Origin of the sequence: Staphylococcus sp. Y174-1, from assembly GCF_049897865.1 — a bacterium.
Taxonomy (GTDB): domain Bacteria; phylum Bacillota; class Bacilli; order Staphylococcales; family Staphylococcaceae; genus Staphylococcus; species Staphylococcus saprophyticus.
The window spans coordinates 346,028-403,698 of record NZ_JAFCXB010000001.1 but is presented as its reverse complement, the minus strand read 5'-3'; the positions used below and the strand labels follow the sequence as shown (position 1 = coordinate 403,698).

The following is a 57,671-nucleotide window of genomic DNA, read 5'->3' as shown; positions in this document are numbered from 1 at the left end:
CTGCAGGGAAAGGATACAATCTCTCTACTGCTACAAGTAAAATTGACTCATTTGGATTTTTTGTCAGATACTCTTTTAAATCAATAAACATTTTTCCTGATGCTAAAATAACTTTTTTAACAGATGCTTTATCATGTGCTTCTGGTAAAATAGGTTCGAATTTACCTGAAGTGAATTTGCTGATAGGATCTGCAACTGTTTTATTACGTAATAAACTCTTAGGCGACATCACAACTAAAGGTCTCATAGATTGTGTACCTAAGTTAGCAGCTTGTGCACGTAATAAATGGAAATAGTTACTAGAGCTAGATAAATTAACAATTGTTGAATTATTTTCACCGGCAAGTTGTAAAAATCTCTCTAAACGTGCTGATGAGTGTTCAGGACCTTGTCCTTCAAATGAATGTGGTAAGAATAGTGTTAGCCCAGAACGTTCGCCCCATTTGGCACGAGAACTAAATAAGAAATTATCAAAAATCATTTGAGCCATATTTGAAAAGTCACCATATTGGGCTTCCCAAATTGTCATACATGATTTATTTTGAACATTATAACCATATTCAAAGCCCACTACTGCGGCTTCAGACAATGGTGAATTACGCACTTCAAACGTTGCTTTTTGGTCAGGCACATTGTGTAATGGAACATATTGTGCGCCTGTGTCTGGGTCATGTAATACAGCATGACGATGACTAAATGTACCACGTTCACTGTCTTGGCCAGTTAAGCGTATAGGTGTACCATTTTGAGTTATTGTAGCAAATGCTAATTGTTCTGCTTGAGCCCAATCAACTAATCCGTCTTCACTTTCAAATGGTTCTCTACGTTTTTCTAATACTTTGTTAAGTTTTTTCAGTACATTGAAATCTGATGGGTACGATAGCATTGCATCGTTGATTTCTTTAAGTTGTTCATAGCTTACTTCTTCATCTTTAGTTTGGATTGGTTCTGCCAGACTATCTGGTTTTTGCATATCTGGATTATCCATTTTATCGTTTTTATCGATTTTGTCATGAGCTGCACGTAATGTATTTTGAACATCATCAAAAATTTGATTCATTTGATCTTCAGAGATAATGTTTTCATTTACGAGTTGTTTACCGTATAGGATATCAACAGACTCATGCTTACGTATTTCATGATATTGTAGTGGGTTTGTGATGGATGGTTCGTCCATTTCATTATGACCGTAACGACGATAGCCGACTAAGTCAATCACGACGTCTTTGTTAAATTCTTTTCTAAATGCCATTGCAATTTCTATTGCTTCGATTGTAGCTTCAACGTTATCTGCATTGACATGCATGATTGGCACATCATAACCTTTAGCAACATCTGAAGAATATGTTGTTGAACGGCCATCTTCAGGTTCAGTCGTAAAACCAATGCGGTTATTAGTAATGATGTGAAGTGAACCACCTGTTGAATAACCTTCTAGATTACCTAAATTCATTGCTTCAAAGTTAATACCTTGACCTGGGTAGGCAGCATCACCATGTATTAAAATCGGCATTGATTTTTTAAATTCAGTAGTAACTGCACCTGGTTTATCTGTTGTATCTTGATTTGCACGAGTCTTACCTAATACTACTGGTGCGACGATTTCCAAATGACTTGGGTTATTTGCTAATGAAATGCGTTGTTCACTACCGTAAGATTGCGTAGTTTTAACACCACCAAGATGATATTTAACGTCTCCAGTCCATCCTGAAGTTAATTGTAGGCTACCGTCTTCAGGTAAGAATTTCATAGGATCTGTGTGCATAAATTCAGAAATCATCATTTCATAAGGCTTTTCTAATACGTGGGTTAATACATTTAATCTACCACGGTGTGCCATACCTATTTGAATATTTTGTATGCCTTCATCGCTCGCAATTCTTAATGTCTGTTGAAGCATTGGTACTAAAGTATCTACACCTTCAATAGAAAAACGTTTTGCGCCTACGAAGTTTTTATGAAGATACTTTTCAAAACCTTCAACATGAGCTAAATTTTTAAATAATTCAATTTTTTGATTGTCATTCAATGTTGCTTTGTATGGAGTTTCAATTCTGCGTTTTAACCATACACGTTCACGATTATTGTTAATGTGCGTATATTCAAAAGCGATAGGACCTTTGTAGCGTTTTTCCATACGCACAATCGCTTCATAAGCATTATCGTATATGTCTTTAAAATGTTCAGACACAATACCTGCTGAAATAGATTCTAATGTTTCTTGATCTAAGTTGAAGTCTTCGATGTTTAATTTCGGTACGTTTTCTCTTTGAGGTCGGTTTACAGGATAAATATCTGCCAATAAATGCCCATATTGACGAATGTTATCGATTAGGCGCATAACACGTTTGATTGTGCTATCTCCTTTAGTCACATTTGATTGACCTTCTGTGTTTGTTGCGATGTTTGCTTCACCGTTTTTAATTGTACTAAATAGGACTTGTAAATCTTCTGGAACTGCACTAGGATCGTCTAGATATATGTCATATAAGTCTAAAACATATCCAAGATTTGCTCCGAAATTTACAGGTGCCTCGGAAACCTGACTTTCGTTGCTCATATTACACCCTCCACAAAATAGTTGAAACGCTTACAAATCAATAATAGCACTTATTATATACAAATTAAAGTACCAATAGCGCACTTATTACTAAAAAAGCAGAACCTTTTTTACTTTGGTTCTGCTCATAAGTTTTATATATAATAGGGTGACATATATGTTGTTAGAAAAAACATTTTGCACCAATTAGTTTTGAATGTTAAAAAGTAATCTTAAACGTTGTATATTTACCAACTTCACTATCGACATGTATAGTACCATTATTTAGTTCTATGATTTTTTTAGCGATAGATAATCCCAATCCATTACCACCTAATTTGCGAGAACGTGATTTATCAACTCTATAAAATCTATCAAAAATAAATTCTATATCTTCTTTAGGTATACCCACACCGTGATCAGTAATTTCAATAGAAATTTGTTTGTTTCTCAACTTTGTTTGTATCTGAATGTATTTATTTATCTGATCATATTTCATAGCATTATCAATAAAGATGATCAGCATTTGTTCAAATTGATAACGATCAATTCTTATGTTTAATGGTTTAGGAAACGCATCGAATTCAAATGTATAATCACTGTGCAATTGTGATAAAGATTTAATTCGAGATGCAATCTCTTGATTTATCTCAACATTTTCAATTTCACCGTCTCTACTGTTATTATTGTCTTTTGTAAGTAATAATAGTTCTTCTACAAGTTTTGTAATTCTTGTCATTTCTTCTAATGAAATATCTAAAGACTCTTCTAATATAGCAGCATCTTTTTTACCCCAGCGATTGATGAGATTAAGATGGCCTTGAATGATCTGTAAGGGAGTACGTAATTCATGTGACGCATCTTCGACAAATTGTCGCTGTTGATTAAAAGATTCTTCCAATTGGAGCATCATCTCATTAAATGTCACAATTAAGTTGTCTGTTTCTTCGTAATTTGTACTTAATTCTACTTTTTCTTGGAAACCATCTCTCCGAATTTGTTGCATCTTATTCGACATCAATATTAACGGTTTTGTAATTTGCGAAGAAAAGAAATAACTAATAATTGCAGTTATAAACGTTGCTATCACACCAAATATTAGAGCGATAAAATATAAAGAGTTTACAAGTGCTTTATAGTCTTCTAAAGAATGCACTATCACACTGTAACCATTAAATTTTGGTGACTCAATATGATCTGTGATGATGAGATAATCTTTTTTGTGATCACTTTTAACTGCTATACGATTTACATTTGTCGGTGCGATATTCGGAGAAAACGTAATGGAGTTATCATTTGATGTTTCCATTAATTTGTGACCATCTTCATTAAATAACATGACTTTTTGAAAATTACCTAAGGATGCATTTAAATCAAGTGGTGTGACGTGTTCAATTTGTTTAGATTCAAATAATTTAACTATATCTTCTGAACTACGTTCAGCCTCATCTACTTCATTATGTCTTAATGAATTACTGAGGAAGAAAATGATTATGATGCTAAAAAGAAAAATGGTTAAAAACGTAATCGTCGTAGTAATCAACATCCATTTAGTTTTAAGTTTACGTTGTTTCATTGTCTTACCACGTACCCTACACCGCGTACTGTTTCGATACACTTATCTTTACCAAAGGGTTTTAATTTGTTTCTTAAATATCGAATGTAAACATCTACTACATTTGTTTCTACTTCTGTATCGTATCCCCATACGTCCGTAATGATTTGTTCCCTTTGCAGAACGTGGTTTCTGTTTTCAGCTAGTAAAAATAACAAATCATATTCTGTTTTTGTTAAATCAAGTGGTTGTCCATCCACAGTGACTTTAAAAGCATCTTTATCTATAATGATGCCTTTGATATCGATTAGATTCTTTTTTGGTTGTCTTCGTAACATAGCTCTGATTCTTGCTAATAATTCTTCTATATCAAACGGTTTAACGATATAATCATCCGCACCGTAATCCAAACCAGCCACCTTATCGTAAGTATCACTTTTAGCAGTGATGATAATGATAGGTGTAGTTTGATTTTGACGAATCTGACGACAAATTTCTAAACCATTTATATTCGGAAGCATTAAGTCTAAAAGAATTAAATCATAAGTATTTGATAATGCTTTTTCTAAACCAGGCTTCCCATCATATTCAATATCTACGTCATAATTTTCATGTTCAAGTTCAAGCTCTATAAAACGCGCAAGGTTTTGCTCGTCTTCTACTATTAAGATTTTTGTCATATGTAGCACCTCAAATTATATATTATAATAAATGCTTGTTTGTAGAAAGTTATTGCATAAAAATTTCAAAATGTTTTTAAAATACTTCATGATTTTAATCACTTTTATTGTAATATATAGGTATTTCATAAAATTTGAAAAAATTATTCGAATTCAATTGACAATCATTCTCAGTGTTGTATAATGTAATTGAAAATGATTATCAATACCAAAAATAAGACATTCCCCCCCACATATTTCGTTCTTATTTGGATTGTTCATTTTCAAAAATATCCCCTTTTATATGCCCGTAAAAGACTAACGTTGCGAGACAACGTGAATATAAAAACCGGTTTTACATTGTGAAATCGGTTTTTATAATAAATTTTGACACATAAAAGCAGTTAGATGAATTTATTCACCTAACTGCTTTTTTACTGTGTTTTTAAATAAATTATAAGTTACATCAGACACTATGGATGCACATAAGTTGAATTGAATGGAATTATACTTGCAATTTATGGCGTAATATTAATGTTGATAATACGACACAGAATGCGCCACCAATAATACCTGCTATAATATCTGTAGGATAGTGTACACCAAGATAAACTCTTGATGACGATATCATAATGATAAATAAAGCTGAGAGACCAATCATAAAGGCTTTAGATTTACCCTTCATAACTCGATTGGCGATATATATCGTACTTCCAAAGAATGCTGTAGAACCCATCGCATGACCACTTGGGAAACTAAATCCTGAGATATCAATAAGTCGAAGTAGCGTTGGACGTTCTCTATCAAAGATATTTTTAAGTAATGGGTTTAATGTACTCGATAAACTCATTGCAATTGCGAAAAATAAAGCCTCAATATTTAAACGTTTTAACATTAAATAAGCAACGAGCAACAGAGATAAACAAACCATTGCCCAAACTTCTCCAACTTTGGTTACACCGAGAAATATCGTTGTGGTGATGAAACTTTCAGAAGAATAAATGAACTCATATACTTCATTATCAATCCACTTTCCCAGTCTTGATTCGTGGAAGAATGCAATGATGCCAAATATTAACGTAAAAATAATGAGTAATGATATTCTTTTCCAACGACTCATTGCATGTACCTCCTATTCGCTTAAAGCATCGTTTATTATCTTTTGGAATAAATCCTGACGCGTAAAGCTTTCTTTATATGTTTGCATTTGTTTAATGATATCATCGCGATTGGTTTCAATTTCTCTCAATTGTGTTTTTAATTCATTTTCAGTTAATGTATCTTCGAGAATTGTTTTACCAAATCCTTTTGATTCAAAATGTTTAGCATTGTCAATTTGGTCGCCACGTGATTGATCTAAACCTAAAGGAATTAATAACATTGGAATGCGTAGCGCTAAAAATTCATAGATAGCGTTAGAACCAGCACGACTAATCACTGTATCTGTAATAGCAAGTAAATCCGTTAAATCATCTTTAACAAATTCAAATTGAATGTAATCTTTAGTGCCAACATATGAATTGTCTAATAGCCCTTTTCCAGTTAAATGAATGACTTGGTAAGACTCTTGAAGTGTCTCGAGATTTTGTCTTATAATGTCATTCAATTTTTTACTGCCTAGACTGCCACCCATGACTAATAATACTTTTTTATCATTATTAAATTCTGTCAGTTGATAACCTCTATGTTTATCTCCAGTTTTTAAGTCTTCTCTCACTGTTGCACCAACAAAATTTGCTTTATCTTTAGGTAAATAATTTAATGTATCTTCAAAGGTAGTATATATTTTTTTAGCGAATTTTAATGAGATTTTATTTGCTAAACCAGGTGTTAAATCAGATTCATGTATAATCGTAGGGATTTTTAAAGATTTTGCAGCAATAACGACTGGTACTGAAACAAATCCCCCTTTAGAAAATAGTAAATCAGGCTTTTCTTTTTTTAGCACACTTCTAGCATCTAATACACCTTTTAACACCTTAAATATATCTTTAATATTATCCCAAGAAATATACCTTCTTAATTTACCACTAGATATAGAGTGGTATTTAATTGAAGGTAATTGAGATTCAATCATTTCACGTTCAATCCCATTTTTTGATCCGATATAAAAGGTATCGTATCCTTCTTCTATTGCAGTTGGAATCAAACTTAGGTTTACGGAAACATGTCCAACTGTACCTCCACCGGTAAATGCGATTTTCGTCATAATATAACCTCTATTCTTCTAAATTTTTATAATAGGCATAAAATGGTTCACCTTTATTAAAAGGATGATAATCAATTTTTGCTTCGCCTACTTTGCTAAAGCCAAATTTAGTAAACAGTCCTTGTGCGCGCTTATTTAAAGCAAATGTATCGGTTAATAACACATGAATATTATGATCCAGTGCTAAATTAACTGCAAAATCAAATAGTTGCGTTGCAGTACCTTTATATTCAGATGATCCTGCCAATCTATGAATAACGTAGGCACCTTTTCTGTCAATTGGCCATTCTAATTCATCATACCATTCTGATTGCTGTTGGTCGACAACTATAAAAGCATAAATAATAGAATTTTCTTCTAGAACAAAAAGTGTGTCTTTTTCAATATCTTCTTCAAAATGTTCTTCTAAAGGATAATGTTCATCCCATTGATTGTTGTTGTCTTGCTTCATAATAGTTTTAGCTTCTTCTACAATGTTTAAAATACTAGATAAATCATTTTTATTTGCTTTTCTAATCATAAACCGATGACTCCTCTTAAATTAATTTAGTTTTTTTAAAAGCTCATTTAATACGGTGTCTTCTTTGTTTGCTTTTTCAACAAGTTGCTGTGTGAATTTTTCATTCGTTGACTTGTTAAATGTGCCATTTACATCTAAATTATTTTTCTTTTGGAAGGATTTGAGTGCATCCTCTAGTTCGCTATCAAATTCAGTAGACTGATTATTAATATGATAGCCTAATGCATTCAATCCCACCTTCATTGTTTTAACATTTTTATCATCGTCACCCAACTGATATGTTTTATTGCTTGGGATAACATTTAATGATTGATATGCAGGTTCTTCTATTTTCTTATCAGGAGTAATGCCTTTTCCATGAATATAATGAGATTTTGGCGTTAACCATTTCATATTAGTGAATTTTAATAATGAACCATCTTCAAATTCTCGTGTAGTCTGCACAATGCCTTTACCAAATGTTTTTGAACCATAAACTTTGGCTTTATTATAATCTTTCATAGCACCTGTGAAAACTTCTGAAGCACTAGCTGAGCCTTTATTTACTAAAATAGAAACATCCATATCTTTGGCTTCTTTTGAGGCATCATTTGAAGCCTTAATTGCTTCTTTATGTTTGCCTTTTTCTAATTGAACAACTGTTTCATTTTTATCAATGAAAATGTTTGCCATTTTAACAGCTTCATCTAATAAGCCTCCAGGATTATTACGTAAATCCAATACAATTTTACGGATGCCATCTTTGTGTGCTTTAATGATGGCAGATTTTAATTCGCCTGATGTACTATTTTGGAATTTATTGATAGTAAAGACACCGACATCGCCATGTTTTTGGTATTCAACACTTTTGACATGAATTTTATCTCGTTTTATTGTGATGTCGTGAGCTTGTCCACCGCGTTCAATGGTTAGTGTTACTTTTGTACCTTGTTTTCCTCTAACTTTTTTAACAATTGCTTCTAAAGGCTGTCCTTTAATCGATTTACCATTCACTTTAGTAACCACATCTTTAGGCTGAATTCCGGCCTTTTCAGCAGGTGATTGTTTCATAGGGCTTGTAATTTGAATTTGATTCCCTTTCTTTTGCATTTCAGCCCCAATACCTACAAAATCACCTGATACATCTTCATTAAATGATTTAGTTTCTTTTTTGGTCATATAGTCTGAATAAGGGTCATCCAATTTTTTTACCATACCATCAATCGCTGCTGTCCCCAGCTCTTCTGAACTAGTATCTTTATAGTATTCATCATCTAGTGTTTGATAAACTTGCTCTACTTTTTTCATCTCAGCACGTTGATTACTATTTAAACCACTTGTCCAATGACTGATCCCAATCGTTGCAAATACTGCAATCACAGCAGTTACAAGTATTGTAACTATTAATATAATAATAAAGTGACTACGTTTGAAATTTATTTGTTTCTTTGTTGATTGCGATGATGCTTTTTCATTTACTTCTTGATTCACTTCAGTTGTGTCTTTACTTTCTGACATTTAATCACTTCCAATACATATGTAAAAAATTAATATTGTAAAAAATCATTACAAATAAAATGAGCTGGGATTGAATCATTTAGATTAATCCCAGCAACAAATGATACCTTATTATTTTAATATATTTTAATCGTGCTACTCAAATGTTAAAGTAATTAAAATTTTAACCATTCGGTATATTCCTCGTATAAATCATCAAAAACGGATAATGAAATAGTATAATGCCCTTGTGTTTCTATATAATCTGACAGTATATGAAAGTCTTTTTCATGTTTTGGAAAAGATAAATCATCAAATATTTCTTCTGCTAATTCACCTTTTTCATCTTTACGCCCACGTGCTGTAAGGGCAAAATGATAAAATGAATGGTCTTTCATTAGTTCATTGTCACATCAACAATTTTAGTTTCACCTTTAGTCACAGTTGTTACATCAGCCACTGAAATAGATGCTGTGTTGTCAGAATTTGTGATAATAATTGGTGAAACAACTGATTTTGCATTTTCTTTTATATAGTCTAAATCAAATTTTAATAATGGGTCTCCAACGTTAACAACGTCGCCACTTTCAACTAGAATGTCAAAGCCTTCACCATCTAATTGCACGGTATCAAGACCAATATGAACAAGTAATTCTAGGCCATTTTCAGCTTTTAATCCAATAGCATGTTTCGTTGGGAAAACATTATCTACCTTACCATCGATTGGTGAAACAACTTCACCTTCTGTTGGATTTATACCAAAGCCTTCACCCATCATTTTTTGAGCAAATACTGGATCTGGTATATCTTCGATTTTTACATATTCCCCAGTAATTGGTGCATAAATCGCGCTTTCTTTATTGACCTCTTTGCCTTTACCAAATAATTTTTTAAACATAATATGTTCGCTCCTTATTTTTCAAAATGTGGTATTAAATCTCCATATCCTAGTTCTTCTAATTTTTCATATGGTATAAATTGTACAGCTGCTGAATTAATGCAATATCTCAGACCGCCGCTTTCTTTTGGTCCGTCATTGAATACGTGACCTAAATGGCTATTTGCATCTTCAGAACGTACTTCAGTGCGCACCATGCCAAATGTTTTGTCGACTAATTCAACGATTTCTTCATCGGCTAATGCCTTAGAAAAACTTGGCCAACCACAATCTGATTCGAATTTTTCTTCAGAAGTGAATAATGGTTTACCTGAAATTTTATCAACGTAAATACCTTTTTCAAAGTGGTTCCAGTATTCGTTTTGAAATGGCGGTTCTGTACCATTTTCTTGTGTAACTAAATACTCCATTTCATTTAAATCATTTTTATTCTTTTTAATCATTTTGTTTCCCCCAATGCTTTTCTATAAAATTTTTCCGACCTGATCCACGTTGATACTGTTCATAATGCAATGGATTCTTTTTATAGTAATCCTGATGATAAGTTTCAGCTGGATAAAAGTTTTTATATGGTTTAATGGGTGTAATGACAGGTTTGTTAAAGATACCTTGTTCATTTAATTGTTGAATTTTAGCTTCGGCTGCTTTTTTCTGATTTTCATCATGATAAAAAATAGCAGGCTCATAATGTTCTCCACGATCAAAAAATTGACCACCGTTATCAGTAGGATCAAACGTTTTGAAATAAACGTCTAATATATTTTCGAAGGAAGTAATTTCTGAGTTATAAGTAATTTGGACTGCCTCGACATGCCCAGTTTGATTTGTACTTACACTTTCATAAGTTGGGTTATCTGTATGTCCACCACTATAACCAGAAATAACATTTTCGATACCAGGATATGAAGTGAATGGTTTAACTAAACACCAAAAACATCCTCCTGCTAATGTCGCATAAGCCATAATATACCTCCTATATCTATTTTGTCATAAAGTTACCATTATTTTAAGCGATTTGCTATGAAACTGTTTATATATTAAATAAGACCAATTTCATTTTGAGTATAGTCATAGCGCGCTTTGAAGTAGTACTTTATGATCGTAATACGACTAAACCGATAGCACCTTGTCCTGTATGTGTTGAAATGATAGGTGTTGTAACGTTCGTGTCGAATTTTGTAAAGTTGAACTCTTCTGAAAAATGTTTTTTTACTTTGTCTACGAATTCAATAATATTTGCATGTGCAATACCGATAGATTTTACATTTTTATCACCGATAAACGCGCTCACTTCTTTTTTGAGGAACTGAACACTTGCATTTTGAGTTCGAGAATTATGAATTAATTCAATCTTTCCGTCTTCGAGTGTTCCGATTGGTTTGATTTTCATCATATTACCAATTAAACCTTTCGTTTTGCTAATACGTCCGCCTTTAATTAATTGGTTTAATTGTCCTATAACAACATAAAGTTTAATGTTTTTTTGTAGTTCAACAATGTTTTCAACGATTTCATTTGTTGATAGTCCAGTATTATTCCAATCAACAATGTGTTGCACTTGGTAACCTAAACCAAAAGAAATAGACTTAGAATCAATGACAGTAACTTTACTATCAGTCATTTCGCTAGCTTGCAGTGCAGTCTGATAAGTTCCACTTAAACCTGATGTCATATGAATGCTTATGATTTCAGAACCATCTTCGCCTAGTTCATCGTATAATTCAATGAACTTACCGATAGCAGGTTGACTTGTTTTAGTATCAGCATTTTCTTCCAGTTTTTGAATATATTCTTCCGACGATATATCTATTTGGTCAATGTAGGATTCACCATCAATTGTTAAATTAAGAGGTATCACATGAATATTATTTTCATTTAAATATTCATGTGATAAATCAGATGTTGAATCAGTAACAATTTTCTTTTTTATCATAAATTTCCTCCTATGAAGTTCCCTTACGGATTAAATGTAAAAAGGTATGAGGAATCGTATTTTTTTCATCCAATACACCTTTATTTGATGATGCGACTTCCCAGTCTTTAAATGTATATGGTGGGAAAAAAGTATCACCGTTATATTTATCTTCAATAACAGTAATATACATATCATCAACCTTATCTATCATTTCTTCAAATAAGGACTGGCCACCAAATATAAAAACATGGCCAGGTAAGTTGTAGATTTCTTCGAAAGAATGGATAACATCCACACCCTCTGGTTTAAATGATTTATTTCTAGTTAACACAACATTTCTTCTATTAGGAAGAGGTTTCCCGATAGATTCAAATGTTGCACGACCCATGACAAGCGTATTTCCAGTAGTTAACGACTTAACGTGCTTTAAATCACTAGGTAAATGCCAAGGCAATTGGTTATTTACGCCAATAACCCGTTGTTGATCATGGGCTACAAGTATTGAAAGTGTCATAATGTTCCTCCTAATATTGAAATGAAAACAGTTTAATATGAAACACAAAGTGCATTATATAATAAATTATTGATGTTTTTAAGTCACTTCCCATTTAAACTGCGATGGGTGCTTTAATCGCTGGATGTGATTCATAATCAACAATTTCTAAATCCTCGTAATCAATATCAAAAATAGAGGCATCTGAATTGATATTAAGTGTTGGTGGATTATAGCTTTCTCGTGCTAATTGTGTCTCAATAGCTTCGATATGATTAGAGTATATATGTGCATCGCCAAAGGTGTGTACAAATTCTCCAACTTCAAGGCCACATTCTTTCGCGATGAGGTGAGTTAATAAACTATAACTTGCGATGTTAAAAGGAACCCCTAAAAAGATGTCTGCACTTCTTTGGTATAATTGACAACTTAATTTGCCATCTTGAACATAAAACTGAAACATTGTATGACAAGGTGGTAACGCCATTGTATCAATTTCTGTTGGATTCCATGCAGATACGATATGACGTCTTGAATTAGGATTCGTTTTAATTTGATTGATCACCGTTTTTAATTGATCATAATGATTACCATATTTATCTTCCCAATCACGCCATTGTTTACCATAAACATTACCTAAATCACCATATTTTTTAGCAAAATCATCATCATTTAAAATACGTTTTTTAAATTGGTTCATTTCGTCTTTATAGATTAGGTTAAAGGACTCGTCTTTTTGTGCCCTATGGCCAAAATCAGTCATGTCGGGTCCGTTATAGTCTTTGGATTGAACAAATTTTTCGAATGCCCACTCATTCCAAATGTTGTTATTATATTGAAGTAAATACTTAATATTTGTATCTCCTTTGATAAACCATAAGAGCTCTGTAGCAATTAATTTAAATGATACTTTTTTAGTTGTTAGTAATGGGAAGCCTTTTGATAAATCAAACCTCAGTTGGTGACCAAATTTTGAGATGGTTCCAGTATTTGTGCGATCATTCTTTTGTTTACCGATTTCTAAAATTTCTTCACATAATTGATGATACGCTTGATCAAAAGCATTTAACATTTAATCCACTCCTTCCAAAATTAATTTTATTTGTATCTTATTGGATAATTGTTATAAGTTAAAGGATTTAACATTAATTATGTAAAAATAATGTACTTTGAGTAAATTATACATCATTTTTTGTAAACGTTATACGCGTTAGTACTTATTTTTATGGAATAAATGCCAACTTACTATATCTTATTGGCTTGTTTAGACACAGTAAGTTGGCATAATGACCATTTAATGAATTTTTACGCTATGTTATTCAATACGATTTAAAAGCGATATTTATATAACCATACGAACCATTTAGCAGTAATCGTCAAATGCGTCTTTAATGTCCATACAAATATCTTGAATATCTCTACCTTCAATGTGTTCACGAGGTATAAAATGTTTCAATTCTTGTCCTTTGAAAAGCGCATAGGATGGACTAGATGGAACCTGTTGGATATAATCACGCATTGTTGCAGTAGCTTCTTTATCTTGACCTGCGAATACTGTTACTTTATTTGTAGGTTTTTTATCATTTTGTTCTACAACTGTAACAGCCGCTGGTCTTGCTAAACCAGCTGCACAACCACATGTTGAATTAATAACAACAAATGTTGTATCGTCACTACCCACATTTGTCATAAAGTTAGATACTTCATCTGCGGTTTCTAAACTTTTGAAATCACGTCCAGTTAATTCACTACGCATTTGAGTTGCAAGTTCATTCATGTATGCTTCATATGCATTCATTTAAAACACTCCTTTATAAATTCATATCATCAAATTATTACGATTTATTTCTATTAGCAATTTGTTTCCACACAGAACCTAATGCTTCATCACCATTTTCAATTCTTGCTATTGCCATTTCTATTTGAAGTTTAACTTCATATGCAGGGTCATTTTCATGTGTGCGAAGTGCATCAAGTTGTTCAGGACCGCCTTCATCAAATATAAACATAGCAGCTCGCCATCTTACTATTTTATGGGGATCATCTAATGCTTTTTCCATTTCAGGCAAAGCTTGTTTGAATCCTAAATCGCTTAAACAATCACCAGCTGTTCTTCTGACTGCTGGACTTTTATCATGTAATCCTTTAAATAAATAAGGTAATACTGCTTTATCTTCTATCATACCAAGCAACACGATCGCTTCACGTCTTAATGGTGTTTTCTCTTCTTCACTAACAGCATCACCTAATAATGGGAAATCTCTTTCTGTTGGTGTTGGGAAAGCTTTTAACATTCTTAAGCGTTCTTTCCAATCATCAGTTGCTTGATAAGTCTCAAGCGTCACATGTTGGTATTTTTTTTCAGGAATAACGACATCTGTATTTAAAGCATTTTCTACAAGATGGTTTAAATCTTTTTCAGGATAAAGTGCTAGGATTTCTTCAGTGACTTCAGACATAATATCATCTAATTCACCATAACGTATACCTAAGTCTTCCCATTTACGTTGGAAAACGATATTGTCATCATCTTTTTGAGCTGCAAGCATACTATCAATATACACTTCAGGTAATTGCTTACGTTTTTCTTCAGTACTAGAAGTAAGTTTAACCTGGTATGGGATCCCTTTGAACTCAAGTACTTCTGCCCTAACTTCGCCAAAGTGTTCATCTGGTGCTGGTGTAACAATAGATTCAGATTCGTCGCTTAATGTTGCTGTTACTTTAGGTAATAAAACTTCCCAATCATATTTGGGCTTTTTATCTACAGCTAAAAAATCCATAACGTAAAATATAGATTTCACACCATCAACTGCTAATACATCATTGATAAACTTGGGCTGATTATCAAGAATAGTTGTATACGTATTTGACTTATTATCTTTTCTTTTCTCATTCAAAACAATTTTCATTGTGTTGGGACTGGGCGTTGGTTCGACACGTACAATTTCCATTCAGAAAACTCCTTTTTATATTTCTTCTAAGGTTTTAGTTACTTCAGGTAATAGTGTTTCCCACTCATAGTCCGCCTTTTTATCTACGGAGATAAAATTCATTGCTTGGAAAATAGATTTTATTCCTTCGATTTGTAAAATATCGTTAATAAACTCAGGTTGATTATCTTTTACTGCAGTAAAGGTATTCGGTTTGTAATCTTCACCTGATAATTGTAAAACGATTTTCATTGTATTTGGGTTTGGTGTTTGTGATACTTCTAAAATATCCATAATAAAATGCCTCCTAATTATTGTAACTCATTTCCTAATTGTTTAATTTCTTTGCCGATTGAACATTCATTTATACAAAAATGATGTGCTTGTGTTTTACCTTCTGACTTTCTTATATGATGTTTGAGTAAACATGATTTGCAATAAGTGTTCATTAAATCATCTATTGAAGCCATAGCTTCTTTTTCAGAATAAGTAAGAATGTTTGTCACGCTCCTATATTACTTAAAATATCATATTTCTATCGATTGATTCATTTTATAATGTTTTGACACTTGAAAACATTATATCATTTGTAACTAGGATTGTTTAATCTTTAAATTTATGAAAATAGATATTCAACTTTTTATGTACGATATGAATAAACACACTTGTATTTTTAATTTTTTCTGATAAAATTACTTAGTTGTTTATTTTGCGGTTTCTAAACTCCCGCATTATCAAAATTTAGGAGGAATTTAAATTGTTTAACGAAATATTTGGTGTACTAACATTTTTAGTTACCTTTTTATTATTAGTAGCTATGTATCGCTTGTTTGGGAAACAGGGATTAATCGCATGGATTGCAATTGGAACTGTACTTGCTAATATCCAAGTTCTTAAAACAATCGACATATTTACTATTTCAGCAACATTAGGTAATGTAATGTTTGCTTCTATATATCTTGCCACAGATATTTTAAATGATATTTATGGTAGAAAAGTTGCAAAGCGTGCAGTCTGGATTGGCTTTAGTTCAACACTTGTTATGATTATCGTAATGCAAATGTCGCTGCATTTTACACCATCATCTATTGATACTTCGCAAGGTGCGTTGGAATCAATATTTAATCTTGTGCCAAGAATTGCATTGGGATCAGTGGTTGCCTATATAATCGGACAACATTTAGATGTACTACTCTTCTCGTTAATAAAAAAAGTGTTTAGCTCAGATAAAACATTTATCATTAGAGCATATGGTAGTACGATCATAAGTAACATAATCGACACTGCTTTATTTGTAACCATTGCATTTTATGGTTCAATGCCAAATGCAGCAGTATTTGAAATTTTTATTACTACGTATCTATTGAAAGTAATCTCAACGATATTTAATGTACCATTTGGTTACTGGGCGAAATCCATGTATCGTAAAGGAAAATTAGTAAATTAGATGAAGGTTATTAAAAACTCTGAAATTGGTTAAATGCCAATTTCAGAGTTTTTATTATTTAAACTAGCAGTGATTTGATTTTTAAGAAAATCAAAAGTAAGATAACCATCGCAATCTTGGAAGTGTCCATTATGATGCAGTTCGACTGTTTCTGTATTTAATTGTTGAGATAATCGGTTTGTTGCATTTATGTCGACAATTGGGTCATTATCTCCACCTATGGTCATGATATGTTGCGCATTAATATTTTCAAATTGTACTTGTGTTTGATTGATAAATTGATTCAATTCAGGGAGATTGTGTAAAGGTTCATTGAAACCTGAAATTAAAAACAGCCCTTTTATATTACTAAATACCTCTACTTTTGATAAATAATTTAAAACGGTAACCACACCCAGGCTATGAGCAACAATGATAGAATCTTTATCGAGTTTATGATTTAAACTATGTTGAATTGCGCTGTCCCAAGCATCTAAATCGGGGTCATTAGTATTTGGTAAATACACGATTTCAGTATGATAATCATAGGATTTCATCTGTGTTGCTAACCATTCAAACCAATGACTTTCGGTGCTAGCTTGGTAACCATGTATGATGAACATATTTTTCAATATAACAGCCTCCTTTAATTCCGACCTTTATAGTATGTTATTTATTATACATCACCTTACGTCAAAATGTCTAAATATCCGATTAGTATCGTTTCACTTATATAGAACAAGTACCATTTGTTTGGTAGTATAAATGTAAATATAGTTATAAGGATGATATGAATGGCGAAAATATATTTTGATGCTGCTACAGCTGGCAACCCTGGTGAAAGTGCCAGTGCAGTTGTCATTATCACAGAAGAAGAACGATTTCATTACACGAAATCATTGGGTCAAATGGATAACCATAGTGCTGAATGGGCATCGTTTCAGTTCGCGTTGGAATGTGCTATAGCACATAATATAACAACTGGCCTTGTATATACGGATTCTAAACTTATCGAAGATAGTTTTAATAGAGGGAATGTAAAAAATGAAAAATTCAAATCTTACTATAATAAAATTATAAAATTAGAACAAAAATTTGAATTACTCTTTGTTCGTTGGGTACCGAGAAACCAAAATAAAGAAGCGAATCATCATGCAAAACAAAGTTTATATCAAATAACCAAACATAACAAAAAATCATAACGCTATCTAAAGCTACTACAAAGAAGCGGTTATGAATCGAAAAACGAGACTGAGACATTAATAGTTGCCTCAGTCTCGTTTTTAAATAAAGAAATAACTGTATAATCTTGCACTTTATCATCTTATTTGTCGATTCAAAAAATGAGTTAGGTTTGTAAATTTTTAAATTAGCCAGCTTTAATCATTTGGTGCAAAAAAACATTTTCTATCAAAATCTTTTCCTGTGTCTTGCCTACTACATTATTCACATTGTTATTGATAGTTAAATTATGAATTTAACTGAAATGTGTGGATAGATATTTACCAGAAACATACAACTCATGTTCTTTACATATATTAAGAATTTTAGTAAGTTCTGTTCCAAATTGCATCTTATCCAGCAAATCGACTGTATTTAGAGGCACTTTGGTATGAATTTCTGCTAATGTTTTTGACAATTTAAGGTTATCGATATTAGCTTCGATTTTAGTTCTTTGACCTGGTGTTAATTGATCTAATGCATTTAAAACAGATTCTACAGACCCGTGATTTTGAATGAGTTTAATTGCTGTTTTTTCACCAATCCCTTTCACACCTGGATAACCATCAGCTGTGTCTCCCATAAATGCTTTGACATCGATTAATTGTAAAGGATTCAACCCGTATTCACTTTGAAAACGATCTAAAGTATAACGGTTATAAATATTAAAGCCTTTTTTAGTTAGCCATATTTCTACATTAGGATTAATACATTGCAAAATATCTTTATCACCTGTTACGACATAAACTTGATTTTGATCAGAATATTGTTGTGCAAGTGTACCGATAACATCATCAGCTTCATAATTTTGAACGCCAATATTTACAAATCCAAATTGATTAGAAACTTCTTTGACATAGTCAAATTGTGGAATCAATTCTTCTGGTGGTGCAGGTCTATTTTGTTTATATCCATCAAACATATCATTTCTAAATGTTGATTTACCCATATCCCAGCACACTGCGACATGAGAAGGCTGTATTTCATTGATAGCGGTAAACACATGGCGAACAAATCCTTGAACACCATTTGTAGGTATACCTGATGAATTTCTCATAAATTGTTTATGCAAACTTGTTGCAAAGAAGTGGCGAAATAATAAAGCCATGCCGTCTATTAGTAATATTTTTTTGGTCATATTGTGTCCTCTTTCTATTTTTACAATAATGCTTTTAATTTTTCGTTTGTTTCTTGTAATTGTTTAATAAGAGCGTCGTCCATTTCAAATGCTAATAGTTCTTGAATTTGATGATGCGCTTCTTTTTCTAATGTTTTGAATTTAGTTTCAGCATTGTAATCCATTGTAGAGACAATGTCGCTCATTGCTTGTCTTAAATTTGCAATACAAGGTGCTAAAAGTGCTATGGTTTCGTGTGTGATTTGTTCTTGAATCGCACTTTGAGATTTAGGTTGCAAAATCGTTTTCTTAGTTAAACCTTTTGGTAAAGCATTGAGCATGGTTTCTAAATCAATTTTTAAATAAGGGTCATCAAGTTCAATCATTTCTTGACTAAACTCAGGTTGTATAAATACATGTACTTGTTCAAGCTTTTGTTTTAATGGTGCAATCTCTGCATATACTTGTTCATGAAAATACTTCTTGATACGTTCTACTAAAAGGGACTGTTCTAAATATAGACGTTGGTGAATCTGATCTAAGTAAATTTTGGTTGATTGACGTTTTTCATCATTAAAATTACTATTTTTTGTCATTTGTCCATTGTAAATAGATTTAACCTCGTCTTGTAATTGTAGTTTTAATCGTTCATTTAAATGGTATAGTTGATCTTCTACTTCATTTGATGTGCGTTGTTCAGCAATTTGTAATATATTATTGTTGAAAATTGAAGAATTTTTATATTCTTGTAGCTTTTGTTTTCTTTGTTCAATTTGTTTTTTATTATTGTTAAATTCTTCAATCATTTGCTCATAAGCTTCAGAAATATTTTTTAATTGATTTAACATTTGTTGCTGTAAGATATCTTTGGATTCGATTTGAGTAAAGTGCTGAATACTGTCTTGAAGGCGTTTGATACCCTCATTGCCTGATTTCAGTGCTTCTCTACTTGATACTGCAAAAATATCTGAATCCATATTGACTTGACTTAAAGCATCACCGACATACTCAATAACAGCATTTAAATCCTCTTCCGTTTCTGCTAAATCAGTAGCATTGACAATCATTTTAAAGGCCTGATTTTCGTTCAATTGATTCATTTCTTTCATATGTTCAATAAAACGTTTATCATTTTCCGTAAATGAATGATTAAAATAACTAACATAGAGTATTAAATCGGAAGAAGTTAGTACTTTTTCTGTCTCATTCGTATGACGCTGATTATTTGAATGTAAACCTAATGAATCTACTATAATTTTATCTTTCAACCATTCTAAAGGTATATTTAGATGAACTGTATTAACAAACGTTGCATATTCATCCTCTGCACTCCACTTTTTAATTTCATCTTGTGCAATCGTATGTGTTTGCCCATCTTTGAGCATGTCTTGGTACATATCGTAATGCTTTTCAACAGCGTTCACAAAAGCTAACTTATTTTTCTCTAATGTTGCTTTCAATTTATTCGTGTTTTTAGATAGAAAATCTTCAATTGTTTTAAATGTTTTATTTTCTACTTCAAACACATGATTTAATTCTTCTAATAATTGTTTAGAGGATTTTAATGTGATTTGGCTTTCATGACCATAAGTTAATTCGGTCATTGCAGCTGTCGTTGGGTTGGGCGAACTCACTAAGTATGCATCTCCTAAGAGTGCATTGATTAAACTACTTTTACCTGCACTAAATGTGCCAAAAACACCAATTTTTATTATTTTCTTATCTAATCTCTTAAGCGTTTCTTCTATATCTGATTTTGTTTGTTCGAATAATGGTACATCTTTTATGGTATTCAAGGCATTTTTAATATTTTGAGTATTATTGGAATGCTTCTGCTGTTTACTTACATCAGATTTTGTTTGTTTCTTTAGATTAGTTTTGTTGTTTTTCGGTGTGAAAGTAATTTCTTTTCTATCTATCAATTTATCAAGAGAATCGTCCATGTGAATATAGTAATGCATATAGTTTTGTGTTTCTAATGACTCTCTTAAGCTACGCATTTCTATAAACTTCTCATAATCATTGTAATCATCTGCTTGTTCTGTACCAATATCATTAGCTTGCGCATGGCTTATAGCTTTTTTAAATAATGGATCTGATGCTTTAGCAATATGTTGTTTAAGTGCTTTCATCAAATCGTCGCAGAAAGTTAATACATATTGATTACTAATCGTTATTTGCATTTGATATAAATCGTTAATCAATGATGAAGGGATAGTGTAATGTTGATTTAAAATCTCATCATTTATATCAGATGAATTGATGAATCTCGTTAAAAATGACATATCTTCTCTTAATGGTTGTCGTATTTCTTGATTAACTTTATCTTGTAAGTGTTCTAAGACTGTAGTTAATCGTCGTTGTTGTTCTTCTTCTGTCTTTTTCTTTTTATTAAATAATCCGCCAACACTAAAATCTTTTGTGCGACTTTCTAAGTATATTCTGATTTTTTCTCTTGTGTCATGCGTCATGATATAAGCATTATCGATGATTGCTTTTCTCTTTTGCTTTAAAAAATCATATAATTCTTCAGGATTGTTTAGCAGTTTGGCTTCTTCACTAACTACTTGATGTTGTTTGAAATTAAGATAAGCTTGATCAAAATCCGCTTCATTAATATCTAACTTATCTAGTAAATCCTGAATTTCATATTGTACATAAGATAATTGTTCGTTAGTAATAAATTTAACAATGCGTTCTACATAAGCAGCTATAGATTCACGATGCGTATCTTTCTCTATTAAATAATTAGAAAGTGACGTGATTTCATTATGCTCATGTTCATATTTTGAAACGTAAAATGTTTGATCTAGGTCGATTTCCCACTCATTGATGGATTTATCTACACGACGCTTAAATGTTTCGAAACTAATTTCTTCTTCATTATGCTTATCTATCTGATTTATCACAAATACGACTGGTACACCTGCTTGATTAAGTTGTTTCATAAACTGAAAGTTTAATGATGATTGTACGTGATTATAATCTACAGTATAAAATAATATATTACTTGTATACATAAATTCTTCAGTGCTAGATTGGTGCGTTGCAACATTTGAATCTACCCCAGGTGTATCTTGTAATGTGAAGCCTTTATTAAACTTAGTTGATGGAAATTTAATTTCAACAGATTCTACATCGAAATTCTCGCGATTCATTTGTTTCACTTCATCGTAGTTATTTAAGATTGTGTATTGTTGATGGCTTAAATTAGCAATGATACCAGGTTGTTCAGCAACAGATACAATTGCGGTATTACTAGTAGTTGGTACAGGTGAGCTTGGTAAAATACTTTCTTCTAATAACAAATTGATTAATGTGGATTTACCAGCCGAGAAGTGACCAACAAATGTCGCTGTATATTGTTCTAAAAACATCTTTTTAATAACCTGATTGATAATGTGAACCAGTCTATCGTTTTTAGATTTTTCTACTTCTTTTTTTAATTTATATAAAATATCGAGTTGCTCAGTATTAGACATCTTTCGTATCCCCTTTATTACTTATATGTAATTAATCCTTATTGTATAACAAATGATTGCATGTCTAAAGTAAGTATTTGAAATTAAATTGTTTCATTGCAAATTTTATCAAACAACTTAGAACTTTTTTGAAGTTAATTAGCATTAGTCATTGAATAAATAATTACTTAAAGTGACAGTCTATATTTTTATGCACCATATTCAATTTATGGCATTACAAAATTATTTATTGTCATGCTAACTACACCATATTTTAAATATATTCACTTTACATCTCAAAACAACAGGGGGCATTTGTTTATGCACCCTGCTTTTAACATTGGATATCATAGCTATATAAGAAAAGGCTATTTTGTTGAACTATAAATAACACCTTTTTTAAGTATCTTAATTATCCACTGTATTTTATTATGAAATAATTTAGTGCAAATGAATGACTAGGCATAACTTACATATGATTATAATGATAGGTCACTAGTTCGAAAAATTGTTGCATATCATATCCCCATTTCCCATAATAAGCGATAGGATCAACATGTGTCGTACCTCCCCAATACTGTCTTACTGCATTATGACTAATGATTGTACCTATCCACTTATTCTTATCTGCAAAGCTAGGGGTCAAACCATTTTGTTTTAACATATATGCAGCAAGCCACGGATGAATTTCTTTGTTATCTACAAATGCATGTACAAAGGCAATTTTATATGTGTCATACATCCGATCAACCCATTGTTGTAGCGTTCGATTATCTTCGCCTACTTCATGAATGACAACACCTTTATAAGTACCATATTTATATGGCAATTTAGGAAGTGTATTCATTCTACTGTCCTTTATCACGTTTGAGTGATTTATATTATTTTGAATTATATATTGATTGACATCGGGGTAATTAATAAGTGTTGAAGTATCTTTATTTTGGGAAGGCTGATTCGCATTTAGTAATGTATCATTTATTTTAGTAGTTTGTGTCATCACAGTAGAATGAGACTCATTAAAATTTAATAACGGACTTGTGGCATAAGTAGCAGGAGCGAAAATAACTGACGTTAAAATTAGGGAGACAAACAGCAAAAATATTTTTAACATAGAATAAAAATCCTTTCGATTTTTTGAAATAAAAAAATATTGTACAATACAATAATTATAATACTCCAAAAAACCATGACTACAAGTGTATTATTCCACCTTGAAAACGCTAGATATAAAATTATGTGTATTCATGCGCTCTGTCGTTGCAATAAATCTGGACTTGCATGGAATTCGACAAATTAGTGAATTTAAAGATGTTGAAGTAGCAGTGAAAATGCTACGACTTCAATAAGTTAATATTTAAAATTATAATCATGCGCTAAGGATGGTTTAAACATAAAAAAACTGAAACATTAATTTATGTCTCAGTCTTTTTTATCAATTTATTAAGTTATTAGTAATTATGCATGTGCTTTAGCTTGAATCATAATTATTTTAAAATTGACTTATTCTACTTCCATCTAGGTTTGTCAAAATCAGTATTGGGTTTATTAATCCCTATATTATCTCTTGAATAAAGGGCTGGATCTTTAGCAATTTGTACTGCAATGGCTGCCACACTCTTTCTAGAAACTTCTGTCCCTTTAAAAGGTTCATCTTTTTTGGTGATTTCATAATCGATTTCGTTCGTATGTGTTAACCAGGCAGGTCTAAAAATAGTGTAATCTAAATCAGATTGTTCAATGATATCGGCTGCTTTCCTATAAATTACTAAATAATCACTAATTTGATCTTGTACCCATAATCCGAAATTCCCTGGTACTTCATTATATATACCAATGGAAGTAACGAAAATAAGTCTTTTGACATTATTTACATTCATTGCATCTACAATGGTCTGTGCTTCTTTATCTAATTCACCAGATAACGAAGCTAAAACGATATCAACGTCTTCCATAGCACGATTTACATCTTCAAAATTTGTTGCGTCACCTTCTCTAACGCGTATACGATCAGAAGCGTAATCAGGTAATCGATTTGCATCTCTTAAAAATAAGCGCAAAGTATAGGAAGTGTTTTCTAAAAATGAATTGATCGCCGCTTTAGAAACAGCACCATTAGCTCCCAATATTAATACTTTAGTCATTTAATCACTCCATTTCTTTTATTGTAATACGAGATATGTTGTCCATATTGTTTATAAGATATTTTTAGGTTCGTTTATATTATAATTATAAATGCTTGAAAGTTCACATTTTCTGTTTAATGACACTTCATAGTACTCACAATATTATAGTTATCCTATTTCTAACTACTTAAACGTAATCAATGAATTCGATTGTATACGCTTAGATTTTAAGGTATTAAAAAAGCCTCTTATTCGCAACGACGAACAGAGACTTTTAGTAAGGCTAATGAATGATCGGATTTTTATCTTTCTTAATTTTAAAATATTGAGAAATACTATATATAATAATACCAATCCATATAAATACAAATGTGATTAATTGATCAATATCAAATGGTTCTTTGAATAAAAATATTCCTAGTATAAACATTAAAGTTGGTCCTATGTACTGAATAAAACCAGTTAAAGATAAAGGAATACGTCTTGCACCTGCCGAGAACAAAATAAGTGGTACAGCTGTAACCGCACCTGAGAAGATTAACCAAAATGAAGAACTATTCATCCCAAAAGATAAACCACCATTTTGCCAAATATACCATAAATAAATGAATCCAGCGGGAGCAGTAACAATACATTCAATTGTAATGCTACTTATTGCATCGATAGGGACTATTTTTTTAATTAATCCATAGACACCAAAAGAACCTGCAAGTAACAATGAAATGCCTGGGAAGACGCCCATTTTCAACGTCATATAGAGTACTCCGATAACCGCTAGGCCTATGGCTATCCATTCAAGCTTATTAAAACGTTCTTTTAAAAATATAAGCGCCAACAAAATACTGACCAGTGGATTGATATAATAACCTAAACTTGACTGAAGTACATGTCCATTTGTAACGGCCCATATAAAAGTACCCCAATTTATTGTAATAACATAACCCGCTGCAATGATAGCAATAAGTTGGATAGGATTTGTAAAAAGTTGTTTAATATCCCGTTTAAATGGAGCCGTATTTTTCGTTATGATTAAGATGAATAACATAAACACCATCGATAATACAATTCTAAATGCTAATATTTCAAATGCACCAATATCACTAATTAATTCCCAATATATAGGGAGTATACCCCAAAGAATATATGCTCCGAACGCAAAGAAAAAGCCTTTTTTAAATTCTGTATTCAATTGAGTCACCGCTTTCCAAAATACTAATTGCACTAAAAACTAAGAACGAGGCTTTTTGTCTCCCCAATATTGGTAATATGTACATTCAATATAACCATTAAATAGTTTTCTACGTTTAGTCGCTTTTTTATTTACTAAAAATTCGAATTCTGTACTACTTGTAAGAATATATGTAGATAGTTGTGAATGTTGTTGCATAAGTTCTCCGATGTATCGGTACATTTCTTCTACTTTATCTCTATCCCCGATACGTTCACCATAAGGTGGATTGCCTATTAAAGCCATAGGTTTATCTTCATCAATGGTAAGTGTATTAACATCTTTAACACTAAACTGAATGATGTCGGCTAATCCAACTTCTTCAGCATTCCTTCGTGCTATTTCTATCATTTCAGGATCGATATCAGATGCATAAATTTCTAATTTACGGTCATAATTCGCTTGTTGATCAGCTTCATCTCTCATTTCATCATATAAACGATCTGGCATAATATCCCAATTCTCAGAAACGAAATCACGGTTAAATCCAGGCGCAATATTTTGAGCGATTAAACATGCTTCAATTGCTATCGTACCAGAACCACAAAATGGATCCACTAAAGGTGTGTCACCTGTCCAGTTCGCTAAACGGATAAGGCTAGCAGCAAGTGTTTCTTTGATAGGAGCTTCACCTTGCGCTAAACGATAACCACGTTTATTTAAACCTGAACCAGAAGTATCTATAGTTAAAAGTGCATTATCTTTTAAAATGGCTACTTCAATTGGATATTTAGCGCCCGTTTCATTTAACCAGCCACTTGCTTGATATGCACGTCTCAAACGCTCAACGATTGCTTTTTTCACGATGGCTTGGCAATCAGGTACACTAAATAATGTAGATTTAACACTTCGACCTTGTACTGGGAAATTACCATCTTGTTCAATGAGCGTTTCCCAAGGTAGTGCCTTTGTTTTTTCAAATAATTCATCAAAGGTTGTGGCTTTAAATTGGCCAACAACAATTTTGATTCTATCTGCTGTGCGTAACCATAAATTACATTTAACAATGGCAGTTTCGTCGCCTTCAAAAAAGATTCTACCATTTTCAACAGTTGTGTCGTAACCTAATTCCTGAATTTCCTTAGCTACAACTGCTTCTAATCCCATTGGGCATACTGCTAGTAATTGATACATTGTTTTGCTCCTTCTTTATAATGATTTGCTTTTATTTTATCAAAAGTTATTTTAAATAGATATGACATTGCCTAAAGATGTGTATGGAACGTAGGTTTTTAATAGATTATAGCAATGAAAAAAGCTCTCCGATTTGGGAGAGCTTGGGTCTAGTGATGATATTTCTGTAAGCCATGTTTTGTACCATTGTACTGCTAACGTGTACTAGAAACACTCGTACGCAGGTGGTAACCATCTGTCTACATACTTTTAAAAGTATGTCTTATATATACGTTGAATTCCGTTAAATAAGTGCTCCTACCTAATTTGGATTGCTCACTCGAGGGGTTTACCGCGTTCCACCTTTTGCATTTCTGCAAAAGCTCCGTCACTGTGGCACTTTCAAACTAATCTAACCTTATCTAAGGACTTAGGTTATTTCGTTGCCGTCAACTTAATGCCTTGACTTATTGTTTCATCAAGCACGAACACTACAATCATCTCAGATTGTGTGAGCATGGACTTTCCTCTATATCGCTATAGCGATTACCCGAAACACCATCTTTAGAAGTATATCATTATTTTATAGCCTAAACAAATAAAAAATAAGATAAGTTTTGAACGAATTCAAAACTTATCTTTATGTAGATGCTGCTATATCTACGGTCATCATCATATTCTCTATGTGATAATAGTTGATTATTTACCGAAAACAGCTTTTTCTAGGTTGGATATTCTTTTTAATATATCAACATTGTTGTTACTACTATTATTCTTAGTTGTAGCATTGTTGTTTGAAGAGAAGTTTTTATTTTCTTGTGGTCTCGATGTTGCTACACGTAATCTTAACTCTTCAAGTTCTTTTTTTAATTTGTTGTTTTCTTCTGAAAGTTTAACTACTTCATTATCTAAATCTGCCATTTTTTGATAATCAGCTATGATGTCGTCTAAGAAAGCATCTACTTCTTCCCTTCTATAACCACGCGTCATAGTTTTTTCAAAATCTTTTTCATAAATATCTTTTGCTGATAATTTTAATGAAACTTCTGACATTTTTCTCCACCTCATTCGAAACTTTGCTCTTGAGACCACTGCAAGTCGTTGATGAATTCAGTTAACTCATCGAACGTCACAATATCACAAGTATAATTTGTTTTTTCCATAAAATCAACTAACATCTGCTTAAAGAACTTTGGACTAGCTTCTTGTTCCTCATCATAAATCAAAAGCGTTGTATCAGAATGTGCTAACATAAATTGATCGGTTTGTTTAAATTGATGAGGCCCTTCATATGAAGAATGGAATACGCTATCAACAAAATCAGCATGATGCGCAATATGATTATATTTTGCTTGATTTTGTTCGTTCCATCTATCAATATGACCATAAAACGGTGTGATAATTCCTAATTTTAAATCTGGATAGGTTGCTTTCAACGCTAACACGACCTCTGCTGTCCATAGCTCTATACCCATCTGTCCTTGTATCAATACCCATTCTAAGCCTTCTTCAATCAACTGTTTTAATTTATGTTCAATAAATTTTTTTAAATAGGAAACTTCAGGTGCATCATCTTTAAAAATATTAAGTTCAAACGACTTATATCCAGTAACATATACAGTTTTAATCATAAAAATTGCTCATTTCTTTGTATGTAGCTTAAATCATATTGAACAGCCTTTACTTTTTCATTAAATAATTTTCTGCTCGTACGTTTAAAGTGACATTCAACAGATAAAGATTCAATATTTGAAATAAGTAAATCGAATTTTTGTTTATTCATATATTGTAATTGAATTACTTGTTGCTCATATGTAACTAGCTTTTTAAGTTGTTGATCAATATCATTTGTGAATGGTACAACCTCAACATAAAAATCGTAATCTTCGCCAGTTGATTTGGCAGTCTCGTATTTTTCTACCATTTTCAAAACATCATTTAATAATTGCATTAATAGTTGTTGCATGAGGATTCCCCCTACTTCACAAATTTACCATAAATGACCTACTTCGTCATTTTTAAAGTGTCGTTTAACATTTATATGATTAACTATTTTATTTTGTTTCAAATATTGTTTAATTGAGCAAAGCACGTTAAAATGTATGTGATGTATTTATAAATACATTGGTTCATATTTCATAGTTTGGAAAAATTTGCTAAAGTCATGTATAATGAAACAGGTTTTGGATGACCAAACTAAAGTGGTGAAAATAAATGAATTATCCAAATGGAAAGCCATTTAATAGAAATAAGTCTCAGGTCGGACGAACTCATAAGGGACAAACGAGTAAAATTGATTATGGTGGCAGAGGTATGTCACTTGAAAAAGATATCGAACTGTCGAATGATTATTATTTAAATCGAGGTATTGCTGTAATACATAAGAAGCCTACCCCGATACAGATAGTGAATGTTCATTATCCTATGAGAAGTAAGGCAGTAATAAATGAGGCTTATTTTAGAACGCCGTCGACAACAGACTATAATGGTATTTATCATGGTCGTTATTTAGATTTTGAAGCAAAAGAAACAAAAAATAAAACATCATTCCCTTTAAATAATATGCATGAACATCAAGTTCGACATATGGAAGCATGTTATCAACAACAAGGGATTGTATTTTTATTAATTCGCTTTAAATCGCTCGATGAAGTGTATTTGCTCCCATATGCAAATTTCAAAAAGTTTTGGGAGAGACACATTCAAGAGATTAAAAAGTCGGTAACGGTTGAAGAAATAAGAAAAAATGGTTACTATATTCCTTATCAGTATCAACCACGATTGAATTATCTCAAAACAGTTGATAAGTTGATATTAGATGAAAGTGAGGACCGCGTATGACGGAGAAAAAGAGGACTTCTCAATCTAATAATAAGAATGGAAAGTCCGAGCAAAAAAAGAATAGGAATATAAAACGAACGATTATTAAGATATTTGGGTTTCTAATTATAGCCTTTATCGTTCTAGCTTTAATAGGAATCTTGTTGTTTGCATATTATGCTTGGAAATCTCCTGCATTTAATGAAGCAAAATTAAAAGATCCCGTGCCAGCTAAGATTTATGATAAAGATGGCGATTTAGTTAAAACAATCGATAATGGGCAACGACGAGAGCATGTCGATTTAGACGAAGTACCTAAGACAATGAAAGAAGCTGTTTTAGCTACTGAGGATAATCGATTCTATGATCATGGAGCACTTGATTACAAACGTCTCTTTGGTGCTGTAGCTAAGAACGTCACTGGTGGCTTTGGTTCACAAGGTGCATCAACATTAACACAACAAGTAGTTAAACGTTCATTCTTAACAGATCAAAAATCAATTGCACGTAAAGCTCAAGAAGCTTACTTGTCCTACAGATTAGAACAAGAGTATAGTAAAGATGAAATTTTTGAGATGTACTTAAATAAAATTTACTACTCTGATGGTGTATACGGCGTGAAAGCTGCTGCTAAATATTATTTCAATAAAGATTTGAAAGACTTGAATTTAGCGGAATCTGCTTATCTTGCTGGTTTACCACAAGTACCAAATACTTATAACATTTATGATCATCCTAAAGAAGCTGAGTCTCGTAAAGATACAGTACTTTATTTAATGGAATATCATAATAGAATTACTAAGAAACAAAAAGAAGAAGCACAAAATACTTCTTTACAAGACAATCTGGTCCAACGTTCATCTGAAGATCGCGAAGTAAGTGAAGATAATTCAAACGAGGCATACGATTCATATGTAAACTTTGTGAAATCTGAACTTATGAATAATAAAGAATTTAAAGATGAAGATTTAGGTTCTGTATTAAATAGCGGCGTTAAGATTTATACGAATATGGACAAAGATGTTCAACAAACATTACAAGATCGAGTGAATAATGGTAGCTATTATAAAAATGAAGACCAACAAGTTGGTTCTTCTATTGTAGATAGTGAAAATGGTGGCCTTGTCGCAATATCTGGTGGTAGAAATTATAAAGATATTGTAGATAGAAACTTAGCAACTGATGCCCACCCTACTGGTTCTTCACTGAAACCATTCTTAGCGTATGGTCCTGCAATTGAAAATATGTCATGGGCAACGAACCATGCGATTCAAGATGAAGAATCTTATCAAGTAGATGGTGTAACATTTAGAAACTATGATACTAAGAGCCACGGTACGGTAAAACTTTATGATGCATTACGTGAAAGTTTTAATATTCCAGCACTTAAAGCATGGCAATCAACTAAAGAAAATGCCGGAAACGATGCACCAAAAGATTTTGCTAAAAAAGTTGGGTTAGATTATGAAGGAGACATTGGTCCATCTGAAGTATTAGGTGGTTCAGCATCTGAATTCTCTCCTACTCAATTAGCTTCTGCATTTGCTGCAATTGCTAATGGTGGTGAATATAACAATGCCCACTCTATTAAAAAAGTTGTCAAACAAGATGGCGAAACGGTTGAATACGATCATACTAGTAAAAAAGCTATGAAAGACTCAACATCATATATGTTAGCAGAAGTACTTAAAGGTACATTTGAAGCATATGGTTCTGCATACGGTCATGGTGTATCTGGCGTTAATCTAGCAGCCAAAACTGGTACAGGTACTTATGGTGAACAAACTTATCAACAATATAATCTGCCAGACGATGCAGCGAAAGATGTTTGGATTAATGGTTTCACACCTAAATACAGTATGTCAGTATGGATGGGATTCAATGAAGTTAAACAAGGCGGTACAAACTCATTTATAGGCCATGAAGAACAAGAATACCCACAATACTTATTAGAAGATGTCATGGAAAGTATTTCACCAAAAGATGGCAAAGATTTCTCTAAACCAGATTCAGTTTCTGGAGACTCAAAAGATGATTTATCTGTTAAAGGTAAACCAGATGATAATACCACTAGTAATAAACCTCAGGGTCAAGGTGGTAGCAGTAACAGTTCATCATCTTCTAATTCAAGTAATAATAATTCAACTAGTAATACAAACAACTCAAGTAACCAACAAAGTGCAGCACGTTAATTCATTTAGCTACACTCATACCCGGTATGCCATTTCATTTGGCTACCGGGTATTTTTTTGAAAATAAGGATATCTTTAAATAACACTAAGTATTCATTTTTTGATAGCAATCACTTAATTAAATAACTGCATTTGCAATAAGTACTTATATTACAAATAGCAATTATAAAAAAGCGTACGCATCCATCATATATGGATGCGTACGCTTTATATTTAGAAGTTTATGATCTCGGCTGCGCATAGCAGAATTGTGGTATGTCTCGAAGTCTAGAGAATCTTATTTATACTATTTTTCTAGCTGTATGCATTCGTTACAAAATTAGTGAAAAATGTGTGTTCATATTCAAAAATAAGACACCTCATTTTAAAATGACTATAACATAGTTTTAAAATAGAGTGCCTTATGCCTTAAATTATCTACAAATCGAGCAATATGAACAAAGTAACTATAATTTTCGGTTTTTGCTTCTAATTTGATAAGAAGCATTCATTTTTATAAGTTCAGATTTTAAAGTTTTCATTTGACTGTAGCCCATAAAATGATATTTTCTAGCAATCATATAATGATAACGTTCTTCAAAATTCATTGGCACTACAGGGTATGCATCTAAATCTGAAAAATTTATAGTTTGGATATGATTAATCTGTTTAAAATATTGTTCGATTAAAGCAAAATAGTCATCTAATTTTAATTTAGCTTCTGATGATTTCAATTGCTTTGATTTCGCATATTGATCAATTTGAGCTTCTAATTCAGTAAAGTCTTCTTTTGTAATCATAAAATTACGCCTCTTTCAAATTGGCTTTATAGCGTTTTTGACCTTCTCTACAATCATTAAATAACGGACAAACATCACACTTTGGACTTCTAGCAAGACAGTGATAACGACCAAAGAATATAAGTTGGTGATGTGTTTTATTCCAGCGCTCTCTTGGTACAACGTGGCATAACTTATCTTCAACTTGTCTCACGTTATCTTTCCATCTACAAATGCCTAAACGTTTAGATATTCTTTCAACGTGTGTATCAACTGCTAAAGATGGTTCGCCAAAAGCAACACTCATAACTACATTAGCGGTTTTTCTACCTACGCCAGCCAAACTTTCTAATTCAGCATGCGTATGTGGAATTTCACCATCAAATTGATCCAACAAAGAACGACATAATTTTTGAATATTTTTCGCTTTGTTTCTATATAGACCAATGGTACGCAAATCATTTTCTAATTCAGAAATATCTACATTTAAGTAATCTTCAGGTGTTTTGTATTTTTGAAATAAATCTTTTGTTAATTTATTAACAGAAACATCCGTCGTTTGAGCTGATAATAACACAGCAATCGTTAATTCGAAAGGATTGTCATGTTTGAGCTCACATTCAGCATTTGGAAACATATTTGCTATGACATCAACCATTTCTAATGCTTTTTTATTACTTATCATTTGGATTCTCCCCGTTCAGCCAGTCGAATTTAGGCACTTTTTTAATTGTATGCTTCATTTTAGGTTGATTGAATTGGCGACTAATTTTTTTAGAATCTTCAATTGTTTTTACATTATTTTTTTTCCAATTTAATAAAATACGATCGATATATTTAAAACTTAACTTATTCTGGCTCGTCGCTTCATCTAGAGCAGCTTGAATGACACTTAATTCATGTTTATCAATATCTAACCATTGGTTTAACGTTTCGATTTCAAACGGAGATAACGGTCTACCAAAGGCTTGTTCAATTTGTTGAAATAAAACATTAAATTCAACTTCCGTATTCTCTTCTTCTACTTTAATATTTACTTGTTCCATTATCTCACTTAATTTCACATAGAATTGGTTGAGGTTCATATATTCAGTAAATTTACCTTCTTCATCTTTCTCAACCTTTAATTCAAGTAAATCATGTTGTATTAAACTTTGGATGATAGTTGTGACTTCTCTAGAGCCGAATGTCGTCCCTTGCTGCAAGGATTCAATAGAAGGTTGTTTGTTTGAAGATTCAGAGGCATGTAATAGCTTAATTAATATAACCAATTCAGCTTCATTTATCCCAAGTTGGTTATAATGATCTAACAGTTCACGTCTAATAATGACGGGCCGTATTTTAAGTTGTTCACTATTCAAAGATAGATACCTCCTGTTCTATATTCATGTTATAAAAACGTCCAGCCATTGATAACTAGACTGGACGTTTTTGACACATATTCTAAAATAAATTATGGGTATAAACGGTTTAATAAGCGTGGGAATGGTGCTGTTTCACGAACGTGTTCAACGCCTGATAACCAAGCTACAGTTCTTTCTAAACCTAAGCCAAAGCCACTATGTGGCACACTACCATAACGACGTAAATCTAAATAATAACTATAACTTTCAGCATCTAATTCGAATTGACTTAGTCGTTCTTTAAGTAATTCAAGATCATTAATACGTTCAGAACCACCTATAATTTCACCATAACCTTCTGGTGCAATTAAGTCTGCACATAAAACAGTGTCCTCATTTTCTGGATTAGGCTGCATATAGAATGGTTTGATTTTAGTTGGATAATTCGTGATGAACACCGGTAAATCATAGTGATTAGCAATCGCTGTTTCGTGTGGTGCACCGAAATCTTCACCCCACTCTATATCATCAAAACCTTGTTCTTTTAAGAAAATAACAGCATCAGCGTAAGTTATACGTGGGAATGGTGTTGTTACTTTTTCTAATTTAGATGTATCTCTGTCTAGCGCTTTTAGTTCTAATTTGCAATGATTCAATACTGATTTAACAACATGAGTGACATATTGTTCTTGTACTTCTAAACTTTGTGCGTGTTCACAAAATGCCATTTCTGGTTCTATCATCCAGAATTCAATTAAGTGACGACGTGTTTTAGATTTTTCTGCACGGAATGTAGGACCAAATGAGAATACTCTTCCGTGTGCCATTGCAGCGGCTTCCATATATAGTTGGCCACTTTGAGATAAGAAAGCATCTTGGTCAAAGTATTTTGTATGGAATAATTCACTTGTACCTTCTGGTGCACTTGCTGTTAAGATAGGCGGATCAATTTTTGTAAATCCGTTATCATTAAAGAATTCGTATGTGGCACGAATAATTTCATTTCTGATTTTCATAACCGCATGTTGTTTTTTTGAACGTAACCATAGATGACGATGATCCATTAAAAATTCTGTACCATGATTTTTAGGCGTAATTGGATAATCATGTGCTTCAGATATTACTTCTATTGATTTAACTTGCATTTCGTAACCGATATCAGAACGATTATCTTCGCTAATTACACCTGTCACATATAATGATGACTCTTGTGTAATTTCTTTTGCTTTTTGGAATATCTCTTCATCTACTTCAGCTTTAGCAACAACACCCTGGATAAATCCTGTGCCATCTCTTAATTGTAAGAAAGCAATCTTACCACTTGAACGTTTATTCGTTAACCAAGCACCGATTGTAACTTCTTGGCCAATATACTGTTTTGCTTCTTTTATCGTTGTATTCATAACCAGTCTCCTATAATAGTGTATTCTACTTTTTTTATCCTTATATATTTTAACAAAATCCATATATAAGTTCTAGTTGCTTGTGCTATGTTTATGGTTTCTTAGCGTTTTCTTTTTTTAATTTTTTAAGGAGTATAGAAAATTGCTTAATATCCCCTTTTTTCTGACGATATTGTTCTAATGATTGTTCAAAAAACTGTTTGTAATTACTACGAATTAAACGGTCATCAAAAGATACGATAATGCCTTTATCATTTTCACTACGAATTAATCTACCTAGCCCTTGTCTAAAGCGTGTCACAGCATCAGGTAACACATATTCTTTGAATGTAGAAGTAAACTCAGACTCCATCAACCAATATTTAGTATTATTTTGGTTCATAAACGGTAATTTAGCAATCATGACACATTTAATGCCATTTGACTGAAAATCGAAGCCTTCAAAAAATGTACCTGTACCTAACAATATGGCTTTATTAAAACTATTAAATTGTTGGACAATCTTATAGTTTTGGTTCTGTTGTTGTGTTAATACAACATAATCTTCAAATTCAGGCAATTCATTTATTAATTCTTGAACCATATGCATCATTTTATAACTCGTAAATAGGATCAGACATTTGGATTCTACAACAGATACGTATTCAATTACATAATTAACAATGGAACTTACATAATCGTTAATATTCTTATAATTATAAGATGATACATCATTTGGTATAAAGACAGTCGTTTGATTCGGTGATGTTACGGTCGTATCAATTTCATATGTGTTAAATTCAATATCTTTATTAAACCATTGTTTAAAGTTCTCAAAGGAATGATTGAATGTTAGTGTCCCTGAAATAAATGTTAGTGATTTGAATTTATCGAGCACTTGCTTCGTGAGGATTTCTTTAACATCGTAATCTTTAACATTAAGTCTTATAGTAGATTTCTGATTTAAATTTTTGATAGATAAATAACATGTGTGTTTATTTTTAAGACTTTGTTCAATATCTTTAAAACGATCATTAATATATAGAAATTGCTTTCTCACTGATTTAATTGATTTATGGCTCATACCATTAAAGAATTCTAACGTCATGTTTAATTTGTGAATAATGGCATGTAAGTCGTTTAATATAGGTGTGACATCAAAGTGATATACGAAATGAAGTTTATGGACTTCATCATCTTGTATTTCAGAAGATTGAATAATATCATACATCGTTGTAAACAATTGTTCATTCAAATCATGTATCTCATTCACAGTCGTTTTTAAGCCAAAAACATCTATAGGTGGTATGTCTAATTTTTCGAGAATACGTTGCTGTTCAAGTAGATCTATAGATTTTAGTAACTTTTCATTTTCAGTCTTACCAATCAACCCTAACTGATATTTAATATCTGCGTAACTCAATTCATTAGTTACTTGATTTAAAGCATAATCTGGCAGCCTATGTGCTTCATCTATAATACAATCATCAAATAATTGATAAATGGAGTTATCGTGAGCTGCGTGAATTAAGTGGGCATGGTTTGTGATACCAATTTGAATGTTTTGTGCATTGCGCTTAATAAAATTAAAATAATGTATATCATTACGGACTGGAACATAGGTTTCGAGTTTTTGTTCGAAATACATTTTTTGTCCGCCTTTTAAATCTAATTCCTGAATATCACCCGTGTCTGTTTCCGTAATCCAAATCAGTAATTGCATCTTCAAAATGCAAACTTCATAATTACTAGATTCTTCTTTAAGTATTTGACTTATTAACCCTAAAGCGATGTAGTCACGTTTGCTTTTGATTAGCGTCGCATTTATTTTGAAATCTAATGCTTTTTTAATCGCAGGAATATCCTTTTCTAATAATTGGTTTTGTAATAATTTTGTATTTGTAGAAATCATGACATGTTTGCCAGTTTCGATATTATACATCAGTGAGGCAAGTAGATAAGCAAATGACTTACCGCTTCCTAAAGGGGCTTCAATCATTGCTTTTTCACTATGCATGAGTTGTTCCAATATAATTTCAGATAAATATAATTGTTGAGGGCGATATGTTAACCCCAGTTCTTTAGTCACTAAAGTGTATAGTGCTTTTAAGTTACCACCGAATTGTACGGTTGGTGCTTTAAAATCTATTTGTTTTTTATATATGATTTGTTCGAATTGATCAAATCGATCACTAAGCGTTTGTTCATCATAATTTCGCACCATTTCAAATATAATATCATGTAAATCGTATTTTAGATTTTTACTTAGGTAATAAAGTTGCTTAAGTGTATCTAATGGTAAAGATTCAAATTTTTCGAATGCAATAATCATCAGTTGTGCCGTTGTGGCAGCGTCTTCATCAGCTCTATGGGCATTGTTTAAGATAATCCCATGTACTTCAGCTAGTTCGCTTAATTGATAGCTTTTATCCGTTGGGAAAGCAACTTTGAATAATTCTAACGTATCCATGACTTTCTTTGGACGATAATTGATATGGCATTGTTTAAATGATTTCTTGATAAAATTTAAATCAAACGCCACATTATGCGCTACAAATATACAACCATCTATTTGTTTGTATATATCTTCTGCAATTTCATGAAAATACGGTGCTTGATTTAACATATCTTCTTCAATTGAAGTTAAAGCTTGAATAAAAGGAGGAATTTCTAAATCTGTTTTAATCATGGAGTGATACGTTCCAATAATTTTATTTTCACGCACAAATGTTATGCCTATTTGAATAATTTCATCATAATCTAATTGGTTGCCTGTAGTTTCTAAATCTACGACAGCATAGCAAGGTTTTGCCATTCTACTTCCTCCTTTCATTATTTGAGTTATAATTCAATATCAGCGCTCATCAATTGGTGTTGTTGTTTATTCTCATCTAAAACAATTAAAAATCCATTATCATCTATATCAATGGCTTCACCTTTAAATTGAACATTATTTTCAGTGAATCTTAACTGTTTGTGCCATATATTTGAAGTAGCTATGTATTCATCACGAATAGATGAAAATGGTTCTTTAATAAATTGTTTATATCGATACTCGATTTGTGAAATAAGCACTTCTAAAAAATCATAACGATTCACTTTATCTTTCTTGTGTATTCTAATACTGGTTGCTTTTTGAGCTAATTCACCAGTAAAATCGCTTGGTTCTTGATTCATATTAATGCCAATACCACATATAACAGCTTCAATACCGTCACTATTAGCAACCATTTCGGTTAAAAAGCCACAGACTTTTTGATTATTGATATAAATATCATTAGGCCACTTTACAGAAACATCACTTTTACTAAATTGTTGAATAGCATCTCTTATACCAAGCGCCATAAATAAATTAAACTTAGTTATCATATCGAAAGGTACATCTGGTCGTAAAACAATTGACATCCAAAGCCCTTTTCCTTTGGCTGAAGCCCACGGTCTATTGAAACGGCCTTTTCCTTTCGTTTGTTCATCACTTAGGATTAAAAACGTATCTGTATTGCCTACTAATTTTTGTTTCGCTAATAATTGTGTGGACTCTACTTGATCGAATACGTCAACATGTTCAAATAAATGTTGAGATTGAATGGTTGGCATAACGATACCTTTGTACCATTTATCTGGTAATTGAATTAAGTGATGTCCTTTATGATTAATGGATTCTATCTGACACCCTTCTTCTTTTAATTGATCAATGACTTTCTTTACAGCTGTTCTTGATATAGAAAGTTGCTCAGCAATAAATTGGCCAGAAATGTATTCAGATTCATATTGGTATAACATATAGACAACTGCTTTACTATATTTAGACACGTGTTTTCACCCACTTTTTAAGTTCAGGTTTGAAATTGACTACTTCACCTGATATTATAGCGTATTCGACTTCACGTAAGGTTTCTTTGAGCCATGGTCCGCTTTTTTTATTCGCTATTTCTAATATATCTTTCCCATTGATATCCATTTCACTTCTTGACAGCATCGGTAATTGTTTTGCAACTTCAGTAACTGTTTGGTCGTTAACTATTAATGGTGATATAGATGTAATACGATTTCGTTTTAATTCATCTAAATAGCTTAATACTTCTAGTATATCTTTTTTTCCATAGTCATAAACAAATAATTTTAATTGTGATTTTGTTTGTACTTCATCTATTTGATCGATAAGTTGAACTAATGTTTTAATACGTTTTTTTTCATTGTTGCTCACTTTTAAATCAGCAATATTCGCATCTATTTCACGCTGTTGAGATATTAAAAACGCTACAAACGTCGTAAAAGGCATGGCATTACGTAATGTGAATTTGGTGATGTCGTAGTGTTTGAAAAATGGAATATATTTAAAAGCCATAAAATGCTTTAAATTATTAAAACTTTTCGATACAAAGTCACCATTTGTTAGTTTCTTTAATTCAACAACAATGCGTTCAATTGCCAAATATTTAATATCTGCAATGTGGTTGAACATCGCGGTAAAAGTAGCTTCTTCTAAGTGAAAGCCAAATTGTGATTGAAAACGTAAGCCTCTGATAATTCTTAATGCATCTTCATCAAAGCGTTCATCAGGATTACCAACAGTTCTAATGAGTTGATGTTTAATATCCTGCTGTCCTTCAAAGTAATCAAAGATTTGATAATTAATATCCATCGCAATTGCATTCATTGTAAAATCTCTGCGCTGTACATCATCATATAAGTTTCTAACAAAAAAGACCTCATTAGGTCTACGGTGATCATCATAATCACCCTCAGAACGAAAAGTTGTAACCTCATACTGCTCGCCTTTGTATATCACATTAATTGTGCCATGTTCTCTCCCAATAGGTATGGTCTTATCAAATACTGTTTCAATTTCATCCGGCGTTGCACTCGTTGTAATATCGATATCATGAATGGGTCTATTCATAAGATAGTCACGCACAGAGCCACCAACAAAATAGGCTTGAAAATGATGAGCTTGTAATTTTTCTAGAATTGGTTTGGCTGTTTCAAATAAAGAATTAGTCATTGTTACCCTCTAACATTTTTTTGTAATAATACTCATATTGATCTGCAATTAAATCAGATGAAAATCTGTTTGCAACATCTTCTAGCATTCGCGTTTGCATTTCGTGATATAGTTCAGGATTAGTTAGTAACTGAATCGAATACGCACTTGCAGCTTCATCGTCTCCAACATTAACGATATATCCAGTATCTTCATGTTTAATTACTTCTTTAATACCACCTGCAGTTGAACCAATTGGAACCACACCAGATTTCATAGCTTCAAGCAATGTTAATCCAAAGCTTTCTTTTTCACTCAATAATAGAACTAAGTCTGAAATTTGATAGAATTGACTCACCCAATTTTGCTTACCTAAAAACAACACTGCATCTTCTAAATTAAGTTGACGTGCTTTTTCTTTCATATCCATAAGTTCAGGGCCATCGCCAAGTAAGATTAATTTAGAAGGGATAGCTTTATGCACTCTTGCAAATGTATCAATAATCGTATCGATACGTTTCACTGATCTAAAATTGGACACATGAATCAGTACTTTTTCATCAGGATGGATACCGTAACAAGCTTTTAGTTGTTCATCCTCTGAAGTTGGTGTATTGAGTTTGGTAGGAAATTCTTTTTCTCTTACAAAATTATATATAGGGACAATCTCTTTATCAGTTTCGATGATATCATAAGTTTGTTGTGCAAGTGATTGACTTACACTCGTCACCACATCGCTGCCCTCAATACCGAATTTAATTGCATTTTTTAAAGAATGGTCATAACCGAGCACTGTAATATCAGTACCGTGTAAGGTCGTCATTATTTTTATATCTTTTTGTGACATATGTTTTGCTAATATACCACACACAGCATGAGGCACAGCATAATGCATATGTAGCACATCTAAGTCATATTCATTGATGACTTCAGCGATTTTTGTACTCAGTGTTATATCATAGGGTGGATATTGAAAAACAGCATATTGGTTTACTTCAACTTGATGGAACGTCATATTTGGTAAAGGCTTTCTTATTCTAAACGGTATATTAGATGTAATAAAGTGAATATCATGACCACGCTCAGCGAGTTTGATACCTAATTCTGTAGCTATAATGCCTGAACCACCCATAGATGGATAACAAGTGATGCCTATTTTCATAAGGCGGTACATCCTTTCTCATTCATGTAAAATTATTTTCGTTCGAAACGATTTTTGTCACGTGTATTAAATTTCTCCATCGTCTCATCAAAGCTTTCAGTTAAATCGATATCTAAAGAATTGGCAATACACATTAAGACAAATAAGTTATCTCCTAATTCTGCTTTAATTGTATTATCATCTTCTGAAGCTTTTTTCTTTTTCTCACCATATACATGATTGATTTCTCTTGAAAGTTCCCCGACTTCTTCAGTTAAGCGCGCTAGGTTCGCTAATGGAGAAAAATATCCTGTTTTAAACTGTCCAATATAGTCATCTACTTCGGTTTGCATTTCTTTCATAGATTTCATAATATATGCCTCTCATTTCTAACGGTTTCTTTTATAGTATAGACTAATTTTATGTTTCATGCATTATTCCTGCAACAGTTAAGGCTTATGCTTGATTGTGAAAAAATATATTTAGAAAGCAGTAGGATACTTGTGTATCTAGATGAGGAAAAATGTACTATACATAAGCAACTCAATAATTGTATTACAACGGTCGTATTTTGATTATGAGAAAATTTAAGAATTAGCACATAAAAAAACCCAAACATCAAAGATGTTTGGGAATCAATTATATTAATCACTTGATCTAGCAATTAGAATAAATCTTGCAAGTTCTGCTAAAGCAACTGCAGTTGATGCAACATAAGTCATTGCAGCAGCTGTAAGTACTTTTTTAGCATGACGATATTCTTTTTCATTTACGATATCTAAACTTTGAATTTGTTTCATTGCTCTACTACTAGCATTGAATTCAACTGGTAATGTGACAATTGAGAACAATACTGCAAATGACATAAATGCTATACCAATCCATAGTGCTGTAGAACCTAAAGTACTTTGTAAGCTTGTTAAAATAATACCTGCAAATACAGCTAAATAGCCGATTGAACTACCAATATTAGCAAGCGGTACTAAAGAAGTTCTGAATCTCAAGAAGAAATAGCCCTGCGCATGTTGAATTGCATGACCAACTTCGTGTGCAGCAATAGCAGTACCAGCGACTGAAGGTCTGCTAAAGTTAGCTGGAGATAGTACAAGTACTTTCTTACGTGGATCGTAATGGTCCGTTAAGAAACCTTGTCCTTCTACAACATCAACATCGTAAATGCCATTAGCATGAAGTATTTCTAAAGCTACTTCTTGACCCGTCTTTCCGCTTGTAGATCTGACTTGTGAATATTTTTCATAATTAGATTTAACTTTGTGCTGCGCCCAAAGAGGCAGTACCATTAATATAACAAAGTATATAATCATATAGATAAAAGACAAAAACCTCACTCCTTTATAAACATTTTACTGTGTCCTTCATTAGTGGTCAAATATTTTATCTTTTTCAAATCGAGTTAAATTTAAATATAGAATTAACGGAATAATACTCAACCAGAAAGCGAGATAAGCAACACCTTCAATATGACTCGCGATAAAATCATAATAGGGATACTGCATAAAAACGTAATCGATAATATCGTTATGAAATACCCAGATCATAGCAATAATAAATGCAGAAATAGATATTTTAAACCTTGGATAAAAGACGAATGCTTCAACTGCCATTACGCCATGCGATAGTATAAGCATGCAACCCGTAATCGTTACTGCATCGTATTGTATAAACATGATGATATTCATAATGACTGCCCAAACACCGTATTTAATAAGCGATACAAAGGCCAAAGCCTCAAAAATGGGTATTTGTTTACCGAATATATAGGCCAGAATGATAATACATAGAAACAGTGATGCAGTCGGACTATCAGGTACAAAGGCCTTAAATTGTATATCAGTAACACTAAGTTGACTACCGTACCATATATAACCATATGCCGTTCCTAGTAAATTACAAATAAGTAAGAAGTAAAGCACACCCTTATGATATATCATTGCATGCCATAACGTTTTTATATTCATAGCGTCAGTCCCTCGTTGATGTATTTACATTTCTTAATTTAAACGTATTAAGGATTTGTGATAATTGATAAAACAACGCTTTATCATGTAATTGTAAACTTAAATCAATATTATCTTGTAAATGAGAAATAATAGAAGTCTCACTTTGCTTCGATAAAGGAATGCTGTATATATCTTGCATATATACAGCATAATAAGGTGAATTGAGTAATTGTGTTAACAATAAATTATCTAATTTATAATCTCTTTTTTGCGTGTCGCTAAAATATACTTTTATATCAAAAGACAAAGCATCATTTGCTATAAATTCAAAGATTTCATTGCTATTGATTAATTGTTGATTGTCTAGTGTAAATCTTATTGCAGGCTCTACCGTATTTTCTGTAGCTATTTCTAGTGTGTTATGATTTGGAATACGTGCATCTACAAAGTGTATTTGTTGCAATAAATTCGGTGATGACTTGATTAAATTCAATACCCATACACTAATTCTAGATTTAAACTGATAATGAAATAGAAGGTATTCAATAAAAGCTGCTTTAGATTGTTGTAGGGTATAAGTCATTCGAACCCACCTTTCCTAATTTAGAAAGATTGTAATCTTTCAGCTTCGTCGTGCCAAGTTTCATTACTAGGCTCTAATTCTAATAATTGGTCTAAAATCATTTTGGCTTGTTTAATTTGGCCAATTTCAATCAAATAATAATAGTAATCACTTAAAAATGCTGATTGTGTTTGTAACGTCGTATACGCTAATTCGAAAAAGTGTTGCGCTTCTTTATCTCGTTCTTCTTGGCCAAGTGCATAGGCAAGATGCCACATAAAGACAGGATCCAAGTCTTCTTCGTCAACATATTGTAGTAATCCTATGAGTGATTCGTAATCTTCTTCTTGTCTATATAAATCACTTAATATTAGTAAAGGTTCTTGGTATGCATTATCTACTTCTAATGCTTGAATAAGCAATTGGACACCTTCATTTGCATCGCCATGCTCTATTTGAATTGTTCCTGTAGAGACCATCAATTCTTTATAAAATTGTGTTAAGCGTAAACCTTCTTTACCAATTTCAATTGCATCTGCATGGTTGTGTTCATTTTCATATAATTGTTGTAAATAAAAATAAGCTTGTAAGAAATCAGGATCTTTAGATAATAAAGTCTGTACTAAATTAATTGCCTCTTGCGTAAGATCATTTTTTTCATAAGCAATTGCTTTTTTAAAATAGTCTTCAGAGTCCATCTCGTCTTCACTAATTTCATCAAACATTTTGATAGCATCGCTATAATTCCCACTTTGCAAACTACAGTCAGCTAGACGTGAAAATAAATTCACGCCATTCACTTCATATTCGCCTGTTTCAAGGACAGTTTCGTATTCAGACGTAGCTCTTAAATACTGTCCGTCAAAGTATAATAATTCTGCTAATGCATAATGAATAATTGGATCATTTGGTTCAATGTCAATTGCTTCATCAAGTTTACTAATTGCAACTTCAAGCATATTTAATTGTTGATATAAATCAGCTTCTAACATTAATCTTTCAGTGGATATTTCCACTTCACTTAAATACTCTAAGGCTTCATCAGTATGGTTCTCAGACATTAACCCTTCGATGAAATAGATTAATAGTTCACTTTCATCAGGATATTTGTGGTAAAGCGTACGGAACACTTCTAAGCCCTGAGGCATTAAACCATAATTATATAACGTTTCACCAAGAATAAATAATGCATCGTCTTTAGGGGAACTTAATGCATCATTTACCCGTGTATCTAGGTTATCTAATTTTTGTAAGTTGATATCGTCTATGAGTTTGTAGATATCTTCCATACTATTATCCCTCTTTTTCTAATTGTTTTAACTTTGGTAAGAAACCTGGGAAAGAAACATTGACAGCATCAAATTGCTCGATTGGTAGTGCTTCATTTGATAACAATGACGCGATGGCTAACATCATTCCAATACGATGATCAGTGAAACTGTTAACTGTCGCCGTTTGTTCAAATGCAGATGGGTGGATGATTAAACCATCATTCGTTGGTTGCAATGTAAACCCTAACAAATTAAGCATATTTGCGGTCGTATCAATGCGGTTTGTTTCTTTAACTTTAAGTTCTTCCGCTTCTTTTACAATACTTGTACCATTCGCTTGCGTACAAAGTAAGGCTACAATTGGAATCTCATCAATCGCTCTAGGTACAAGGTCACCATCAATATGAATAGGTTTCATATTAGGTGAATATTGCACGCGAATTGATGCTGTTGGTTCTGGATTATCTGTTTGATTAAATAATGTGATATTCCCTTCCATTTGTGTCACGATTTCTATGATACCTGAACGTGTAGGGTTAATGCCAACATTGTGAATTGTAATATCACTGCCCGGCGTAATCAAGCCAGCAACAATAAAGTATGCTGCGGACGATATGTCACCTGGTACGTGAAAATCAGCAGGTTTAATATGTTCGATACCAAGACTTGGCATTTCAATAATGTCATTATTTACAGCAATAGGTATATTGAAATGTTCAAACATCGTTTCTGTATGATTTCGTGTTGTATCAAATTCTTTAATTTTCGTTGGTTCATTAGCAAAAAGACTTGCAAAAAGAATTGCACTTTTAACTTGTGCGCTGGCTACTTCCATTTCATAAGTAATACCGCTGATAGAAGCAGGTTTAATAATCAGTGGCGTATAATTATCATTAATTCCAGTAATATTTGCATTCATGTATCTTAATGGTTTCATAATTCTATCCATTGGGCGTTTACCAATAGATTCGTCCCCAGATAAGACTGTTTCTATGCCGAGTCCGCATAATAATCCGGCGACTAAACGCGTCGTTGTACCAGAATTCCCAGTATATAACACTTGGTGTGGTGTTTTGAAATACTTATAGCCAGGTGAATCAATTTCGATTTTATCTTCATTGACTTCAATTTGAACGCCTAGAAGTTTAAATATTTCGACTGTACGAAGACAATCTTCACCTAGAAGCGGCTTATAAATGGTTGATTTTCCAGTTGCAAGCGAACCTAACATAATCGCTCTATGTGTCATTGATTTATCGCCAGGTACTTCGATTTCCCCAACAAGTGGTCCGTTAATTTCTACTAATTTACTATTTGACAATTTTTAGGCACCTACTTTTCAAAATGTGTTGTGAATATTTCAAAAGCTTGTGAAAGTGTGGCTTTATCTACGTGTTTGACTTGAGGATCCCCAATAGCATTTAAAAGCACCATTTGCACACCTTGTTGATCATTTTTTTTATCTTTTAACATTAATCCATACAATGAATTAAATTCAAATGATTGAATGACTTCTAACGGATAGTTTAGTGATTTTAAATACTGAATATAATGTGAAATATCATAATGTGTATTTAATATGATATTAGAAACTATAAATTGATAAATTATACCTATCATGACGGCGTGACCATGTGGGATTTTAAATTGATATTCAACAGCATGTCCAAAAGTATGCCCCAAATTTAGATATTTACGTACATTAGATTCTTTTTCATCTTGAACAATAATATTTAGCTTTGTTTCTATACCTTTATATAGAAAATATTCAATATCCTTTAACGAAGCAAGTGCTTGTTCATTTGGATACTGTGCTTCAATATTATTTACAGACGTTATATCGTTTAGTAAGGCATGTTTATAAACTTCTGCATAACCACTTAATATCTCAGTGTAAGGTAATGTTTCTAAAAAATTCAGGTCATAAATAACAGCTTTAGGTCTATAAAAAGCGCCTATTAGATTTTTACCATGTTTAGAATTAATCCCTACCTTGCCACCCACACTTGAATCATGTGCCAAAATAGTTGTTGGAACTTGAATGAAATCAACACCTCTTAATAAAGTCGCAGCAAGAAAACCTGTGAAATCACCAGTAGCACCACCACCGATCGCAATGAGACATGTATCACGCGTTAATTGTTTAGCTAATAATGATTCGATGGTTTTTTCATAAAATGATAAGGTTTTTGTCGTTTCTCCTGAAGGAATGATCAATTTATGTGCATTATTTTCAGAAGTGATAAAATCTAACAACTCGTGCCAATCATGGTTTACATGTTCATCGACCACAAGTACGACATCTTCATAGTCTTTGATAAACTGATGTAAATGGTCTATTGCTTGGTGTTCTACAATGATAGGATAATTATTAGATTTATAAGTTGTTTCTAGTTTCATGTAATCACCTCAATAATCTGTGAATTTTTTAGTTACATTTTAGTATTCTATATTTAATAAACGACGTTCTTTGATTTGTGATTGAAGCTGTTCAATATGATTACATTGAAATTCTTCGAGCAATGCTTTTGCTAATTCAAATGCGACTACGTTTTCAACAACAACACTGGCTGCAGGTACAGCACAACTATCAGAACGCTCAATAGATGCTTTAAATGATTCTTTAGTATTAATATCTACTGAATTTAATGGTTTGTATAGTGTCGGAATAGGTTTCATTACACCATTAACAACGATTGGCATTCCATTAGACATGCCGCCTTCAAAGCCGCCTAAATGGTTTGAGCCTCTATAATACCCATTTGTTGTATCGTATAATATCTCATCTTGAATTTCACTTCCAGGTTTTTCAGCTGCTTTAAACCCTTCACCAAAACTAACGCCTTTAAACGCATTGATGCTTACAACACCCTGTGCAATTCGACCGTCTAGTTTACGATCATAATGTACATAGCTACCAATTCCAATCGGTACACCTTCAATGATTGTTTGTACAACGCCACCGATTGTATCACCAGCTTTTTTAGCAGCATCGATTTTATCTCGCATCGTTTGCGCGATTTCATCATTAACGACACGCACATCATTTTTATCGATATTTGATTTGATTGTATCTAAGTCATATTCTAAATCATCTTTAACTCCACCAATTTCTACTACTCTACTATAAAAGTTAATATCTAATTGTTTCAAAAGTATTTTTGAAACGGCGCCTACAGCAACACGTGCTGCTGTTTCACGTGCAGATGAGCGTTCTAATACATTTCTTAAATCTCTGTGATTGTATTTCATCCCACCGATTAAATCTGCATGACCAGGACGAGGTTTAGTGATAACACGTTTCATATTATCTTGATCTTCCTCGCTAATTGGGTCTGCGCCCATTATTTTTTTCCAATGTGTGAAGTCATCATTTGTAACAATCAGTGTAATTGGGCTTCCAAGTGTATAACCATTTCTCACACCTGAAACAATCTCAACAGCATCTTTTTCAATTTGCATACGGCGACCACGACCATATCCACCTTGTCTTTTAAACATTTCTTCATTTATATCAGCTACATTAATTTCTAAATTAGCTGGCACACCTTCAATAATCACCGTTAGTTGAGGTCCATGTGACTCACCAGAAGTTAAATATCTCATACTTTACCCACTCCGTTCTTTAGTACTTTAAATTAATATATGTTCTATATCTTATCATATTCAATAGTTCAAATTAATAGGAAAATTAATAATTGCTGAATATTCATAAAAATGACTTCTAATATTATTATTTTACAAGTGTAACACTTGAGTTATTTAAATTATATTAAATCCTGTACTTGATTACTATAGTCATGTAAAACGAGTGGAAAATTTGTTTTGTACATATAAAAAACTGATTAGATACAATGATCTAATCAGTTTAATTATTGGTATTTACAATTTTTAATGATTATTCGTATAACCAAGATTCTCTAGACTCTGAGTACTCACTTAATTCATCAGCCTTAAACCAAAGATTAATCTCTTTATTTGCTGACTCAACTGAATCTGAGCCATGTATAATATTTCTTCCTACTGTTAAACCAAGGTCTCCTCTAATTGTACCTGGCGTAGCTTCTGATGGGTTTGTTTTACCTATAATATGACGAGCTACATGTACTGCATCTTCACCTTCAACAACCATCGCAAATACTGGTGCAGATGTTATAAAACTAATTAAATGTTTATAGAACGGTTTGTCAGTATGTTCAGCATAATGCTCTTCAGCTAGTGATTGTGGTACAGTCATAAATTTACCACCAACTAATTTGAGACCTTTCCTTTCAATGCGAGAAATAATTTCCCCTATCAAATTTCTTTGTACTGCATCTGGTTTAATCATTAAAAATGTTCTTTCCATTGTGTGTGCTTCCCCCTGTTTGTTATGTATCAGTGTACGATTAATAAATTAATGTACACAAATATGTATTAAAAATAAAAATATGTTTTGAATCACATTCATATATTAACAGGTTATTAGAGCGCTTTCAATATTTTTCACATAAGTTACACATTTCTTTTACCAACTTTTTTAATTAACTTTTTAAATAATGATTTTGAATCTTCGTTATCTAATTCATCAATTAAATGTAAAGCCTTATTAAGATATTTGTCGCTTACAGCTTGAGATTGCGCAATGACATCAGAGTTTCTAATTTGATCAATTAGTTTAACGAATGTTTCATGATCCGTTTCTGAATTTAATTGCTGGATTTGTTGTTTAAATGTTTCATTTTTTCTCATTTCGAAAAGCACAGGCAAAGTTAAATGACCATTCATCAAGTCACTTCCAACTGGTTTGCCTAGTTTTTTCTCAGTACTAGTAAAATCTAATATATCATCTACAATTTGGAAACTCATACCTATATAGTGGCCAATCATTTTTAGATTATGTACAGTTTTTGCGTCAGCTCCAGAGGTGATTGCACCTACTTCTGTAGACAATTGAATGAGCAATGCTGTTTTACGATTAATTCGACGTAAGTAGTTTGTTATTGTCTGATGTCCATTGAATTGATCCTGAAACTGATATAGTTCTCCCATGCATACTTCTACAATGGCGCGAGAAATAACAGCGTGTACACGATTAGCTTCAATATTCGATATATGTTCAAGTCCACGAGCGAGTAAGAAATTACCAGTGAGTATGGCTGTGTTTTGATCCCATTTTTTTGAAATCGTCAAACTGCCTCTACGTTTGTCGCTTTTATCTATAACATCATCATGGACTAAAGTAGCCATGTGAATTAATTCAAGCGTAACTGCGACACGATAAACATCTTCATTCATTTCTTTGCCGAATTGGCTACTTAAAATTACAAAAGCTGGTCTAACGCGTTTACCACCAGAAGAAAATAAATGATGTGAAGCAGCCTCGAGTACTTTATCGTGACTTTTAATTGACTGTTCTAATCGTTTTTCTATTTTTTTTATTTCACTATTTATATTTAACTTTGACACGCTAATCACCTTTGGTTGATTCATTTTTATTTATAGCCAAGGTGCATTGCTGCAACGCCACCTGTAAAGCTACGGACTTTAACATTACTAAAACCTGCTTGATTAAATAGTCTTTTCAGTTTTTCTTTATCTGGAAAATCAAATGTTGATTGTTGTAACCATTCATATTCATCTTTAGATTTTGCAAAAATTTTACCAAAAATTGGCATCACAAATTTAAAATAAAGTTTGTAACATTGTTTAAATACTGGCGTTGTAGGTTGACTTGTTTCAAGACAAACAATCATACCACCTGGTTTAAGTACACGATTTAATTCTTTCAATGTTGCTAAATAATCAGGCACATTTCTTAAACCAAAACCGATTGTTACATAATCAAATTCGTTATCTTCAAATGGCAAATTCATTGCATCACCATGAACAAGTTGAATATTATGCATATCTTTGGTCTTGCGTTTTCCAACTTCTAACATGTTTTCACTGAAATCTACACCGATGACCTCTCCAGTGTGACCTACAGCTTTACTTAAAGAGATTGTCCAATCTGCTGTTCCACAACAAACATCTAATGCTTTAGATCCAGACTTCACATTCATTTCTTTCATTACGCGCTTTCTCCATGTTTTATGTTGCTCGAAACTTATGATGTTATTCAGCCGATCGTATTTACCAGAAATATTTTGGAAAACATCATGTACTTGTTCTTTTTTTGCTTTATTATCTGCCATATTAATTACCTCTTTTTGGATGAATTTCAGTTTTTAGTTGGTCTAAAAATGATTCTAGCGTTTCTTTAGAATAATTACTTAAATATGAAGGGTGATTTTCACTTAAATTTGCTATTAATTTATCATTGATAAAAGAAGTATCAGCATTTGGAATAAATCGTTTTATTGTAATTAGTGGAAATGTATTTTCTATTTTTAATATATATGCTCCAATAGCGTTAATATCTATTGCTTCGTGGTGAATAGAAGATTTCATTTCATTTACTTCTACAATGGCTGTACTAATTTCTTTTTGATAAGTTGGATCATTTAAATTTGCTAATAATGTATAAAAATGTGCACTTAACAAGTCACCTATTAAAATAGATTTTTTAGACGATAAAGTTGTAGAAACTTCGTCTAAGTGACGCATTGCTGTATCTATTGTGAGGCAAGCTAATTTAGCTTCTTGTGGTATATCATAAGAATCAAGAATTTGTGCCAACGTTTTATTTATATAGATTGATTCATAATGATTTACACCGCGAAGTCGCTGTGTAATTTGTGTTTCTAATATGTTTAATGTCGTTTCCATGTTCACACCTCACGTTATTATCCATATACATATTAACATTATATAGAGAAAAATAAAATCAACGAAAACCATAGTTAACAATAATCGTGCATTATATATAAAAAAAGCGTAAGAACTACTTATATCATTTTGCTAAAAAAGTTTCGTCTTCTCAATTTGGAAAGAATGGCTAGTGCTTGAAATGACTGATTTAAAGCTGTTTTAATTCAATCACCAGTTGTTCACATTATAATTCAGACTAAAACGAATGTACTTGTCTTAGTCTGAACTGTGATTTATTTCATCGTATGTATTAATTTTAGTTTCATTGTATCTTAAATCATTGTGAATATATAGTTTGTAGTTAACACAAATGATATCATAAAGTTTTTGTTTATATTGATAAGTATTTAATTAAAAGCTTAATAAAAAAAGAAAAAGCCCCTTAAAAAGGGCTTCACTTTTAGTAAAGAATTATTTTACTGCGTCTTTTAAAGCTTTACCAGCTTTGAATGCTGGAACTTTGCTTGCAGGGATATCAATTTCTTTACCAGTTTGAGGGTTACGGCCTTTACGAGCAGCGCGTTCGCGTACTTCAAAGTTACCGAATCCAATTAATTGTACTTTTTCACCTTTAGAAAGTGATGATTGAATTGATTCGAATACTGCATCTACAGCTAAACCAGCTTCTTTTTTAGTTAAATCAGCTTGCTCTGCTACAGCATTGATTAAATCTGTCTTGTTCATTATGAATTCACCTCCCCTAGGGTTTATAATGATACTTAATATCATTATGGTATGACTTTAACACAACGATTACTGCTACTGCAATGATTTATGTGCAAAAAACGTTGAAATAATAGGATTTTGATAGCAAATTGTTATATATTTTATAAAAAGTGTAATTATACTCTTTTATTCTGCTTTCTTTCCTCGTCCCATCAAATCTTTAACGCTTTCATCTACGGGTCTATTTTCGAATAATACTTTGTATAGAGCGGTTGTTATTGGCATATCAACATTGACTTCTTTTGATAAATGGTAAACTGATTTTGTTGTATATACACCTTCCACAACCATATTCATTTCATTTAAAGCAGTATCAAGTGATTTTCCTTCACCTAATTTATAGCCTAATGTATAGTTTCTGGAATGTGTTGAAGTACATGTCACAATTAAATCGCCAATACCACCTAAACCAAGAAAAGTAATAGGATCTGCACCTAATTTTTCGCCTAAACGACTAATTTCAGCCAAACCTCTAGTCATCAATGCCGCTTTAGCATTATCTCCGAAGCCCATTCCTGAAATTACACCGCTTGCAACAGCGATGATATTTTTTAGAGCGCCTCCGAGTTCAACACCTACGAGATCTTCATTTGTGTAAACACGTAAATAATCATTCATAAATAAATCTTGTGTTAGTTGCCGTACAGATTCTGATTTTGAAGAAGCTGCTACTGTTGTAGGTTGTTTAATGACTACCTCTTCGGCATGACTTGGTCCTGATAGTACGCCAATTCCTGCATTATGTTTAGGTGAAATAGAATCTTCTAACATTTCAGATACGCGTTTATAAGTATCATTTTCAATACCTTTAGCAACGTGTATAAACGTTTTCTTACTAGATAATAACGAATCAATTGTTTGAGCTACTTCTCTCATCGCTTTGGTAGGTAGTGCCATTAAATAAATATCAGCAAAAGCAACAGCGGTTTCAATATCAAGTGTTGCTTCAATAGTTTTATTTAACTCAGCGGTTTTTAAATATTTACTATTAATGTGTTGTTCATTAATTTCTTTTATAGTGGTTTCGTTTTTCCCCCACATCAATACTTGATGTCCATTTTCGGCTAAGACATTTGCTAATGCTGTACCGAAACTTCCAGTACCAAAAACGGTAACTTTAGACATGCTATCCCCTCCGATGATTAATTTCTTTTTCTTGCTATAATATGCACTGGTGTACCTTCAAATCCAAATGCAGCCCTGATTTGATTCTCTAAATAACGTTTATAAGAAAAATGCATCAATTCTACATCGTTGACAAAAACGATAAATGTTGGTGGTTCAATTGCAACTTGTGTAGCATAAAATACGTTTAAACGACGTCCTTTGTCTGTCGGTGTCGGGTTCATTGATATAGCATCAGTGACAACTTCATTAAGTGTAGAACTTTGAACACGCTTTTTATGATTCTCACTGGCTTCTTTAATATATGGGAATAACGTTCTAAGACGTTGTTTTTCTTTAGCTGAAACAAATGCTATTTCTGCATAGTCCAAGAATTGAAACTCTTTACGTACTTCATCCTTGAATTTTTTCATTGTATTTGTTTCCTTATCTACCGTGTCCCATTTATTAACTACGATAACGATGGCTTTTCCTTCTTCATGCGCATATCCTGCAACACGTTTGTCTTGTTCTATGATACCTTGTTCAGCATCTATGACAATAAGTATGACGTTCGATCTTTCTATTGCTTTTAGTGCACGTAAAACGGAGTATTTTTCAGTATTTTCATATACTTTACCCTTTTTACGCATGCCGGCAGTATCAATTAATACATAGTCTTGATCATCATAGCTATATTCAGTATCTACAGCATCACGTGTTGTGCCTGCTACGTTGGAAACAATGACGCGGTCTTCACCTAAGATAGCGTTCACTAAACTTGATTTACCTACATTTGGACGTCCTATAATTGATAATCTAATTGTATCATCATCATATGGCTCAGGTTCTTCTTCTTTAAAATGTTTAACAACTGCATCTAATAAATCACCTAGACCAAGTCCATGTGAACCGGATATTGGGTATGGATCTCCAAAGCCAAGAGAATAAAAATCATAAATTTCATTTCTCATTTCTGGATTATCGACTTTATTAACGGCTAACACGACAGGTTTTTTTGATTTATATAACATTTGTGCAACCATTTCATCACTTTGAGTTAAGCCTTCTCTTACATTAACCATGAAAATGATAACATCAGCTTCATCAATTGCAACTTCTGCTTGAGCTCTTATTTGAGTTTGAAATGGTGCATCTCCAATTTCAATACCACCCGTGTCAATGATATTAAAATCGTGCGTTAACCATTCACCTGATGAATAAATTCTATCACGAGTCACTCCTGGCGTATCTTCTACAATCGATACACGCTCGCCTACGACTCTATTAAAAATTGTCGATTTACCAACGTTTGGCCTACCAACAATTGCTACTATAGGTTTAGTCATAACTAACTTCCTCTCTTTTTTAATCTCTATAATTCTATCATACGGGTTAGATAAATAAAAAGAAATATTAAAACAATATGACTGTTATAATTATTACATTGTAATTTTATGGCAAAAAAAGAAATCTTGCCCTAGTTATCATTAGGACAAGATTTAAAATTGGCATCATACTTTGTATTAAAACTTAAAGTCTTTTAATTTATCACCGAATACATCACCCAATGTTGGATTATCTTCGTCATCAGAACCATTATCTAAATAGGATTGTGTTGTTTCACTATCACTTTCGATAACATTTTCATTTGGTAACGTAGCTTTTATAGATAACGAAATACGCTCATTCTCTACATCTACACCAAGCACTTTAACACTTACGACTTGGCCAGGTTCTAACGCTTCACTTGGAGAACCAATATGTGAATGACTAATTTCAGAAATATGCACTAAACCTTGTACACCAGGTTTAATTTCTACAAATGCACCAAAGTTAGCTAATCTTACGACAGTGCCTTCGATTACATCGCCTTCGTTGAATTCACCTTTAATTGATTCAAATGGGCTAGGTAACGTATCTTTAATAGATAAAGAAATGCGTTCAGAATCTTTGTCTACAGATTTAATTTTCACATTTACCGTTTCACCAATTGAAACCACATCTTCAGGAGATTTTACATGTTCATGTGATAATTCAGAAACGTGAACAAGTCCATCAACGCCACCTATATCTACGAATGCACCAAAGTTTGTAAGTCGAGCAACTTTACCTTCTATAACGTCACCTTCATTAAGTGATTCCAATAATTCATCTTTTTTCTCTGCATTTTCCAATGCCTCTACTGCTTTACGACTAAGAATGACACGATTATTTGCAGGGTCTAATTCTTCTACTTTTAATTTAAGAACTTGACCTTCAAAATCAGAGAAATCTTCAATGAAATCTGTAGAAATTAATGAAGCCGGAACAAATCCTCTTTGACCAACATCAACCACTAAACCACCTTTAACAACTTCAGTGACTTTAGCTTCAATTGTTTGGTTATTGTCTAGTTGTTCTTGTAAAAATTCATATGATTTTTCAGTTTCAAGTTGACGTTTCGAAAGGATGTAAGCACCCGTTTCATTCTCTTCGTCATATTCTACTTTAGTAACATATGCACCAATTTCATCACCAACTTTGACAGCATCACTAGGATTATCAATATGATGTGTTGAAAGTTGACTTATTGGGATAATACCGTTAAATTTTGCACCATTAACAGCAACAATTACTTGCTTTTCTTCAATTTCTTGAACTTCGCCTGTAACTTTATCCCCTTCTTTAATGTCATTAATCATTGATTCGTTAAACTCTTCAGTCATCTTGTCTGCCTCCTTATTACACTACATATTTATAACATCTTATAATCTGACAAAATTGTCAAGAAATTCCACTTTAATTAAGGAATTCAAATATTAATTGTTAAAATGCTGTAAAATAGGGTCATTTAGCTAACTAAATTTTAAATAAGTTTACCTATTTTTTACAATTTCACTTTATATGCAGCTCGTATTAGTATAAAAATTCATGTAAGTTTTATACCCGATAATTGTATTATATAACCTTTTTACACAATTTGGAAAGAAAGGGCTTTATATATCTAGCTATTATTTGAGATTAACTAATTTTATGAACAAGTGCTAATATTTCTTGTGTAACAATTTCTATGCTCTTTCCTGTTGTATCAACTGTAATCGCATCATCTGCTTTTTTCAAAGGTGATATGTCACGGTTCATATCATATTGATCTCGATCAGCAATTTCTTGCTTAAGTTGTTCAACATTGGAAACAATACCGCGTTCTTCATTATCTTTTTGTCTTCGAACTGCACGTTCTTCCACTGAAGCAATCATATATACTTTCAAATCTGCATCAGGTAATACAACGGTACCAATATCTCTTCCATCCATTACGATGCCTTTTTTAGCTGCTAATTCTTGTTGTTTGTTTACAGAAAATGTTCTAACCGCTTCTTTAGATGCAACATAAGAAACATGATTGGTTACATCGTTTTCTCTTAAATAGTCAGTGACATCTTGATTATCTAAAATAACTCTTTGACCTTTGTCTTTATCATAAGTTAAAGACAATTCAGTAGTTTCTATAAGTTGATCAAAATCTTCAGGTTTGTTTTGTTGTAAGTATTTGTAAGTTATTGCGCGGTACATTGCGCCTGTATCTACATAAATCATAGATAATTTAGCTGCTAATAATTTAGCGATGGTACTTTTTCCAGCCGCAGCAGGTCCATCTAGTGCGATATTTAATAATTTCATTTTTGTAACCCTTCCTTGTTGTTTTATGAATAATATTTTATCATAAATATGTATATTATAAATAGGAGGAATGCTAGCATGAA

Annotated in this window: 57 protein-coding genes, 1 other RNA gene and 1 pseudogene (2 of these 59 running past the window's edge); 5 read left to right on the top strand and 54 right to left on the bottom strand. The window is 32.3% G+C overall.

Annotated features, from left to right (window positions below; translation table 11 throughout):
• The 18 genes from ACP7BT_RS02115 to ACP7BT_RS02030 all read right to left on the bottom strand — a co-directional run.
• Positions 1 to 2,560: the 5' portion of a 2-oxoglutarate dehydrogenase E1 component gene (locus ACP7BT_RS02115; RefSeq protein WP_041080678.1), read on the bottom strand. It extends 242 nt beyond the left edge of the window; the window shows 2,560 of its 2,802 coding nt (coding positions 1–2,560); it begins with the start codon at positions 2,558 to 2,560; its stop codon lies beyond the left edge, outside the window.
• A 199-nt stretch (positions 2,561 to 2,759) separates the two neighbouring features.
• Entirely contained in the window at positions 2,760 to 4,085 is a 1,326-nt protein-coding gene (locus ACP7BT_RS02110) for a HAMP domain-containing sensor histidine kinase (protein ID WP_370874425.1), read from the bottom strand.
• Between the two features lie 26 nt (positions 4,086 to 4,111).
• Positions 4,112 to 4,774, bottom strand: a complete 663-nt coding sequence (locus ACP7BT_RS02105) for a response regulator transcription factor (RefSeq protein WP_041080676.1) — start codon at positions 4,772 to 4,774, stop codon at positions 4,112 to 4,114.
• A gap of 484 nt (positions 4,775 to 5,258) precedes the next feature.
• Positions 5,259 to 5,873, bottom strand: a complete 615-nt coding sequence (locus ACP7BT_RS02100) for a phosphatase PAP2 family protein (RefSeq protein WP_041080675.1) — start codon at positions 5,871 to 5,873, stop codon at positions 5,259 to 5,261.
• A gap of 12 nt (positions 5,874 to 5,885) precedes the next feature.
• Positions 5,886 to 6,962 carry an undecaprenyldiphospho-muramoylpentapeptide beta-N-acetylglucosaminyltransferase gene (locus ACP7BT_RS02095; RefSeq protein WP_041080674.1) on the bottom strand — a complete coding sequence of 359 codons (1,077 nt, stop codon included), beginning with the start codon at positions 6,960 to 6,962 and terminating at the stop codon, positions 5,886 to 5,888.
• 10 nt (positions 6,963 to 6,972) lie between these two features.
• Positions 6,973 to 7,482: a GNAT family N-acetyltransferase gene (locus ACP7BT_RS02090; protein WP_002483294.1), complete on the bottom strand. Its 510-nt coding sequence runs from the start codon at positions 7,480 to 7,482 to the stop codon at positions 6,973 to 6,975.
• 21 nt (positions 7,483 to 7,503) lie between these two features.
• On the bottom strand, positions 7,504 to 8,979 hold the full coding sequence (locus ACP7BT_RS02085; RefSeq protein WP_002483293.1) for a S41 family peptidase: 1,476 nt from the start codon (positions 8,977 to 8,979) through the stop codon (positions 7,504 to 7,506).
• 155 nt (positions 8,980 to 9,134) lie between these two features.
• On the bottom strand, positions 9,135 to 9,356 hold the full coding sequence (locus ACP7BT_RS02080; RefSeq protein ID WP_002483292.1) for a YozE family protein: 222 nt from the start codon (positions 9,354 to 9,356) through the stop codon (positions 9,135 to 9,137).
• On the bottom strand, positions 9,356 to 9,856 hold the full coding sequence (locus ACP7BT_RS02075) for a PTS sugar transporter subunit IIA (protein WP_002483291.1): 501 nt from the start codon (positions 9,854 to 9,856) through the stop codon (positions 9,356 to 9,358). Before ACP7BT_RS02075 ends, ACP7BT_RS02080 begins: the two co-directional genes overlap by 1 nt.
• 14 nt (positions 9,857 to 9,870) lie before the next feature.
• A complete protein-coding gene (gene msrB, locus ACP7BT_RS02070; RefSeq protein ID WP_002483290.1) occupies positions 9,871 to 10,299 on the bottom strand; it encodes a peptide-methionine (R)-S-oxide reductase MsrB in 429 nt (142 codons plus the stop codon).
• Positions 10,292 to 10,819, bottom strand: coding sequence for a peptide-methionine (S)-S-oxide reductase MsrA (gene msrA, locus ACP7BT_RS02065; RefSeq protein ID WP_041080673.1), 528 nt, complete (start codon positions 10,817 to 10,819; stop codon positions 10,292 to 10,294). The genes msrB and msrA overlap by 8 nt, the downstream gene beginning before the upstream one ends.
• Before the next feature lie 130 nt (positions 10,820 to 10,949).
• Positions 10,950 to 11,789 carry a DegV family protein gene (locus ACP7BT_RS02060; protein ID WP_002483288.1) on the bottom strand — a complete coding sequence of 280 codons (840 nt, stop codon included), beginning with the start codon at positions 11,787 to 11,789 and terminating at the stop codon, positions 10,950 to 10,952.
• Between the two features lie 10 nt (positions 11,790 to 11,799).
• Positions 11,800 to 12,285, bottom strand: coding sequence for a dihydrofolate reductase (locus ACP7BT_RS02055; protein WP_002483287.1), 486 nt, complete (start codon positions 12,283 to 12,285; stop codon positions 11,800 to 11,802).
• A 94-nt stretch (positions 12,286 to 12,379) separates the two neighbouring features.
• Entirely contained in the window at positions 12,380 to 13,336 is a 957-nt protein-coding gene (locus tag ACP7BT_RS02050; protein ID WP_011303096.1) for a thymidylate synthase, read from the bottom strand.
• 291 nt (positions 13,337 to 13,627) lie between these two features.
• Positions 13,628 to 14,062, bottom strand: a complete 435-nt coding sequence (gene brxA, locus ACP7BT_RS02045) for a bacilliredoxin BrxA (RefSeq protein ID WP_002483285.1) — start codon at positions 14,060 to 14,062, stop codon at positions 13,628 to 13,630.
• Between the two features lie 37 nt (positions 14,063 to 14,099).
• Positions 14,100 to 15,218, bottom strand: a complete 1,119-nt coding sequence (locus ACP7BT_RS02040; RefSeq protein ID WP_002483284.1) for a conserved virulence factor C family protein — start codon at positions 15,216 to 15,218, stop codon at positions 14,100 to 14,102.
• A 15-nt stretch (positions 15,219 to 15,233) separates the two neighbouring features.
• A complete protein-coding gene (locus ACP7BT_RS02035; protein ID WP_002483283.1) occupies positions 15,234 to 15,491 on the bottom strand; it encodes a NifU N-terminal domain-containing protein in 258 nt (85 codons plus the stop codon).
• Between the two features lie 17 nt (positions 15,492 to 15,508).
• Positions 15,509 to 15,703: a zinc-finger domain-containing protein gene (locus ACP7BT_RS02030; protein WP_011303093.1), complete on the bottom strand. Its 195-nt coding sequence runs from the start codon at positions 15,701 to 15,703 to the stop codon at positions 15,509 to 15,511.
• Between the two features lie 251 nt (positions 15,704 to 15,954).
• On the opposite strand from ACP7BT_RS02030, the pseudogene ACP7BT_RS02025 reads away from it, so the two are divergent.
• A pseudogene (locus ACP7BT_RS02025) lies at positions 15,955 to 16,658 on the top strand (queuosine precursor transporter).
• A gap of 15 nt (positions 16,659 to 16,673) precedes the next feature.
• On the opposite strand, the gene ACP7BT_RS02020 reads toward ACP7BT_RS02025, so the two are convergent.
• The gene (locus tag ACP7BT_RS02020; protein WP_037538426.1) at positions 16,674 to 17,255 is read right to left on the bottom strand and encodes an RBBP9/YdeN family alpha/beta hydrolase; all 582 of its coding nucleotides are present in this window, start codon (positions 17,253 to 17,255) and stop codon (positions 16,674 to 16,676) included.
• 162 nt (positions 17,256 to 17,417) lie between these two features.
• Here ACP7BT_RS02020 and ACP7BT_RS02015 point away from each other — a divergent pair, with 162 nt between their 5' ends.
• On the top strand, positions 17,418 to 17,825 hold the full coding sequence (locus ACP7BT_RS02015; RefSeq protein ID WP_041080672.1) for a ribonuclease HI family protein: 408 nt from the start codon (positions 17,418 to 17,420) through the stop codon (positions 17,823 to 17,825).
• Between the two features lie 275 nt (positions 17,826 to 18,100).
• On the opposite strand, the gene ACP7BT_RS02010 is transcribed toward ACP7BT_RS02015, so the two are convergent.
• The 10 genes from ACP7BT_RS02010 to ACP7BT_RS01965 all read right to left on the bottom strand — a co-directional run bounded on the left by ACP7BT_RS02010 (position 18,101) and on the right by ACP7BT_RS01965 (position 28,855).
• On the bottom strand, positions 18,101 to 18,982 hold the full coding sequence (locus ACP7BT_RS02010; RefSeq protein ID WP_011303091.1) for a 5'-3' exonuclease: 882 nt from the start codon (positions 18,980 to 18,982) through the stop codon (positions 18,101 to 18,103).
• A gap of 20 nt (positions 18,983 to 19,002) precedes the next feature.
• Positions 19,003 to 22,443: a dynamin family protein gene (locus ACP7BT_RS02005; protein WP_002483278.1), complete on the bottom strand. Its 3,441-nt coding sequence runs from the start codon at positions 22,441 to 22,443 to the stop codon at positions 19,003 to 19,005.
• 448 nt (positions 22,444 to 22,891) lie between these two features.
• Complete coding sequence (locus ACP7BT_RS02000; RefSeq protein WP_037538424.1) at positions 22,892 to 23,536, bottom strand: autolysin; 645 nt, start codon at positions 23,534 to 23,536, stop codon at positions 22,892 to 22,894.
• 394 nt (positions 23,537 to 23,930) lie between these two features.
• The gene (locus ACP7BT_RS01995; protein WP_041080669.1) at positions 23,931 to 24,566 is read right to left on the bottom strand and encodes an SDR family oxidoreductase; all 636 of its coding nucleotides are present in this window, start codon (positions 24,564 to 24,566) and stop codon (positions 23,931 to 23,933) included.
• Positions 24,567 to 24,831: 265 nt separating this feature from the next.
• Positions 24,832 to 25,737: an EamA family transporter RarD gene (gene rarD, locus ACP7BT_RS01990; protein ID WP_048787387.1), complete on the bottom strand. Its 906-nt coding sequence runs from the start codon at positions 25,735 to 25,737 to the stop codon at positions 24,832 to 24,834.
• Positions 25,738 to 25,776: 39 nt separating this feature from the next.
• A complete protein-coding gene (locus ACP7BT_RS01985) occupies positions 25,777 to 26,910 on the bottom strand; it encodes a THUMP domain-containing class I SAM-dependent RNA methyltransferase (protein ID WP_011303086.1) in 1,134 nt (377 codons plus the stop codon).
• Between the two features lie 162 nt (positions 26,911 to 27,072).
• Positions 27,073 to 27,447, bottom strand: an RNA gene (rnpB, locus tag ACP7BT_RS01980) — RNase P RNA component class B.
• Between the two features lie 141 nt (positions 27,448 to 27,588).
• The gene (gpsB, locus tag ACP7BT_RS01975) at positions 27,589 to 27,942 is read right to left on the bottom strand and encodes a cell division regulator GpsB (protein ID WP_002483273.1); all 354 of its coding nucleotides are present in this window, start codon (positions 27,940 to 27,942) and stop codon (positions 27,589 to 27,591) included.
• 11 nt (positions 27,943 to 27,953) lie between these two features.
• Entirely contained in the window at positions 27,954 to 28,520 is a 567-nt protein-coding gene (locus tag ACP7BT_RS01970) for a DUF1273 domain-containing protein (protein ID WP_002483272.1), read from the bottom strand.
• Entirely contained in the window at positions 28,517 to 28,855 is a 339-nt protein-coding gene (locus tag ACP7BT_RS01965) for a DUF1798 family protein (RefSeq protein WP_002483271.1), read from the bottom strand. The genes ACP7BT_RS01970 and ACP7BT_RS01965 overlap by 4 nt, the downstream gene beginning before the upstream one ends.
• Before the next feature lie 248 nt (positions 28,856 to 29,103).
• Here ACP7BT_RS01965 and recU point away from each other — a divergent pair, with 248 nt between their 5' ends.
• A complete protein-coding gene (recU, locus tag ACP7BT_RS01960) occupies positions 29,104 to 29,730 on the top strand; it encodes a Holliday junction resolvase RecU (protein WP_002483270.1) in 627 nt (208 codons plus the stop codon).
• Positions 29,727 to 31,901 carry a transglycosylase domain-containing protein gene (locus ACP7BT_RS01955; protein ID WP_041080668.1) on the top strand — a complete coding sequence of 725 codons (2,175 nt, stop codon included), beginning with the start codon at positions 29,727 to 29,729 and terminating at the stop codon, positions 31,899 to 31,901. The genes recU and ACP7BT_RS01955 overlap by 4 nt, the downstream gene beginning before the upstream one ends.
• Positions 31,902 to 32,347: 446 nt before the next feature.
• On the opposite strand, the gene ACP7BT_RS01950 is transcribed toward ACP7BT_RS01955, so the two are convergent.
• From ACP7BT_RS01950 to cmk, 25 genes are all read right to left on the bottom strand, one after another.
• A complete protein-coding gene (locus tag ACP7BT_RS01950; protein ID WP_002483268.1) occupies positions 32,348 to 32,680 on the bottom strand; it encodes a YpoC family protein in 333 nt (110 codons plus the stop codon).
• 4 nt (positions 32,681 to 32,684) lie between these two features.
• On the bottom strand, positions 32,685 to 33,344 hold the full coding sequence (nth, locus tag ACP7BT_RS01945; protein WP_011303081.1) for an endonuclease III: 660 nt from the start codon (positions 33,342 to 33,344) through the stop codon (positions 32,685 to 32,687).
• Positions 33,334 to 34,020, bottom strand: coding sequence for a DnaD domain-containing protein (locus ACP7BT_RS01940; RefSeq protein WP_002483266.1), 687 nt, complete (start codon positions 34,018 to 34,020; stop codon positions 33,334 to 33,336). The genes nth and ACP7BT_RS01940 overlap by 11 nt, the downstream gene beginning before the upstream one ends.
• Positions 34,021 to 34,112: 92 nt before the next feature.
• On the bottom strand, positions 34,113 to 35,405 hold the full coding sequence (asnS, locus tag ACP7BT_RS01935) for an asparagine--tRNA ligase (protein ID WP_002483265.1): 1,293 nt from the start codon (positions 35,403 to 35,405) through the stop codon (positions 34,113 to 34,115).
• Between the two features lie 91 nt (positions 35,406 to 35,496).
• Entirely contained in the window at positions 35,497 to 38,199 is a 2,703-nt protein-coding gene (locus tag ACP7BT_RS01930; protein ID WP_041080666.1) for a helicase C-terminal domain-containing protein, read from the bottom strand.
• A gap of 26 nt (positions 38,200 to 38,225) precedes the next feature.
• Positions 38,226 to 39,197, bottom strand: coding sequence for a biotin--[acetyl-CoA-carboxylase] ligase (locus ACP7BT_RS01925; protein WP_037538417.1), 972 nt, complete (start codon positions 39,195 to 39,197; stop codon positions 38,226 to 38,228).
• On the bottom strand, positions 39,190 to 40,389 hold the full coding sequence (locus ACP7BT_RS01920) for a CCA tRNA nucleotidyltransferase (RefSeq protein WP_002483262.1): 1,200 nt from the start codon (positions 40,387 to 40,389) through the stop codon (positions 39,190 to 39,192). The genes ACP7BT_RS01925 and ACP7BT_RS01920 overlap by 8 nt, the downstream gene beginning before the upstream one ends.
• Positions 40,382 to 41,530 carry an N-acetyl-alpha-D-glucosaminyl L-malate synthase BshA gene (bshA, locus tag ACP7BT_RS01915; RefSeq protein ID WP_069821997.1) on the bottom strand — a complete coding sequence of 383 codons (1,149 nt, stop codon included), beginning with the start codon at positions 41,528 to 41,530 and terminating at the stop codon, positions 40,382 to 40,384. Before bshA ends, ACP7BT_RS01920 begins: the two co-directional genes overlap by 8 nt.
• A 32-nt stretch (positions 41,531 to 41,562) precedes the next feature.
• Positions 41,563 to 41,880 (bottom strand): nucleotide pyrophosphohydrolase, encoded by a 318-nt coding sequence (locus ACP7BT_RS01910; RefSeq protein ID WP_037538413.1) that lies wholly within the window; start codon positions 41,878 to 41,880, stop codon positions 41,563 to 41,565.
• Between the two features lie 273 nt (positions 41,881 to 42,153).
• A complete protein-coding gene (locus ACP7BT_RS01905; protein WP_011303074.1) occupies positions 42,154 to 42,849 on the bottom strand; it encodes a zinc metallopeptidase in 696 nt (231 codons plus the stop codon).
• Positions 42,850 to 42,888: 39 nt separating this feature from the next.
• Entirely contained in the window at positions 42,889 to 43,488 is a 600-nt protein-coding gene (locus ACP7BT_RS01900) for a DUF1405 domain-containing protein (protein ID WP_041080663.1), read from the bottom strand.
• A 4-nt stretch (positions 43,489 to 43,492) separates the two neighbouring features.
• A complete protein-coding gene (locus tag ACP7BT_RS01895; RefSeq protein WP_011303072.1) occupies positions 43,493 to 44,053 on the bottom strand; it encodes a YpiB family protein in 561 nt (186 codons plus the stop codon).
• Between the two features lie 20 nt (positions 44,054 to 44,073).
• Positions 44,074 to 45,321 carry a tetratricopeptide repeat protein gene (locus ACP7BT_RS01890; protein WP_002483256.1) on the bottom strand — a complete coding sequence of 416 codons (1,248 nt, stop codon included), beginning with the start codon at positions 45,319 to 45,321 and terminating at the stop codon, positions 44,074 to 44,076.
• A 4-nt stretch (positions 45,322 to 45,325) separates the two neighbouring features.
• Positions 45,326 to 46,624 (bottom strand): 3-phosphoshikimate 1-carboxyvinyltransferase, encoded by a 1,299-nt coding sequence (aroA, locus tag ACP7BT_RS01885; protein ID WP_002483255.1) that lies wholly within the window; start codon positions 46,622 to 46,624, stop codon positions 45,326 to 45,328.
• An 11-nt stretch (positions 46,625 to 46,635) separates the two neighbouring features.
• The gene (gene aroB / locus ACP7BT_RS01880; protein ID WP_002483254.1) at positions 46,636 to 47,703 is read right to left on the bottom strand and encodes a 3-dehydroquinate synthase; all 1,068 of its coding nucleotides are present in this window, start codon (positions 47,701 to 47,703) and stop codon (positions 46,636 to 46,638) included.
• A gap of 39 nt (positions 47,704 to 47,742) precedes the next feature.
• Positions 47,743 to 48,909 (bottom strand): chorismate synthase, encoded by a 1,167-nt coding sequence (gene aroC / locus ACP7BT_RS01875; protein ID WP_002483253.1) that lies wholly within the window; start codon positions 48,907 to 48,909, stop codon positions 47,743 to 47,745.
• A gap of 292 nt (positions 48,910 to 49,201) precedes the next feature.
• Entirely contained in the window at positions 49,202 to 49,651 is a 450-nt protein-coding gene (gene ndk, locus ACP7BT_RS01870) for a nucleoside-diphosphate kinase (RefSeq protein WP_002483252.1), read from the bottom strand.
• Positions 49,652 to 49,797: 146 nt separating this feature from the next.
• The gene (locus tag ACP7BT_RS01865; protein WP_011303068.1) at positions 49,798 to 50,751 is read right to left on the bottom strand and encodes a polyprenyl synthetase family protein; all 954 of its coding nucleotides are present in this window, start codon (positions 50,749 to 50,751) and stop codon (positions 49,798 to 49,800) included.
• A 26-nt stretch (positions 50,752 to 50,777) separates the two neighbouring features.
• Positions 50,778 to 51,479: a demethylmenaquinone methyltransferase gene (locus tag ACP7BT_RS01860; RefSeq protein WP_002483250.1), complete on the bottom strand. Its 702-nt coding sequence runs from the start codon at positions 51,477 to 51,479 to the stop codon at positions 50,778 to 50,780.
• 1 nt (position 51,480) lies between these two features.
• A complete protein-coding gene (locus ACP7BT_RS01855; protein WP_002483249.1) occupies positions 51,481 to 52,053 on the bottom strand; it encodes a hypothetical protein in 573 nt (190 codons plus the stop codon).
• Positions 52,054 to 52,506: 453 nt separating this feature from the next.
• Positions 52,507 to 52,779, bottom strand: coding sequence for an HU family DNA-binding protein (locus tag ACP7BT_RS01850; protein WP_002483248.1), 273 nt, complete (start codon positions 52,777 to 52,779; stop codon positions 52,507 to 52,509).
• Between the two features lie 168 nt (positions 52,780 to 52,947).
• The gene (locus tag ACP7BT_RS01845; protein ID WP_002483247.1) at positions 52,948 to 53,946 is read right to left on the bottom strand and encodes an NAD(P)H-dependent glycerol-3-phosphate dehydrogenase; all 999 of its coding nucleotides are present in this window, start codon (positions 53,944 to 53,946) and stop codon (positions 52,948 to 52,950) included.
• Between the two features lie 17 nt (positions 53,947 to 53,963).
• Complete coding sequence (gene der, locus ACP7BT_RS01840) at positions 53,964 to 55,274, bottom strand: ribosome biogenesis GTPase Der (RefSeq protein WP_041080661.1); 1,311 nt, start codon at positions 55,272 to 55,274, stop codon at positions 53,964 to 53,966.
• A 177-nt stretch (positions 55,275 to 55,451) separates the two neighbouring features.
• Entirely contained in the window at positions 55,452 to 56,633 is a 1,182-nt protein-coding gene (gene rpsA / locus ACP7BT_RS01835) for a 30S ribosomal protein S1 (protein ID WP_002483245.1), read from the bottom strand.
• Positions 56,634 to 56,928: 295 nt separating this feature from the next.
• The gene (gene cmk, locus ACP7BT_RS01830) at positions 56,929 to 57,588 is read right to left on the bottom strand and encodes a (d)CMP kinase (RefSeq protein WP_002483244.1); all 660 of its coding nucleotides are present in this window, start codon (positions 57,586 to 57,588) and stop codon (positions 56,929 to 56,931) included.
• Between the two features lie 78 nt (positions 57,589 to 57,666).
• Between cmk and ACP7BT_RS01825 the strand changes: the two genes are divergently transcribed.
• Positions 57,667 to 57,671 carry the 5' portion of an asparaginase gene (locus ACP7BT_RS01825; protein ID WP_041080660.1) on the top strand. 970 nt of this gene lie beyond the right edge of the window, so only the first 5 of its 975 coding nucleotides appear in the window; the start codon lies at positions 57,667 to 57,669; the stop codon falls past the right edge of the window.

Coding starts and splice junctions, on each gene's coding strand:
- ACP7BT_RS02110 (WP_370874425.1), bottom strand. CDS start 4,085: ATGTTGATTACTACGACGATTACGTTTTTAACCATTTTTCTTTTTAGC.
- ACP7BT_RS02105 (WP_041080676.1), bottom strand. CDS start 4,774: ATGACAAAAATCTTAATAGTAGAAGACGAGCAAAACCTTGCGCGTTTT.
- ACP7BT_RS02100 (WP_041080675.1), bottom strand. CDS start 5,873: ATGAGTCGTTGGAAAAGAATATCATTACTCATTATTTTTACGTTAATA.
- ACP7BT_RS02095 (WP_041080674.1), bottom strand. CDS start 6,962: ATGACGAAAATCGCATTTACCGGTGGAGGTACAGTTGGACATGTTTCC.
- ACP7BT_RS02090 (WP_002483294.1), bottom strand. CDS start 7,482: ATGATTAGAAAAGCAAATAAAAATGATTTATCTAGTATTTTAAACATT.
- ACP7BT_RS02085 (WP_002483293.1), bottom strand. CDS start 8,979: ATGTCAGAAAGTAAAGACACAACTGAAGTGAATCAAGAAGTAAATGAA.
- ACP7BT_RS02080 (WP_002483292.1), bottom strand. CDS start 9,356: ATGAAAGACCATTCATTTTATCATTTTGCCCTTACAGCACGTGGGCGT.
- ACP7BT_RS02075 (WP_002483291.1), bottom strand. CDS start 9,856: ATGTTTAAAAAATTATTTGGTAAAGGCAAAGAGGTCAATAAAGAAAGC.
- msrB (WP_002483290.1), bottom strand. CDS start 10,299: ATGATTAAAAAGAATAAAAATGATTTAAATGAAATGGAGTATTTAGTT.
- msrA (WP_041080673.1), bottom strand. CDS start 10,819: ATGGCTTATGCGACATTAGCAGGAGGATGTTTTTGGTGTTTAGTTAAA.
- ACP7BT_RS02060 (WP_002483288.1), bottom strand. CDS start 11,789: ATGATAAAAAAGAAAATTGTTACTGATTCAACATCTGATTTATCACAT.
- ACP7BT_RS02055 (WP_002483287.1), bottom strand. CDS start 12,285: ATGACACTTTCAATACTTGTAGCCCATGATCAACAACGGGTTATTGGC.
- ACP7BT_RS02050 (WP_011303096.1), bottom strand. CDS start 13,336: ATGTTAAATGCTTTTGATCAAGCGTATCATCAATTATGTGAAGAAATT.
- brxA (WP_002483285.1), bottom strand. CDS start 14,062: ATGAATGCATATGAAGCATACATGAATGAACTTGCAACTCAAATGCGT.
- ACP7BT_RS02040 (WP_002483284.1), bottom strand. CDS start 15,218: ATGGAAATTGTACGTGTCGAACCAACGCCCAGTCCCAACACAATGAAA.
- ACP7BT_RS02035 (WP_002483283.1), bottom strand. CDS start 15,491: ATGGATATTTTAGAAGTATCACAAACACCAAACCCAAATACAATGAAA.
- ACP7BT_RS02015 (WP_041080672.1), top strand. CDS start 17,418: ATGGCGAAAATATATTTTGATGCTGCTACAGCTGGCAACCCTGGTGAA.
- ACP7BT_RS02010 (WP_011303091.1), bottom strand. CDS start 18,982: ATGACCAAAAAAATATTACTAATAGACGGCATGGCTTTATTATTTCGC.
- ACP7BT_RS02005 (WP_002483278.1), bottom strand. CDS start 22,443: ATGTCTAATACTGAGCAACTCGATATTTTATATAAATTAAAAAAAGAA.
- ACP7BT_RS02000 (WP_037538424.1), bottom strand. CDS start 23,536: ATGTTAAAAATATTTTTGCTGTTTGTCTCCCTAATTTTAACGTCAGTT.
- ACP7BT_RS01995 (WP_041080669.1), bottom strand. CDS start 24,566: ATGACTAAAGTATTAATATTGGGAGCTAATGGTGCTGTTTCTAAAGCG.
- ACP7BT_RS01985 (WP_011303086.1), bottom strand. CDS start 26,910: ATGTATCAATTACTAGCAGTATGCCCAATGGGATTAGAAGCAGTTGTA.
- gpsB (WP_002483273.1), bottom strand. CDS start 27,942: ATGTCAGAAGTTTCATTAAAATTATCAGCAAAAGATATTTATGAAAAA.
- ACP7BT_RS01970 (WP_002483272.1), bottom strand. CDS start 28,520: ATGATTAAAACTGTATATGTTACTGGATATAAGTCGTTTGAACTTAAT.
- ACP7BT_RS01965 (WP_002483271.1), bottom strand. CDS start 28,855: ATGCAACAACTATTAATGCAATTATTAAATGATGTTTTGAAAATGGTA.
- recU (WP_002483270.1), top strand. CDS start 29,104: ATGAATTATCCAAATGGAAAGCCATTTAATAGAAATAAGTCTCAGGTC.
- ACP7BT_RS01955 (WP_041080668.1), top strand. CDS start 29,727: ATGACGGAGAAAAAGAGGACTTCTCAATCTAATAATAAGAATGGAAAG.
- ACP7BT_RS01950 (WP_002483268.1), bottom strand. CDS start 32,680: ATGATTACAAAAGAAGACTTTACTGAATTAGAAGCTCAAATTGATCAA.
- nth (WP_011303081.1), bottom strand. CDS start 33,344: ATGATAAGTAATAAAAAAGCATTAGAAATGGTTGATGTCATAGCAAAT.
- asnS (WP_002483265.1), bottom strand. CDS start 35,405: ATGAATACAACGATAAAAGAAGCAAAACAGTATATTGGCCAAGAAGTT.
- ACP7BT_RS01930 (WP_041080666.1), bottom strand. CDS start 38,199: ATGGCAAAACCTTGCTATGCTGTCGTAGATTTAGAAACTACAGGCAAC.
- ACP7BT_RS01920 (WP_002483262.1), bottom strand. CDS start 40,389: ATGACTAATTCTTTATTTGAAACAGCCAAACCAATTCTAGAAAAATTA.
- bshA (WP_069821997.1), bottom strand. CDS start 41,530: ATGAAAATAGGCATCACTTGTTATCCATCTATGGGTGGTTCAGGCATT.
- ACP7BT_RS01910 (WP_037538413.1), bottom strand. CDS start 41,880: ATGAAATCTATGAAAGAAATGCAAACCGAAGTAGATGACTATATTGGA.
- ACP7BT_RS01900 (WP_041080663.1), bottom strand. CDS start 43,488: ATGAATATAAAAACGTTATGGCATGCAATGATATATCATAAGGGTGTG.
- ACP7BT_RS01895 (WP_011303072.1), bottom strand. CDS start 44,053: ATGACTTATACCCTACAACAATCTAAAGCAGCTTTTATTGAATACCTT.
- ACP7BT_RS01890 (WP_002483256.1), bottom strand. CDS start 45,321: ATGGAAGATATCTACAAACTCATAGACGATATCAACTTACAAAAATTA.
- aroB (WP_002483254.1), bottom strand. CDS start 47,703: ATGAAACTAGAAACAACTTATAAATCTAATAATTATCCTATCATTGTA.
- aroC (WP_002483253.1), bottom strand. CDS start 48,909: ATGAGATATTTAACTTCTGGTGAGTCACATGGACCTCAACTAACGGTG.
- ndk (WP_002483252.1), bottom strand. CDS start 49,651: ATGGAAAGAACATTTTTAATGATTAAACCAGATGCAGTACAAAGAAAT.
- ACP7BT_RS01860 (WP_002483250.1), bottom strand. CDS start 51,479: ATGGCAGATAATAAAGCAAAAAAAGAACAAGTACATGATGTTTTCCAA.
- ACP7BT_RS01855 (WP_002483249.1), bottom strand. CDS start 52,053: ATGGAAACGACATTAAACATATTAGAAACACAAATTACACAGCGACTT.
- ACP7BT_RS01850 (WP_002483248.1), bottom strand. CDS start 52,779: ATGAACAAGACAGATTTAATCAATGCTGTAGCAGAGCAAGCTGATTTA.
- ACP7BT_RS01845 (WP_002483247.1), bottom strand. CDS start 53,946: ATGTCTAAAGTTACCGTTTTTGGTACTGGAAGTTTCGGTACAGCATTA.
- der (WP_041080661.1), bottom strand. CDS start 55,274: ATGACTAAACCTATAGTAGCAATTGTTGGTAGGCCAAACGTTGGTAAA.
- rpsA (WP_002483245.1), bottom strand. CDS start 56,633: ATGACTGAAGAGTTTAACGAATCAATGATTAATGACATTAAAGAAGGG.
- cmk (WP_002483244.1), bottom strand. CDS start 57,588: ATGAAATTATTAAATATCGCACTAGATGGACCTGCTGCGGCTGGAAAA.